The sequence below is a fragment of the Methylobacterium sp. E-005 genome (genome assembly GCF_022829725.1).
Classification (GTDB): Bacteria; Pseudomonadota; Alphaproteobacteria; order Rhizobiales; family Beijerinckiaceae; genus Methylobacterium.
In genome coordinates, this window is record NZ_JAKSYG010000026.1 from 1 (window position 1) to 57,671 (window position 57,671).

Annotated in this window: 44 protein-coding genes (1 of these 44 running past the window's edge); 20 read left to right on the top strand and 24 right to left on the bottom strand. The window is 68.8% G+C overall.

The window, feature by feature from the left end; all coding sequences use genetic code 11:
• Window positions 1-274: 274 nt before the first annotated feature.
• The 3 genes from MKK88_RS01490 to MKK88_RS01500 form a co-directional block, all read right to left on the bottom strand.
• Window positions 275-3,397, bottom strand: coding sequence for an MdtB/MuxB family multidrug efflux RND transporter permease subunit (locus MKK88_RS01490; RefSeq protein ID WP_243996820.1), 3,123 nt, complete (start codon window positions 3,395-3,397; stop codon window positions 275-277).
• 283 nt (window positions 3,398-3,680) lie between these two features.
• Window positions 3,681-5,069, bottom strand: coding sequence for an MdtA/MuxA family multidrug efflux RND transporter periplasmic adaptor subunit (locus tag MKK88_RS01495; RefSeq protein ID WP_243996821.1), 1,389 nt, complete (start codon window positions 5,067-5,069; stop codon window positions 3,681-3,683).
• 292 nt (window positions 5,070-5,361) lie between these two features.
• Complete coding sequence (locus MKK88_RS01500; protein WP_243996822.1) at window positions 5,362-5,520, bottom strand: hypothetical protein; 159 nt, start codon at window positions 5,518-5,520, stop codon at window positions 5,362-5,364.
• A gap of 392 nt (window positions 5,521-5,912) precedes the next feature.
• On the opposite strand from MKK88_RS01500, the gene MKK88_RS01505 reads away from it, so the two are divergent.
• The 4 genes from MKK88_RS01505 (at window position 5,913) to MKK88_RS01520 (ending at window position 10,025) form a co-directional block, all read left to right on the top strand.
• Window positions 5,913-7,067, top strand: coding sequence for an aminotransferase (locus tag MKK88_RS01505; RefSeq protein WP_243996823.1), 1,155 nt, complete (start codon window positions 5,913-5,915; stop codon window positions 7,065-7,067).
• Between the two features lie 81 nt (window positions 7,068-7,148).
• The gene (locus MKK88_RS01510) at window positions 7,149-7,625 is read left to right on the top strand and encodes a DUF4112 domain-containing protein (protein ID WP_243996824.1); all 477 of its coding nucleotides are present in this window, start codon (window positions 7,149-7,151) and stop codon (window positions 7,623-7,625) included.
• A gap of 229 nt (window positions 7,626-7,854) precedes the next feature.
• Window positions 7,855-9,066, top strand: a complete 1,212-nt coding sequence (locus MKK88_RS01515) for an ABC transporter permease (protein ID WP_243996825.1) — start codon at window positions 7,855-7,857, stop codon at window positions 9,064-9,066.
• Between the two features lie 425 nt (window positions 9,067-9,491).
• Window positions 9,492-10,025: a MucR family transcriptional regulator gene (locus MKK88_RS01520; protein WP_243996826.1), complete on the top strand. Its 534-nt coding sequence runs from the start codon at window positions 9,492-9,494 to the stop codon at window positions 10,023-10,025.
• A gap of 191 nt (window positions 10,026-10,216) precedes the next feature.
• On the opposite strand, the gene MKK88_RS01525 is transcribed toward MKK88_RS01520, so the two are convergent.
• Window positions 10,217-11,650, bottom strand: a complete 1,434-nt coding sequence (locus MKK88_RS01525; protein WP_243996827.1) for an FAD-linked oxidase C-terminal domain-containing protein — start codon at window positions 11,648-11,650, stop codon at window positions 10,217-10,219.
• A gap of 178 nt (window positions 11,651-11,828) precedes the next feature.
• Between MKK88_RS01525 and MKK88_RS01530 the strand changes: the two genes are divergently transcribed.
• Window positions 11,829-12,866 (top strand): SIS domain-containing protein, encoded by a 1,038-nt coding sequence (locus MKK88_RS01530; RefSeq protein WP_243996828.1) that lies wholly within the window; start codon window positions 11,829-11,831, stop codon window positions 12,864-12,866.
• Between the two features lie 84 nt (window positions 12,867-12,950).
• Here the strand turns inward: MKK88_RS01530 and MKK88_RS01535 are convergent, their stop codons facing one another.
• The 3 genes from MKK88_RS01535 to MKK88_RS01545 form a co-directional block, all read right to left on the bottom strand.
• The gene (locus MKK88_RS01535) at window positions 12,951-13,697 is read right to left on the bottom strand and encodes an SHOCT domain-containing protein (protein ID WP_243996829.1); all 747 of its coding nucleotides are present in this window, start codon (window positions 13,695-13,697) and stop codon (window positions 12,951-12,953) included.
• Window positions 13,698-13,853: 156 nt separating this feature from the next.
• On the bottom strand, window positions 13,854-14,453 hold the full coding sequence (locus MKK88_RS01540) for a nitroreductase family protein (protein WP_243996830.1): 600 nt from the start codon (window positions 14,451-14,453) through the stop codon (window positions 13,854-13,856).
• An 89-nt stretch (window positions 14,454-14,542) separates the two neighbouring features.
• On the bottom strand, window positions 14,543-15,610 hold the full coding sequence (locus MKK88_RS01545; protein WP_243996831.1) for a GSCFA domain-containing protein: 1,068 nt from the start codon (window positions 15,608-15,610) through the stop codon (window positions 14,543-14,545).
• 72 nt (window positions 15,611-15,682) lie between these two features.
• Between MKK88_RS01545 and MKK88_RS01550 the strand changes: the two genes are divergently transcribed.
• Window positions 15,683-16,744 (top strand): WcbI family polysaccharide biosynthesis putative acetyltransferase, encoded by a 1,062-nt coding sequence (locus tag MKK88_RS01550; protein WP_243996832.1) that lies wholly within the window; start codon window positions 15,683-15,685, stop codon window positions 16,742-16,744.
• A gap of 6 nt (window positions 16,745-16,750) precedes the next feature.
• Here MKK88_RS01550 and MKK88_RS01555 read toward each other — a convergent pair whose 3' ends face one another.
• Entirely contained in the window at window positions 16,751-17,155 is a 405-nt protein-coding gene (locus tag MKK88_RS01555; RefSeq protein WP_243996833.1) for a response regulator, read from the bottom strand.
• Window positions 17,156-17,518: 363 nt separating this feature from the next.
• Here MKK88_RS01555 and pal point away from each other — a divergent pair, with 363 nt between their 5' ends.
• A complete protein-coding gene (gene pal, locus MKK88_RS01560) occupies window positions 17,519-18,013 on the top strand; it encodes a peptidoglycan-associated lipoprotein Pal (protein ID WP_243996834.1) in 495 nt (164 codons plus the stop codon).
• Window positions 18,014-18,062: 49 nt separating this feature from the next.
• On the opposite strand, the gene MKK88_RS01565 is transcribed toward pal, so the two are convergent.
• A complete protein-coding gene (locus MKK88_RS01565) occupies window positions 18,063-19,055 on the bottom strand; it encodes a methyltransferase domain-containing protein (protein ID WP_243996835.1) in 993 nt (330 codons plus the stop codon).
• A 488-nt stretch (window positions 19,056-19,543) separates the two neighbouring features.
• Between MKK88_RS01565 and ybgF the strand changes: the two genes are divergently transcribed.
• The 5 genes from ybgF (at window position 19,544) to glmM (ending at window position 26,252) form a co-directional block, all read left to right on the top strand.
• A complete protein-coding gene (ybgF, locus tag MKK88_RS01570) occupies window positions 19,544-20,575 on the top strand; it encodes a tol-pal system protein YbgF (protein ID WP_243996836.1) in 1,032 nt (343 codons plus the stop codon).
• Window positions 20,576-20,702: 127 nt separating this feature from the next.
• Window positions 20,703-21,827, top strand: coding sequence for a tRNA lysidine(34) synthetase TilS (gene tilS, locus MKK88_RS01575; RefSeq protein WP_243996837.1), 1,125 nt, complete (start codon window positions 20,703-20,705; stop codon window positions 21,825-21,827).
• 3 nt (window positions 21,828-21,830) lie between these two features.
• Window positions 21,831-23,753, top strand: a complete 1,923-nt coding sequence (gene ftsH, locus MKK88_RS01580) for an ATP-dependent zinc metalloprotease FtsH (protein WP_243996838.1) — start codon at window positions 21,831-21,833, stop codon at window positions 23,751-23,753.
• Window positions 23,754-24,023: 270 nt separating this feature from the next.
• Window positions 24,024-24,770 carry a sulfite exporter TauE/SafE family protein gene (locus MKK88_RS01585; protein ID WP_243996839.1) on the top strand — a complete coding sequence of 249 codons (747 nt, stop codon included), beginning with the start codon at window positions 24,024-24,026 and terminating at the stop codon, window positions 24,768-24,770.
• A gap of 141 nt (window positions 24,771-24,911) precedes the next feature.
• On the top strand, window positions 24,912-26,252 hold the full coding sequence (gene glmM, locus MKK88_RS01590) for a phosphoglucosamine mutase (RefSeq protein ID WP_243996840.1): 1,341 nt from the start codon (window positions 24,912-24,914) through the stop codon (window positions 26,250-26,252).
• Window positions 26,253-26,407: 155 nt separating this feature from the next.
• Here glmM and MKK88_RS01595 read toward each other — a convergent pair whose 3' ends face one another.
• Window positions 26,408-26,740: an MmcQ/YjbR family DNA-binding protein gene (locus MKK88_RS01595; protein WP_243996841.1), complete on the bottom strand. Its 333-nt coding sequence runs from the start codon at window positions 26,738-26,740 to the stop codon at window positions 26,408-26,410.
• Window positions 26,741-27,030: 290 nt separating this feature from the next.
• Between MKK88_RS01595 and MKK88_RS01600 the strand changes: the two genes are divergently transcribed.
• A complete protein-coding gene (locus tag MKK88_RS01600) occupies window positions 27,031-28,017 on the top strand; it encodes an outer membrane protein (protein ID WP_243996842.1) in 987 nt (328 codons plus the stop codon).
• Window positions 28,018-28,359: 342 nt separating this feature from the next.
• On the opposite strand, the gene MKK88_RS01605 is transcribed toward MKK88_RS01600, so the two are convergent.
• From MKK88_RS01605 to MKK88_RS01630, 6 genes are all read right to left on the bottom strand, one after another.
• Window positions 28,360-28,959, bottom strand: coding sequence for a hypothetical protein (locus tag MKK88_RS01605; protein WP_243996843.1), 600 nt, complete (start codon window positions 28,957-28,959; stop codon window positions 28,360-28,362).
• A gap of 763 nt (window positions 28,960-29,722) precedes the next feature.
• Window positions 29,723-30,262 carry a class I SAM-dependent methyltransferase gene (locus MKK88_RS01610; protein ID WP_243996844.1) on the bottom strand — a complete coding sequence of 180 codons (540 nt, stop codon included), beginning with the start codon at window positions 30,260-30,262 and terminating at the stop codon, window positions 29,723-29,725.
• A 106-nt stretch (window positions 30,263-30,368) separates the two neighbouring features.
• On the bottom strand, window positions 30,369-30,965 hold the full coding sequence (locus tag MKK88_RS01615) for an SIS domain-containing protein (protein ID WP_243996845.1): 597 nt from the start codon (window positions 30,963-30,965) through the stop codon (window positions 30,369-30,371).
• Window positions 30,966-31,290: 325 nt separating this feature from the next.
• Window positions 31,291-32,301, bottom strand: a complete 1,011-nt coding sequence (locus MKK88_RS01620) for a GHMP kinase (RefSeq protein ID WP_243996846.1) — start codon at window positions 32,299-32,301, stop codon at window positions 31,291-31,293.
• Window positions 32,302-32,319: 18 nt separating this feature from the next.
• Complete coding sequence (locus MKK88_RS01625; RefSeq protein ID WP_243996847.1) at window positions 32,320-34,218, bottom strand: HAD-IIIA family hydrolase; 1,899 nt, start codon at window positions 34,216-34,218, stop codon at window positions 32,320-32,322.
• A gap of 10 nt (window positions 34,219-34,228) precedes the next feature.
• Window positions 34,229-35,200 (bottom strand): NAD-dependent epimerase/dehydratase family protein, encoded by a 972-nt coding sequence (locus MKK88_RS01630; protein ID WP_243996848.1) that lies wholly within the window; start codon window positions 35,198-35,200, stop codon window positions 34,229-34,231.
• Between the two features lie 430 nt (window positions 35,201-35,630).
• Here MKK88_RS01630 and MKK88_RS01635 point away from each other — a divergent pair, with 430 nt between their 5' ends.
• Both MKK88_RS01635 and MKK88_RS01640 read left to right on the top strand, forming a co-directional pair.
• On the top strand, window positions 35,631-36,536 hold the full coding sequence (locus MKK88_RS01635) for an outer membrane protein (RefSeq protein ID WP_243996849.1): 906 nt from the start codon (window positions 35,631-35,633) through the stop codon (window positions 36,534-36,536).
• Window positions 36,537-36,577: 41 nt separating this feature from the next.
• Window positions 36,578-36,817 (top strand): hypothetical protein, encoded by a 240-nt coding sequence (locus MKK88_RS01640; RefSeq protein ID WP_243996850.1) that lies wholly within the window; start codon window positions 36,578-36,580, stop codon window positions 36,815-36,817.
• Between the two features lie 273 nt (window positions 36,818-37,090).
• Here MKK88_RS01640 and MKK88_RS01645 read toward each other — a convergent pair whose 3' ends face one another.
• On the bottom strand, window positions 37,091-37,639 hold the full coding sequence (locus tag MKK88_RS01645; RefSeq protein WP_091716345.1) for an HNH endonuclease: 549 nt from the start codon (window positions 37,637-37,639) through the stop codon (window positions 37,091-37,093).
• Window positions 37,640-38,202: 563 nt separating this feature from the next.
• Between MKK88_RS01645 and MKK88_RS01650 the strand changes: the two genes are divergently transcribed.
• From MKK88_RS01650 to MKK88_RS01660, 3 genes are all read left to right on the top strand, one after another.
• Window positions 38,203-40,923, top strand: coding sequence for a DUF3772 domain-containing protein (locus MKK88_RS01650; RefSeq protein WP_243996851.1), 2,721 nt, complete (start codon window positions 38,203-38,205; stop codon window positions 40,921-40,923).
• Between the two features lie 117 nt (window positions 40,924-41,040).
• Complete coding sequence (locus MKK88_RS01655; protein WP_243996884.1) at window positions 41,041-41,514, top strand: CAP domain-containing protein; 474 nt, start codon at window positions 41,041-41,043, stop codon at window positions 41,512-41,514.
• A gap of 472 nt (window positions 41,515-41,986) precedes the next feature.
• On the top strand, window positions 41,987-43,762 hold the full coding sequence (locus MKK88_RS01660; protein WP_243996852.1) for a glucan ABC transporter ATP-binding protein/ permease: 1,776 nt from the start codon (window positions 41,987-41,989) through the stop codon (window positions 43,760-43,762).
• A gap of 128 nt (window positions 43,763-43,890) precedes the next feature.
• Here MKK88_RS01660 and MKK88_RS01665 read toward each other — a convergent pair whose 3' ends face one another.
• Window positions 43,891-45,927: a molybdopterin-dependent oxidoreductase gene (locus MKK88_RS01665; protein ID WP_243996853.1), complete on the bottom strand. Its 2,037-nt coding sequence runs from the start codon at window positions 45,925-45,927 to the stop codon at window positions 43,891-43,893.
• A gap of 247 nt (window positions 45,928-46,174) precedes the next feature.
• Here MKK88_RS01665 and MKK88_RS01670 point away from each other — a divergent pair, with 247 nt between their 5' ends.
• On the top strand, window positions 46,175-46,672 hold the full coding sequence (locus MKK88_RS01670; protein WP_243996854.1) for a peptide deformylase: 498 nt from the start codon (window positions 46,175-46,177) through the stop codon (window positions 46,670-46,672).
• Between the two features lie 47 nt (window positions 46,673-46,719).
• Here MKK88_RS01670 and MKK88_RS01675 read toward each other — a convergent pair whose 3' ends face one another.
• From MKK88_RS01675 to MKK88_RS01700, 6 genes are all read right to left on the bottom strand, one after another.
• Window positions 46,720-46,956: a hypothetical protein gene (locus MKK88_RS01675; protein WP_243996855.1), complete on the bottom strand. Its 237-nt coding sequence runs from the start codon at window positions 46,954-46,956 to the stop codon at window positions 46,720-46,722.
• A gap of 176 nt (window positions 46,957-47,132) precedes the next feature.
• On the bottom strand, window positions 47,133-48,530 hold the full coding sequence (locus MKK88_RS01680) for a TAXI family TRAP transporter solute-binding subunit (RefSeq protein ID WP_243996856.1): 1,398 nt from the start codon (window positions 48,528-48,530) through the stop codon (window positions 47,133-47,135).
• A gap of 9 nt (window positions 48,531-48,539) precedes the next feature.
• A complete protein-coding gene (locus tag MKK88_RS01685) occupies window positions 48,540-49,460 on the bottom strand; it encodes a DMT family transporter (RefSeq protein WP_243996857.1) in 921 nt (306 codons plus the stop codon).
• 24 nt (window positions 49,461-49,484) lie between these two features.
• Window positions 49,485-50,753 carry an arsenic transporter gene (locus tag MKK88_RS01690; protein ID WP_243996858.1) on the bottom strand — a complete coding sequence of 423 codons (1,269 nt, stop codon included), beginning with the start codon at window positions 50,751-50,753 and terminating at the stop codon, window positions 49,485-49,487.
• 67 nt (window positions 50,754-50,820) lie between these two features.
• Window positions 50,821-52,041, bottom strand: a complete 1,221-nt coding sequence (locus tag MKK88_RS01695) for a metallophosphoesterase family protein (RefSeq protein WP_243996859.1) — start codon at window positions 52,039-52,041, stop codon at window positions 50,821-50,823.
• A 385-nt stretch (window positions 52,042-52,426) separates the two neighbouring features.
• On the bottom strand, window positions 52,427-53,422 hold the full coding sequence (locus MKK88_RS01700; RefSeq protein WP_243996860.1) for a helix-turn-helix domain-containing protein: 996 nt from the start codon (window positions 53,420-53,422) through the stop codon (window positions 52,427-52,429).
• Between the two features lie 452 nt (window positions 53,423-53,874).
• On the opposite strand from MKK88_RS01700, the gene MKK88_RS33695 reads away from it, so the two are divergent.
• On the top strand, window positions 53,875-57,671 hold the 5' portion of the coding sequence (locus MKK88_RS33695; protein WP_279602016.1) for a S8 family serine peptidase. It continues 1,174 nt past the right edge of the window; 3,797 of the gene's 4,971 nt are visible here — the first part of the coding sequence; it begins with the start codon at window positions 53,875-53,877; its stop codon lies off the right edge, out of view.

A 57,671-nucleotide genomic window follows, 5' to 3' on the forward strand; every position in this document is an offset into this window, starting at 1 on the left:
CGGGCTGCTTCTAGCAGGTGGGGATCGGGCTACCCCTGGAGTCGGTCCGTCCCTGAGTACTCTTGCCCTACACGACGCTCTTCCGGTCTCCCGCTGCCAGAAGGCATCCGCGGCCCGCGTGTAGGATCGTCGCTGCTCACGGGCGCAGGCGCGCAGGCGCGGATCGGGCTCGCCGTGGCGTCCGTCGCTCCGCGGTGTCCCTAGGTCGGATCGGCCACACGCCCTCCCTCCCCCGCAGAGGGGGGAGGGGATGAGGCGGCCTCGTCCCGCTCCATCACGGCAACACCTCACCGCCTTCAATCTCCGGGCGCCGCCCGGAAATCCGCCGCTCCAGCCGGTCGAACGCCAGATAGATCACCGGCGTCGTGAACAGCGTCAGCACCTGGCTGACGATCAGGCCGCCCGCGATGCAGATGCCGAGCGGCTGGCGCAGCTCCGAGCCCACCCCCGTACCCAGGATCAGCGGCACCGCGGCGAAGAGCGCCGCCAGCGTCGTCATCAGGATCGGCCGGAAGCGCAGCAGGCAGGCCTGGAAGATCGCCTCCCGGGGGTCGAGCCCGTCCTCACGCTCCGCCTGGAGCGCGAAGTCGATCATCATGATGGCGTTCTTCTTCACGATGCCGATCAGGAGCACGATGCCGATCACCGCGATGATGTCGAGCGACAGCCCGAACAGCATCAGGCCGAGCAGCGCCCCGATCCCCGCCGAGGGCAGGGTCGAGAGGATCGTGATCGGGTGGATGAAGCTCTCGTAGAGCACGCCCAGCACGATGTAGACCGTGACGATCGCCGCCAGCACCAGGAACAGCTCGTTGCTGAGCGCCGCCTGGAAGGCGAAGACCGAGCCCTGTGGCACCACCCGGAACGAGGGCGGCAGGCCGATCTCGGCCTTGGCCTGATCGATCGCCTCCACCGCCTGTCCCAGGGCCGCGCCGGGCGCGAGATTGAACGACACGGTGGTGGCCGGGAACTGGCCGAGATGCGAGATCAGCAGCGGCGCCCGCCGCTCGCTGATCCGTGCCACGGCCGAGAGTGGCACCTGTCCGTTGGTCGCCGTGGACGAGGGCAGATAGATCGAATCGAGGCTGCGGAGCGTCGTGTGCAGCTTCGGGTCGGCCTCCAGGATCACCCGGTACTGGTTGGACTGGGTGAAGATGGTCGAGATGATCCGCTGGCCGAAAGCGTCGTAGAGGGCGTTGTCGATGGTGGCCGGGGTGATGCCGTAGCGGCCGGCGGTCGGCCGGTCGATCGTCACGTAGGCGGCGAGCCCCTGGCCCTGGTGATCGCTGGCGACGTCCATCACCACCGGCGACTTCGCCAGGGCCTCGGTGAAGCGCGGCACCCAGGTCTCGAAATCGTCGATGTTCGGGCTCTCCAGGATGACTTGGTACTGGGTCGCCGAGACCGCGGTGTCGATCGTCAGGTCCTGGACCGGCTGCATGTAGAGCCGCATGCCGGGCTGGTTGGCGGCCGCCGCCGAGATCCGCCGGATGATCGCGCTGGCGGATGCCGTGCGCGCCTCCCGGGGCTTCAGGTTGATCAGCATCCGGCCGGAATTGAGCGTGACGTTCTGGCCGTCGACCCCGATGAACGAGGACAGGTTCGCGACGTCCGGGTCCTTGAGGACGATCTCGGCCATCCGCTGCTGACGCTCGGCCATGGCCCCATACGACACGGATTGGTCGGCCTGCGTGATGCCCTGGATCACGCCGGTATCCTGCACGGGGAAGAAGCCCTTGGGGATCACCACGAACAGGTAGGCGGTGAGCGCCAGTGTGCCGAGCGCCACCAGCAGCGTCAGGCCCTGGTGGTTCAGGACGACCCGCAGCGCCCGGCCGTAGGCCTCGATCGTGCCGTCGATGGCGCGGCGGCCGAGGCGTGAGATCGCGCCCTCCCGGCGGCGGGCCTGGGACTCGGGGGCGTGCTTCAGGAGCCGCGCGCACAGCATCGGCACCAGGGTCAGCGACACCACCGCCGAGATGACGATCGTGGCCGCCAGCGTGATGGCGAATTCGTGGAACAGCCGCCCGACCACGTCGCCCATGAACAGAAGCGGGATCAGCACGGCGATCAGCGAGACGGTGAGCGAGATGATGGTGAAGCCGATCTCGCGGGAGCCCTTGAGCGCCGCCTCCAGGGGCGAATCGCCGGCCTCGACGTGGCGGGCGATGTTCTCGATCACCACGATGGCGTCGTCGACCACGAAGCCGGTCGCGATGGTCAGCGCCATCAACGACAGGTTGTCGAGGGAGAAGCCGTAGAGGTCCATCACCGACAGGGCGCCGACCAGCGACAGGGGCACCGACAGGCTCGGGATCAGGGTCGCCGACAGGCTGCGCAGGAACAGGAAGATCACCAGCACGACGAGCGCGATGGCGAGGCCCAGCTCGAACTGCACGTCCTCCACGGAGGCGCGGATCGTGGTTGTGCGGTCGGTGAGCGGCGCCACCGCCACGGCGGCCGGCAGGCTCGCCTGGAGCTGGGGCAGCAGGGATTTGATCTTGTCGACGGTCGCGATGACGTTGGCGCCGGGCTGGCGCTGGATGTTGAGGATCACCGCCGGCGTCGTGTCGGCCCAGGCGCCGAGCTTGGTGTTCTCCGGCCCCTCGACCACGTCAGCCACCTCCGAGAGCATCACCGGAGCGCCGTTGCGGTAGGCGATGATCGCCGAATTGTAGGCCTTCGGGTCGCGGATCTGGTCGTTGGCGTTGATCGCGTAGGACTGCTTCGGCCCGTCGATCGTGCCCTTCGGCGTGTTGACGTTGAGGTTGGTGATGGTGGTGCGCAGGTCGTCGATGTTGAGCCCGTAGGCGGCGAGCGCCCGGGCGTTGAACCGCACCCGCACGGAGGGCCGCTGGCCGCCCGAGATGCTGACGAGGCCGACACCCGCCACCTGACTGATCTTCTGGGCGAGACGCGACTCGGCGAGGTCGCGCACCTGGGTCAGCGGCAGGGTCTTCGAGGTGAGCGCGAGCGTCAGGACCGGGGCGTCGGCCGGGTTGACCTTGGCGTAGATCGGCGGCGCCGGCAGGTCTGACGGGAGCAAATTACCGGCGGCGTTGATCGCCGCCTGGACCTGCTGCTCGGCGATGTCCAGCGACAGGTCGAGGCTGAACTGCAGGGTGATGACCGAGGCGCCCGCCGAGGATTGCGAGGTCATCTGGTTGAGGTTGGCGAGCTGGCCGAACTGCCGCTCCAGGGGCGCCGTCACCGAGGAGGTCATCACCTCGGGGCTGGCGCCGGGATAGAAGGTCTGGATCTGGATCGTCGGGTAATCGACCGCCGGCAGCGCCGAGACCGGCAGTTTCAGGTACGACACGCCGCCGACGATCAGGATCGCCAGCATCAACAGCGTCGTGGCGACCGGGCGCAGGATGAAGAGGCGGGACGGGTTCATGGCAGAAGCCCGCTGTCCGTCCCCACCCGGGAGGAGATCGCGCGGCCAGGCGCTGGGATCGCGAGCGACGAATTTCCCATCCTCGCCCTCATCCTGAGGCGCCGGAGCGCAGCGGAGGCCTCGAAGGAGTCCTCCAGCCAGCCGCGCGATCCCTGGAGCTCTCCTTCAAGGCTGCTACGCAGCACCTCAGGATGAGGGCGCGATTGGGACTGACCTCCCGAAACCTTCCAAGGTCCGCAAAGGGGGAAGAGGAGGCCGCGCGTCTCGCGCGCCAAGCCCGCGCTCACTGCGCCTGACGGCGCCGGTGCCGACGACCGCCCTCCGCTGTCCCTTGTGAATCCGCCGCGGTCTCGGTGGGTGCGCCCGACTTCACCTCACCCTTGCCGTCCGGCTTCGCCTCGGCGGCCTTGCCCGTATCCGCCTGCGCGCCCTCGGTGATGCGCACCGGCGCGCCGTCCTTCAGCCGGTCAGTGCCGTCGGTCACGACGCGGTCGCCCGGGTTCAGCCCCGAGGCCACCACGCTGTTGGTCCCGTCGGTCTCGCCGGTCTTGATCGGCCGGACCGTGACCTTGTTGTCCCCGTCCATCAGGTAGACGTAGGTGCCGGGCGTGCCCTGGAGCAGGGCGGCGTTCGGCACCAGCGTCGCGCCCCGCACCGTGTCGACGGTCAGCTTGGCGTTGACGAACTGGTTCGGAAACAACTCCTCGTCGGCGTTATCGAACAGGGCGCGCAGCTTCACGGTGCCGGTGGTCGTGTCGATCTGGTTGTCGACCGTATCGAGCCGGCCGGTGGCGATCTCGTGGGCGTCGCCGCGGTCGTAGGCCCGCACGGTGAGCTTCGCGCCCGCCCGCACCTGCCGCATCACCCGCGCCACGTCGTCCTCCGGCAGGGTGAACACCACCGAGATCGGGTGCAGCTGGGTCACCACCACGATCGCCGTCGAGGCGGCCGAGATGTAGTTGCCCTGATCGACCTGCCGCAGGCCGACCCGGCCGTCCACCGGCGAGACGATGTGCGTGTAGGTGATGTTGAGCTTCTGCTGGTCGACCAGCGCCTGGTCGGCCGCCACCGTGCCCTCGTTCTGCTTCACGAGCGCGGCCTGCGTGTCGACGTTCTGCTTGGAGATCGAATCCTGGCGGTTCAGCGTCTGGTAGCGCTGGAGATCGAGCTTCGAGTTCTGGAGGAGCGCCTGATCGCGGGCGAGCTGGCCCTGGTACTGGGCGAGCAGGGCCTCGTAGGGTCGGGAATCGATCCGGGCGAGCTCGTCGCCCGCCTTGACGTTCTGACCTTCCTGGAACTGCACCTGAGTCAGGTAGCCGCTGATCTGCGACTTCACCGTCACGGTGGCGAGCGGCGTCACCGTGCCGAGCCCTTGGAGGATCACCGGCATGTCGCCGGTCGTCACGCTGGCGATGCCCACCGCCTGCGGCATGTCGGCGCCGCCGTGCCGGCCGCCGCGACCGCCGCCCTTGTGGGCCGTCGCGGGCTCCGCGCCCTTGTCGGTCCGCGCCTCGTACCAGCGGTGGCCGATCGCCCCGGCGCCCGCGAGCAGCGCCAGGATCACGAGCCAGCGGATCGGCCGGAACCGCCGCGTCCGGACCTCGCGCGCGGGCGCCTCGCCGGGCTGGTAGGCGCGGGCCGTGTCGGTCCGGATCGGTGAACTCTCGTTCATGACTGACTCATATCTGACCGGAGCCAAGGCCCATCCCATCTGTGAGGATGGATGAGCTTGGCCCCGCGTGTCCAAACCCCAGTGCCGGCCCCCGCGACGCTGATCCCGGAGGCTGGGTCTGAGATCGAGGCCGTCTCGTATCGCCGGGTGGCGGAAACGATCCCCGGCGCTGAGCCTAAGCCCATAATGTTATCTGGGGCCTGTACGGCCCCTGACCGCGGCGACATCTTCGCCGCCCAGGCGATGATTGAACGGTGCCCGCCCAATGCGCCGTCACTAGGGCGACGAGGTTTCAGTCGTGTTGCTGGTGGTCCTGCTGCGGGACCGCGTAGGCGCGCAGGACCGCCTGGAACGCCCCGTCCACCTGGGTGACCGGCAGGGCGCACCGAAGGGTCACGCCGAGACCCGCGATCAGCAGGGCGAGGAGGAGACAGCGTGCGACCGGCTGCATCGTCGGTTCCGAACGGTCGCTGGCCATCATGGCTCCACGCGGCGACCGCGACATCAGCCCGTCCATCGTCATACGCGATCAGGAATGGTCGAACGGAGAGCCTAACCCCAGAACGCCGAAAGGGCCACCGACCCGCAAGTCGATGGCCCTTCCTGAGGACCGGAGCGACATCCTGCTGACCGGGCGAGGGGGCGAAGCCCTGCCGGCAGGAATGCCGTTCCAGCCGTGAGGAGAACCTACGATACGAGTGATGAAAGTCAACATTCGTCAGCGATGCGGTTCCGGCGCCGCGATGCGTCTGTGCGAAGGCGCACATTCCGCATTCTGCCGACCCCATGCTACAGGCTGCCCATGCTGAGCCTGTTCCGGCCCGACCTTCCGTTCCGCCCCGCATGAACCCGGTCTTCGCGACGCTGCCCACGACGGTGTTCGAGACGATGTCGCGGCTCGCCCGGACCCACGGCGCGATCAATCTCGGCCAGGGGTTCCCCGACGATCCGGGACCCGCCGATATCCGTCAGCACGGCGCCCGGGCCCTGGTCGAGGGCTGGAACCAGTATCCGCCGATGATGGGTGTGCCGGCCCTGCGCGCGGCCGTGGCGACCCATTACGCGGCGCATCAGGGGCTCACCCTCGATCCGGAGACCGAGGTGATGGTCACCTCCGGCGCCACCGAGGCCCTGGCCGGGGCGCTGCTCGCCCTGATCGAGCCCGGCGACGAGGTCGTGCTGTTCGCCCCCCTCTATGACGCCTACCTGCCGCTGGTCCGGCGCGCCGGGGGCGTGCCGCGGGTCGTCACCCTGACGCCGCCGGCCTTCCACCTCGACGAAGCCGCCCTGGCGGCGGCCTTCAGCGAACGCACCAAGGTCGTGGTGCTCAACAACCCGCTCAACCCCAGCGCCACCCTGTTCGGGCCGGACGACCTCGCGCTGCTCGCCCGCTTCTGCTGCCGCTACGACGTGACCGCGCTCTGCGACGAAGTCTGGGAGCACGTGGTCTTCGACGGGGCACGCCACGTCCCGCTCATGGCGCTGCCCGGGATGCGCGAGCGGACCGTGAAGATCGGCTCGGCGGGCAAGATCTTCTCGCTCACCGGCTGGAAGGTCGGCTTCGTGATGGCCGATGCCCGGCTGATGCAGGGGCTCGCCAAGGCGCACCAGTTCCTCACCTTCACCACGCCGCCGAATCTTCAGGAAGCGGTGGCCTATGGCCTCGCCAAGCCGCCGGACTGGTTCGACGCCATGCGGGCCGGCTATGCCCGGTCCCGGGACCGGCTCTCCGACGGCCTGCGGGCGCTGGGCTTTCCCGTCCTGCCGGGCCAAGCGACGTGGTTCCTCAACATCGACATCGCGGGCCTCGATCTGGGGGATGACGTGGCGTTCTGCGAGGCGCTCGTCACCCGCCACGGCGTCGCGGCGATCCCGGTGAGCGCCTTCTATCCGGATGCCTCCGTGCGGAGCCTCGTGCGCCTCTGCTTCGCCAAGGAGGACGCCACCCTGGATGCCGCCCTCGACCGGATGAGCGGTCTCGCCCGGAAGGCCGCATGAGCCGCGCGCGCCCTGTCCTTGCGGGGATCCGACCGGGGGGCCACATCGTTGAACGCGATGGCTTCCCCACGGACCGCAACCATGGATTTCACCCAGGCCCCCCCGGCCGGGCGCTTCGCCCGGGCCGAAACCACATCCGGCGGCCGACCGCCGTTCCTGTCGGCGGATCTCGGCCGCGAGGCGAGCCTCGCCCGGCTGGAGACGCTGGCCCATCTGATGGACACGGCGTTCATCATCCCGGGCATCAACCGGCGGGTCGGGTTCGACGCGCTGATCGGCCTCGTGCCGGTGATCGGCGACGTCGCCGGCATGGTGATCTCGTCCTTCATCGTCTACGAGGCCAAGCGCCTCGGGGCGCCGCGCTGGCTGGTGGCCCGGATGGGGCTCAACGTGGCCTTCGACGGGCTGCTGGGCGCGGTACCGATCGCCGGCGACCTGTTCGACGCCGCCTTCAAGGCCAACCGCCGCAACGTCCGGCTGCTGCGCCACTGGATGGAGCGCAGCGGCGGCCTGCGCCCCGGCGAGATCGAGGGAACCGCGACCCGGCTCGACGGCTGAACGTCTCAGCGCTCTCAGACCTCGGCGTTCTCCCTCCCCCCGCTGCGGGGGAAGGTAGCCTGCGCAGCAAGGGGGGAGAGGGGCTGCGCGACGGTTCAGGCCATGAATCCGGTCGCGCCTCCTTGGGAAGCGGCGCCCCCCTCTCCCGACCCGGCCCGACGGCCGGGCCATCCGCCCGCGCAGCAGGGGAAGGGCGTGCGCGCTCTGCCAGGTTCGGGAGCCTCCCGCGATGAACGAAGTCGCCCGCCCCGACGGGGGCATGGCCGTGCCCGCCCCGATGCCGGGCGCCCAGCCCATCGTCCTGCGGCCGGATGAAGGCGCTCCCCCGCCGCCGGCCCCGGCGGGACGGCGCGGCCTGTCGCCGATCAATCGGCGGCGGCTGAAGAATTTCCGCCGCAATCGCCTCGGTTCCGCGTCATTCCTGATCTTCACGGTCCTGTTCGTCGCCAGCCTGTTCGCCGAGTTCATCGCCAACGACCGGCCGATCGTCCTGTCCTACAAGGGCGAGTGGCTGGTGCCGGTGCTGGTCGATTACCCGGAGGAGAAGTTCGGCGGGTTCCTCGCGCAGACCGATTACCGCTCCCCCGAAATCCGCAAGGAAATCGCTGCGAACGGCTGGGCCCTTTGGCCGCCGATTCCGTTCTCCTACGACACGATCAACGAGGATCTGCCGACCCCCTCGCCATCGCCGCCGACCTGGATGCTCACGGACGCGCAGTGCAAGCCGGTCGCTGAGAAACTCGGAGGCGCGACCTGTTCGGACATCCCCTGGCACTGGCTCGGCACCGACAACACCACCCGCGACGTCCTGGCCCGGGTGATCTACGGCTTCCGGATCTCGGTGCTGTTCGGCCTGATCCTGGCGGCTGTCTCCTCCGTCATCGGCGTGGTGGCGGGGGCCGTGCAGGGCTATTTCGGCGGCTGGGTCGATCTCGCCTTCCAGCGCTTCATCGAGGTCTGGGGCGGGATCCCGACCCTCTACCTGATCATCATCATCTCGGCCTTCATCGCCCCGGGCTTCTTCGTGCTGCTCGGGATCATGCTGCTGTTCTCCTGGGTGGCGCTGGTGAGCGTCGTGCGCGCCGAGTTCCTGCGCGCCCGGAACTTCGAATATGTCCGCGCCGCCCGGGCGCTGGGTCTGTCGAATATTCGCATCATGACGGTGCACCTGCTGCCGAACGCCATGGTGGCGACACTGACCTTCCTGCCGTTCATCCTGAACGGATCGATCACGACACTGACCTCCCTGGACTTCCTGGGCTTCGGTCTGCCACCGGGCTCGCCCTCGCTCGGGGAACTCCTTGCCCAGGGCAAGGACAACCTCACGGCGCCCTGGCTCGGGCTCACGGGCTTTCTGGTGATCGCCGTGATGCTGAGCCTGCTCGTCTTCGCCGGCGAAGCCGTGCGCGACGCCTTCGACCCGCGCAAGACCTTCGCGTGACCGCGACTTGAGGTTAGCGATTCGCGAATCAGCCGGCGCTCCGAGGGTGCCGAATGTCGCAGGTGCGCCCAGGCCTCACGAAATCTTGCACGAAGCCCGCGGATGTTTCGCGCAGACCGATTAAACCGATCGCAGGACCGCCTGACACTGGGGCGTCCCCCTGAAGGTAAAGGTCTCTCCCGTCAACGAAAACTTGCTTTGGGGATCCGCGCAGCATTCACCCGTCGCACCTCGGTAAAGCCGCCGGGAAATGCCTTTTCAATGTCGTGAATGCAACTACACCCTGTAGGGATGGACCTGGGATGCAAACTTAGACTTTTGTCCAGACACAGTCCGATATAGGGACGACCTTGCTTTTTTCAGGCAGTGTCTTAACTCGCGAAAAGAGGGGACCCAACCAGGTTTCTAAATCAAGGAAAGAGAGAATGTCTGACGCTGTGCCGACATCCCAACTGGATTACATCGAACGGACCGTGGACGTCGTCGCGGCCTACGTTTCCAACAACTCACTGCCCTCGGCCGAATTGCCCAGCCTGATCGCCAGCATCCACAGCGCGTTGAATTCGATCGCGTCCGGCCCGGCCGCTCCGGTCGCCGACACGGTCGAGCGTCCGAGCCCGGCCCAGATCCGCAAGTCGATCCGGCCGGACGGGCTGATCAGCTTCATCGACGGCAAGTCGTACAAGACGCTGAAGCGCCACCTCACCAAGCACGGCCTGGACCCGCAGAGCTACCGCGAGCGGTTCGGTCTGCCGTCCGATTACCCGACCACGTCGGCGAATTACTCGGCGCAGCGCTCGGCCCTGGCCAAGAGCCTCGGCCTCGGTCAGCCCGGCCGTGGCCAGCAGGCCGACCAGGACAACGAGCCGGCGGACGATACGGTCGCCGCTTCGCAAGGTCGGCGCCGGGGTGCGGCTGCCGGGGGGCGCGGCCGCGGCCGCAAGGTCGAAGCCGCCTGAGACGCCCTCTCAGAGCCCCCTGAACCGGAGCGCGCGGATCGTTCACGTCGGGGTTTCGGAAAGGTCGAGACCTTTCGTGGATCCAGGGCAGCGCCCTGGAAACCATCCCAGATCTAGAGGTCTCAGGGCCAGAGGTCTCAGGGCCTTGCCCTGAGAACCCGCCCAAGGGCGGAGCCCTACGGAAACCCGGATCAGGCCGCGAGCCGGCCCTCCAGCGGGAAGACCTTGGCGGGGTTCAGCATCCAGTCCGGATCGAACACCGCCTTGACCCGCATCTGCTGCTCGAGATCGACCTGATCGTACTGGAAGCGCATCAGCTCGCGCTTCTCGATGCCGACCCCGTGCTCGCCGGTCAGGCAGCCGCCGACCTCGACGCAGAGCTTCAGGATCTCGTCGCCCGCCGCCTCGGCCTTCTGCAACTCGCCGGGCCGGTTGATGTCGAACAGGATCAGCGGGTGCAGGTTGCCGTCGCCGGCGTGGAACACGTTGGCGACGCGCAGGCCCTTCTCGGCGCAGATCGACCCGATCCGCTCCAGCACCGGCCCGAGCTGGCCGGTCGGGATCGTGCCGTCCATGCAGATGTAGTCGGAGATCCGGCCCGTCGCGCCGAAGGCCGATTTGCGGCCCTTCCAGATCGCGGCGGATTCGGCCTCCGAGCGCGAGACCCGGACGCTCGTCGGGCGAAAGTCCTTGGCGATCGTCTCGATCCGCGCCAGCATCGCGTCGCACTCGGCATCCGAGCCCTCGACCTCGATGATCAGCATCGCCTCGGCGTCGCGCGGGTAGCCGGCCTGGGCGAAATCCTCGGTGATCAGGATCGCCTCGCGGTCCATGTACTCGATCGCCACCGGGATGATCCCGGCCGCGATGATCGCGGCGACGCAATCGCCCGCATCCTCGACCTTCGAGAAGCCGATCAGCACCGGCCGCGCCCCTTCGGCCGCGCGCAGGATCCGGACGGTCGCCTCGGTGACGATGCCGAGCTGGCCCTCCGAACCGCAGACGAGGCCGAGCAGGTCGTAGCCGCCGCTGTCGAGGTGCTGGCCGCCGATCTCGACCACGGTGCCGTCGTTGAGCACCAGGGTGACGCCGAGCAGGTTGTTGGTGGTCACGCCGTATTTCAGGCAATGCGCGCCGCCGGAATTCATCGCAATATTGCCCGCGATGGTGCAGGCGAGCTGGCTCGACGGGTCGGGGGCGTAGAAGAAGCCCTCGTGGGCAACCGCCCCCGAGATCGCGAGATTGGTGATGCCGCTCTGCACCCGGGCGGTGCGGTTGGCGAAGTCCATGTCGAGGACCCGGGTCATCTTGCCGACGCCCAGGATGATCGCGTCGGCCTGCGCGATGGCGCCGCCCGCGAGCGAGGTGCCGGCGCCCCGAGGCACGACCCGCACGCCGTTGGCGTGGCAATACGCCATCACGGCGGCGACCTCGGCGGTGGTGGAGGGCAGAACCACGGCGAGCGGCATCTGCCGGTAGGCGGTGAGCCCGTCGGTCTCGAAGGCCCGGCGCTCATCCTCGCTCACCACCAGCGCCTCCGGCGCCACCAGGGGCGCGAGGCCGGCCAGGATCGCCTCGCGCCGGGCGAGGATGGCGGGATCGGGATCGGGGAAGCGGATCGACATGGGGCTCGAGCCCTCGTTCTCGGGTGGCGTGGCGTGAGCATGGACCCGTGTGGACGCCGCTTCAACTGGCGTGCGGCACTGCGTCGTCCGCGCGTCACATTTCAACCACGACCCCTGCCTAGCGTCGGCCTTGACGCTTCGCATCGCCGACCCGGCCCCCGGGTCCAGAACGGAACCGATGAACGCTCCCGCCTCCAGCGCCCTGCGCGATGATCGCCACGACGACCGCTACGACGCGCCGTCGCCGCATCTGGCCACCACCCGGGATCTCGGGATCCGCAGCTTGCAGCTTGGCATCGCCGCCCTCCAGGAGGCGAGTGCGGCGTTCCAGGGGCGCCTCGGCGTGGCCTTCGAGGAGGCGGTTCAGACCATCCTGCAGAGCAAGGGCCGGGTGATCGTCAGCGGCATCGGCAAGAGCGGCCATGTCGGGCGCAAGATCGCCGCGACGTTGGCCTCCACCGGCACCCATGCGTTCTTCGTCCACCCGACCGAGGCGAGCCACGGCGACCTCGGCATGATCGCCCGGGACGACGTGATCATCGCGTTGTCGTGGTCGGGCGAGACCGCGGAACTCTCCGACCTCGTGGGCTTCAGCCGCCGCTTCTCGATCCCGCTGGTCGCCATCACCCGCAACGGCGAGAGCACGCTCGGCCGGGCCGCCGACGTGCTGCTGGAACTGCCCCGGGTGCGGGAATCCTGCCCGCACGACCTCGCGCCGACCTCCTCCAGCCTGATCCAGCTGGCCCTCGGCGACGCGCTGGCGGTGGCGCTGCTGGAGCGGCGCGGCTTCACCTCGGCGCGCTTCCACACGCTCCATCCCGGCGGGACGCTCGCCGCCCGCCTCAAGACCGTGCAGCAGGTGATGCACGGGCCGCAGGATATGCCGCTCGTTCACGAATCCGCGCTGATGTCCGAGGTGCTGATCGAGATCGCGGCCCGGCGCTACGGCTGCGTCGGCGTCACCGACGGCGCGGGGCGCCTCGTCGGCATCGTCACGGACGGCGATCTGCGCCGTCACATGGGCCCGGCACTCCTCGACACGCCGGTCTCCACGATCATGACCCGCGATCCGGTCACCGTAGAGCCGCACAAGCTCGCCCAGGCCGCCCTGGAGCTGATGAACCGGCGGCTCATCACGGCCATCTTCGCGGTTACGGACGGGCGGCCGGTGGGCATCGTCCACGTCCACGACTTGCTGCGCGCCGGCATCGCCTGATCGGCCAAGACTCAGCCGCGGCGACCCGCCAAAGGACCTTGCCCTTCGGAATCCGGATCACGGAGCGCGCAGTCAGGACACGCCCTAGAGCCGTGCCAGCAGCTCCGCCTTCTTGTCGGAGAACTCCTGGTTGGTGAGCACGCCCCGGGCGTGGAGATCGGCCAGCCGTTCAATGGTCGCGAGCACATCGCCGGGCGGTGCCGGGGCCGGGGTCGGGGCCTGCGCGGGATCCGATTGCCGCGGGGCGGCCGCCTCCGCCTCGATGCGGCGCAGCCGGGCGAGGTCGACGGCCCCCGCCGGCCCGGTGAAGCCGAGGCTGCCATTCGACTGCGAGACACCCGTGATGCGGTGCTCGGCCGTATCGTAGACCGCCACGCCGGACCCCGACTCGACGGCGAGCCGCTGGCGGTTCGGAAAATAGGCGTAGCGCATCCCGTTCTGCGAGCCGGTGCTGGCGGGCGCTCCGAGGTCCGCCGGCCACCATTCGCCGCCCCCGCGTTGCGCGGCGGGGGCCGCCTCGGCAAAACCGCTCGCCGGCAGTGACGCGGCGAGTTCGGTGCAGAGGGCGTCGACCCGCGCCTTCAGCCCGTCGTCGAACATCCGGCCGACCATCACCATGCCGCCCGAGAACCACTGGCCCATCCCTCCGAGATCGGGATGGTCGAACTGCGCCATGGTGCCGTGGCCACGCTCCAGCGCCCGCACGAGGTGGCGCACCGCGTCGAGGCCGACACCGTGGCGGTCGGCGATGCTCTGAAGCCCCGAAGCATGGTCGAACCGGCCATCATCGAGGAATGCGGCGGCCGCAGCGTCCCTGTCGGAAGAACTCATGAGCCAGCTCCCGAATCGTCGCAGGGCGGACAGGGTAAGTCCGGGTCCGGCGCTGCGCCCACCCGGAACGCGTTTTCGAGGCGGCGAGCGCCGGAGCTGTGACGGCTTTGCGATGCGGACACAATTCGCGGTCGAAGCCGCCGGTTCCGATTCGCCTCAGTCGGTGGCGGCCGGGAATGGGCCCGCGATGGTGAAGTCGGTGATCGACCGGCGGCCGTTTGGCATCTCCCGCGGCCGCTGCTCCTCGGTGAGGTCCGCCTCGGGGGTCTTGCGGCCGACCGCGAAGGCGGCCTCGATCCGGTGGTTCTCGGGCAGGCGCAGCACCTCGGGGGCGCGGACATGGTCGAAGCCCACCATGCCGTGGGCGTGCCAGCCCTGGTGGATCGCCTGGAGCTGGAACGCCAGGGAGGCGGTGCCGGCATCGAAGGAGTGGCTGTAGGACGGCTTCAGCTCGTCGCCGACCTTCATGAAGCCGTTCGAGACCAGGAACACGATCGCCCCTGTGCCGGAGACCCATTTCTGGTTGCCGGGTACCAGCAGGCCGAAGAACGTCTCCCAATGCGCATCGTCCCGCAGCGCGTAGAGGAAGCGCCAGGGCTGCGAGTTGTAGGCCGAGGGCGACCAGCGCGCCGCCTCGATCATCCGCATCAACTCGGATTCGGGCACGGCCTCGCCCGTGAAGGCGCGGGGCGAGTGCCGCTTCACGAAGACTGGATCGATGTCGTGGTCGGCATGGCGGGGCGGGGGCAGGCTCAAGGGATTCGTCTCCGGAGGGGCAGGGCGCCCGGGTGGCCGAGCTTGCCCGAAACGCCCGCCCGGAGGCAAACCCCGGACCTACGCCGCGTTCACGCCACGCTGCGCTCGATCTCCTCCTCGTCGCAGATCACGCCGGCATTGCCCTCGAACTCCGCCGCGAGGTCGACAGGGGCATGAGTCGGGGCCGGGGAGACCCGATCGCGCGCAAAAGTCGCCAGGAACAGGCGCATGACGTGGCGCACGCCCGCGTCGTTGATGGTGCGCTGATCCTCGTTGTAGTAGCGCCCGGCATTCACGTTGCTCGTGACGATGTCGTAGGCGGGGAAGTAGACCGCCCGCGGGTCGCCCCGGCCCACCACCTCGCCGGCCGCCACCCGCAGCACCGACTTGGAGTAGCTGTTCGACTCCATCACGTGCCGGTCCATGTAGGTGGCGATCATCGGCACCGGCGAGACCGTGAAGATCACCCGCGCCTTCGGGTTCACGCTCCAGAGCCGGTCGAGGAAACCGTTGAGGTCGCCGAGCACCTCGCCCGCGCCCGCGTTGACGCACTCGTAGAGCGCGGGGTCGAAGGTCCCGCCCGCAACGCCCGGAGCCAGCGGCAGCGCCGCCCCGTCGGCCCGCCAGCGCCAGCCCTCCGTCAGGCCGAGCGTCAGTACGAACACGTCGAGCGTCTCGAACAGGCGGCGCACCTCGGCGAGATGCGCGTCGCGGGCGGCGATTACCTCGGCCTCGCTGGCAAAGCCCGCCGGCTCGACCGTGGGGCGGAACGGGTCGACGTAGCGGCCGTCGTCGCGCAGCCACGCCTTCAGCTCCGGCTCGAACTTGCCGTAGGCCCGGTCGAAGAGCTGCACGAACTGGCGCGTGTAGTAGAGATTGCCGTACCGCGCCGAGAACGTGCCGAACTGGCGGGCATTGGCCTCCTCGGCGCTCATGCCGGGGGGCGGCGGCTCGGTCAGGTAGTAGTTGAAGCCGGCGCCGCGCACCGCCTCGGCCACCCGCTGGGCGAAGCAGGAGCCGCCGGTGGCGACCTTGTCGGTCGGCGCGATCACGAACGTGTCCTTCGGGTGCGGATTGACCGCGAAGGGCGGCACGTTGGTCACGACCTTGCGCCAGAATCGCTCGGCCGGTAGACCCGTATACGGATTCAACGCCATCTTCGAACCCTCTTCCTCACGACGGCGACGGCCCTCGGGACCGCTGACCCGTCCGCTGACACGGCACGCGACGTGGCCCTGAACGACCTGCCCCGGCGCGCCCGCAGCGCGTTCACCCTGCCGACGCCCAGTTGGGCCCCCAGTTGGCCCCCCACCTGGGCGACACCATGGCGGAACCGCGCCCGCGCCGCTACGGGCCGCGACGGGCCGAGCCTCGCGGTCCTGGGCAATTGCCAGGCCCGGGGCGTCGCCCGGGCGATGCGCCTGCTCGCGCCGAAGAGCCCGGTCCGCTACCTGCCCATGGGCTCGCTGAAGCGCGACCACGGCCATATCGACGGCCTGATCCGGACCCTGCGGGCCCATGACCACGTCTTCTCGCAAAGCTTCCCGTCCGGGCTGATCCCGGGGGGCGACGCTGCCACGCTGCGGGCCGCCGATCCCCGGCTCAGGCTGTTTCCCTCGATCGTGTTCTCGGCCTTCCACCCCGACATGGTCTATGCCGGACAGGCCTCGGACCTCGCCGCGCTGAAGCTCGCGCCGTCGCCGATGGGGCAGTACCATTCGGCGATCGTGCTGATTGCCCACCGGCTCGGGCTCGCGCCTGACCACACCGCCGGCCTGTTCCGCGAGGATGTCTTCCGGCGCCTGGGCTATCTCGATCATTGGGATCCGGCCGTGCGCGAGCTCGTCGGCTCGGCCGAGGCCCTGGGCTTCGGCCTGGAGCGCGAGCTGACCCGCTGGGCGCGCCGGGGCGCCTTCATGCACCTGATGAACCACCCGAAGGCGCATGTCGTGGGTGACATCGCCCGGCGCCTGCTCGTGGAGAGCGGGATCACCCCGGAGCCGGTGGCGATCGAGGATTACCTCGGCGACGAGCTGACCCAGGACGTGATCTGGCCGATCTACCCGGCCATTGCCGAGCAGTTCGGGGTCACCGGATCGTACCTGTTCAAGGCGAAGGCGGCGAAGTCTAGGGCTCCCGGCGACGACGTCCCGGTGCTCTACGACCTGCCGGGCTTCATCGCGGCGAGCTTTTCGATCTACGACGCCCTGCCGACCGGCGACCTTACCTGCCCGCGGGTGGAGGCCTGGCTCGCCGCGCCGGAGATCGTGGCCCTGTTCCGGGCCGGCTGAGCCCGTTCAGCCGGCGGCGCAGAGCGGGGAACCGAGGGTCGTTTCGCCGAGCCCCTCGACCATCGTCCGCACCAGCCGGTTGACCTCCTGCACCTGGAACGGCTTGCGCAGGAACAGGCTGCCGGGCACGCCGCTGCGGCCCATCGTGTCGGTCGAGGTGTAGACCACCGGCCGGTCGGGATGGAGCGCCCGGAAGGCGTGGGCGACCGTCCAGCCGTCGATCAGCCCGGGCAGATGGATGTCGGTGAACAGCCAGTCGATGGCCGCGCCGCGCGCGCGCAGAAGCGTCAGCGCCGCCTCGCCCGTGGAGGCCTCGTGCACCCGGATGCCGTGCGTCTCGCACAGGCTCGCGATGATCTCGAGGAGCAGATAGCTGTCCTCGACGATGAGGACGCTCTGGGCGGGGCGCATGGCGGGATGTCCGGTGTTCGGCCCGCCGATTAGGGGCGTGATAGGGTTGATGATCCCTTAATCGATCCCGCCGGTCCGTTACCGGACGCTGCGAATGCCGGGCGCTGCTGTGGCCGCGCCGCAACCGTGCCGCGTGAAATCGCCCGTTCGGCCCCACCGCCCCGCAGCCGCCGCATTCGGGGCGCGTCCCGGGTGCGTCACCGCACGCCGCCGAACGATGCGGGCCATCACCACCCGCCCTCGTCGTCCGGCGGAACTGTCGCTTAACCATCCGCGCCTAAACACGGCGCTCAAGGACTACGCGGACCCGCCTCGAAGACCCGCAGCCGGCCTTCGGCACCGCTCGAGGAGCTTTTTCTGATCATGACGCAGCGTTTTCGTGCCGCCGCCCTCGGCCTCGCCCTCGTCGCCGGCCTTGGCCTCGGCGCCTGCAGCAACGACAAGGACCTCGCCGACGCCTCCGCGTTCGGCGCCGGCGCCGCGACCCCGGGCAGCGCGCAGGACTTCGTCGTCAACATCGGCGACCGGGTCTTCTTCGAGTCGGATTCCACCGACCTGACGCCCACCGCGACCGCGACCCTCGACAAGCAGGCCGCGTGGCTCCAGCGCTATCCGCGCTACACCTTCATCATCGAGGGCCATGCCGACGAGCGCGGCACCCGCGAGTACAACTTCTCCCTCGGCGCCCGCCGGGCCCAGTCGGTGAACGACTACCTCGCCACCCGCGGCATCGCGGCGAGCCGGATGCGCACCGTGTCGTACGGCAAGGAGCGGCCGGTGGCGGTGTGCAACGACATCTCCTGCTGGTCGCAGAACCGCCGGGCGGTGATCGTGCTGGACCGCGGCGCCGGAGCGTAACGCCCTCCACAACCCCCGCCTCTGCACGGGATCGGAGGCCTGGGGCCGCTCACGCGGGTGAGCGGGGACCCCGGAATCCGGCAGATGCGGCGGCCAGGGAAGTCCCGGCCGAGAACCAGCGCTGCAACCGAGAGCGTTGCCGGGGCGGCGTTGGATCCGAGGCAGGCAGGGGCGGGGGCACGTAAAGCGGGCTGTCCGCGATCTGCCGCGTCTGATCGGCCAGTTCGATCAGGATCCGGCTCATGAGCGCGCGCCGCCGTGCCTGAATCGCGTCCGGATCGACCGCCTCCCGCCCGGGACGGAGCCGGACGAGGAATTCGGTGGCCGGCATCGCGACAAGGCTTTCGATCTCCAGATCGAGGAACGCGAGGGCGCCGAGTTCGAGCATCATCAGCTCGAAGCTTGCCGGCACGAACACCCAATTGTGCGCGTCGATGTAATCGGGGACGCCGCTGTAGCGGAGCATCTGCCACGCGATCTCGACACCGTGGAGGAGTTCGGCCGGCTGGATGTCGCCCTCGAACCAGCCCGGGCAGCCGCCCTTGGTCGCCATCCGCAGGGCGTAGTCGAGGTGCGTGCGCGTGTCGTGCCGGTCGCGTCTGTCCTCGTAGGCCACGATCGCGTCGGCCGTGGTCGAGGGGTTTCGGTAGAAGTCGAAGCACTTGCGCTTGTCGGGGACCGCGAGGCGGAGGCTGCCCTCCGGCCGGAGCAGGGTGCGCGCACCCTGAAGGAACCGGATCACGTCGGTCGTGTGCTCGATGACGTGGCTCGCGATCACGGCGTCGAACGTGCCGTGGTGCTCGGCCGGAACGGCGTCGATCATCGATCCGCCGTGCCAGACGAAATCGACCTCCTCGATCTGAGCGGTATCGACCCAGGAATCGGCTGCGTATTTGGCGACCAGATCCGCCCGGGTGGCGTGATCGAGGCTGAAGCTGTTCCAGCCCGCGCTGCGCGGCACCAGCGGATTGTGGGCCGGCCCGATCTCGATGACCTTGCTGGTCTTCGTCAGGCCGTCCAGGAGTTGCTGATTGCGATCCATCAGCGCCATCGCCGCTGCAGAAGCACACTGACCCACGCGAGGCGCGGGTGATCGGCCCTGCGACCGAACCCGCGGGCTCTGCGCGTCACGCGGGCAGGTCTGGTCGGCGGGCTCTTCACATCGACACGCTTCGTGGGGCCAGGCGCGGGGCCGGCCTCATATCGAGCGAAGGTATCGTGGAGCTTGCCGAGCAGATAAGATATTCGATATCTTTATAGATTTGCTTCAAGACGATTCTTCAACATGAAGGACACTGCAGTCTCAAGAAATTCTGGAAAAACCGTAAGATTTCTCTCGAAGATCAGCCAGCGCCTCAGCGATACAGAATCTGAAATCGGGGGCGGGGAGTTCGGCAGGACCGAGAGCCTGATGACGGCGGGCCTCCGGTCTCCTCTGAGCGTCGCGACAGGGCTGAGCCCCGCCCCAGTTTTGCCGCGGACCGGCGCATCTGTTAGGGCCACGCGCCGCCATCGGACCGCAGCCACCCCATGCTCGCCCGCCTTCGCACCCGTCTCGCCCTCGCCACCGCCCTCGGCACCGTGCTCCTCGGCCACCCGGCCGCCGCGCAGGACGCCTCCGAGCTGGTCGTGCGCCTCGGGCGCATCGAGAACCAGTCCCGCGTGATGGCGGGGCAGATCGAGACCCTCCAGTACGAGAACCGCCAGCTCAAGGAGCAGCTGCGCAAGTTCCAGGAGGACGTCGAGTTCCGCCTGAACGAGGGCAAGGGGGAGGGGAAGGGCGGCGGAAAGCCAGCCCCCGCAGCCGCCCCGTCCTCGGGGCCGGGCGGCACCGTCAACGGCGTCAATCCGGGTTCCGGGCGGCCGGGCAAGCGCGGCGACGCGTTCGATCCGTCGCAGGCCCCCGGCGCGCCGGGCGCGCCGATGCAGCTCGGCAGCACCCAGCCCTCCGTGCCCCTGCCGCCCCGGGAGGCCGCCCCGCCCCGCGAGGCTTTCGAGGCGACCGAAGCCGCGCCGCGGCCGCAGCGCCTGCCGCAAGGGGCCATCGAGGGCGAGGACGAGGACGCCGAGGCGGCCGCCCCCGGCTACGACCAGCCGGTGGACCTGCGCCCGCCGGCCCGCACGGGGGCGATCCCGGCCCGCCCCTCGGAGAGCGTCGCCGCCACCCGGACGGGCGATCCGGCCGCCGATTACGAGGCCGCGGTCGAGCTGTACCGCGGCAAGCAGTACGAGCAGGCCGAGATGGGCCTGCGCCAGTTCATCCAGTCGCATCCCCGCGACAACCGCGTCGCCGGCGCCACCTACTGGCTCGGCGAGAGCTACCTGGCCCGCGGCCGCAACCGCGAGGCCGCCGAGCAATTCCTGAAGGTCTCGACCGACTACGCCCGCTCGAGCCAGGCCCCCGATGCCATGCTGAAGCTTGGCGTCACGCTCGCCGCCCTCGGCGCCCGCGAGCAGGCCTGCGCGACGCTCGCCGAACTGGACCGGAAATTCCCGAATGCGGGCGCGGGGATCCGCCAGGGCGTCGTGCGCGAGCTGAAGCGCGCCCGCTGCGGCGCCTGAGCAATCCGGCTTCCCGGGGGACTCAGCCCTTCGGCCGGGTGTCCGGGCGGGGCCGGACAGCGGGCTTTGCCCGAACCCATCAGGGCTCCGCCCTGAACCTGCACAAGGTCACGGACCTTTTGAATCCATGACTGGCCGTGCGGACGATCCCGTTCTTCAGGCCCTCGAACCGTGGCTCGGGGGCGATGTCCTGCTCGCCGTCTCGGGGGGGGCCGATTCGCGCGCGCTGATGCATGCTGCCGCTGCGCTAGGAGCGCGCGTGCGGGTTGCCACCGTCGATCACGGCCTGCGGCCGGACGCGCGCGCGGAGGCCGAAGGCGTCGCCGCCGCCGCCCGGGCGCTCGGCCTGCCGCATGCGATCCTCGCCTGGGCGGGCGCGAAGCCCGGCACCGGCCTCCAGGCGGCGGCCCGGGCCGCCCGCTACCGGCTGCTCGCCGCCCATGCCGCCGCGATCGGTGCCGAACGCGTTCTCACCGGTCATACCCTGGACGACCAAGCCGAGACCGTGCTGATGCGGCTCGCCGCCGGCAGCGGTCCCGCCGGGCTCGCCGGCATGCACGCCGCCCGGCCGCTCGCTCCGGGAATCGGTCTGGGGCGGCCCTTTCTCGCCCTGCCCAAGGCCGCGCTGGTCGCGTGGTGCGAAGCCCGCGGCATCCCCTACCTGCGCGATCCCGGCAACGCCGATCCGCGCTTCGCCCGCGGCCGCCTGCGCGCGGCCTGGCCGATCCTGGAGCGCGAGGGGCTGACCCCCGGCCGCCTCGCCCGCCTTGCCCAGCGTGCCGCCCGTGACGAGGCGGCTTTGCGCGCCGCCGCCGGCCAGGCCCTCGACGCCGCGCGGCTCCCGGCGGCGGACGGCACCCTGCGCCTCGACGGAACCGTCCTGGCGGCCCTGCCGGAGGCGATCGCCCTGCGCTGCCTCGACAGCGCCCTGACCCGGGCAGGTGCGGCGCCTCGCCGGCTCGAACGGCTCGAAGCCCTGGTTCTCGAAGCGCTGTTGCCGGCCCTGCGGCGTCGGGCGGCGATCCGGCGTAGCCTCGCGGGATTCCTGATCGCCACGGACACCGCCGGCTTGGTGAGCCTCGACCCCGCGCCACCCCGCCGGGTGAGGGCGAAGAGTGCTGCCCTCGCCGCAGGGGGGTCGCCATTACTTGGCAAGGGAGAGCCCCCCGCCTACATTGGCGAGGTGTGCACGGATGGACCGGCCAAGCCGGGCGAGGCGTCCGTCCCGGGGGTCGCACACGCCAAGGATTGATCGATGAACCCGAATTTTCGCAACTTTGCCTTGTGGGTCGTCATCTTCCTGCTTGTGCTGGCCCTCGTCACCCTGTTCCAGAATCCGGGGCACCGGGGCGGCGGCAGCGAGATCGCCTACAGCCAGCTCCTGAACGATGCCGATGCCGGCAAGATCCAGTCGGTGGTGATCTCCGGGCAGGACGTGTCGGGCACCTACGTGGGCGGCGGCAACTTCTCGTCCTATGCGCCGAACGATCCGGGCCTGGTCTCCAAGCTCCAGGGCAAGGGCGTGCAGATCACCGCACGGCCCCCGTCCGACAACACCCCCTGGTTCATCCAGCTCCTCGTGAGCTGGCTGCCGATTCTCGTCTTCATCGGCGCCTGGATCTTCCTGTCGCGCCAGATGCAATCCGGCGCCGGCCGCGCCATGGGGTTCGGCAAGTCGAAGGCGAAGCTGCTGAACGAGGCCCATGGCCGCGTGTCGTTCGACGACGTGGCGGGCGTCGAGGAGGCCAAGGAGGATCTCCAGGAGATCGTGGAGTTCCTGCGCGATCCGCAGAAGTTTCAGCGGCTCGGCGGCCGGATCCCGCGCGGCGTGCTGCTCGTCGGCCCGCCCGGCACCGGTAAGACCCTGATCGCCCGGGCGGTCGCGGGCGAGGCCAACGTGCCGTTCTTCACCATCTCGGGCTCCGACTTCGTGGAGATGTTCGTGGGCGTCGGCGCCAGCCGCGTGCGCGACATGTTCGAGCAGGCCAAGAAGAATGCGCCCTGCATCATCTTCATCGACGAGATCGACGCGGTCGGCCGCCACCGCGGCGCCGGCCTCGGCGGCGGCAACGACGAGCGCGAGCAGACCCTGAACCAGCTCCTCGTGGAGATGGACGGGTTCGAGGCCAACGAGGGCGTCATCATCATCGCGGCGACCAACCGCCCCGACGTGCTCGACCCGGCCCTGCTGCGTCCCGGTCGCTTCGACCGTCAGATCATGGTGCCGAACCCGGACGTCACGGGTCGCGAGCGCATCCTGCGGGTCCACGTCCGCAAGGTGCCGCTGGCTCCGGATGTCGACCTGAAGACCATCGCGCGCGGCACCCCGGGCTTCTCGGGCGCCGACCTGATGAACCTCGTCAACGAATCGGCCCTGCTGGCGGCCCGTCGCGGCAAGCGCATCGTGACGATGCACGAGTTCGAGGACGCCAAGGACAAGGTCATGATGGGCGCCGAGCGGCGTACCCTGGTGATGACCGAGGACGAGAAGCGGCTCACCGCCTATCACGAGGGCGGCCACGCCATCGTGGCGCTGAACGTCCCGGCGACCGACCCGGTGCACAAGGCGACCATCATCCCGCGCGGCCGGGCGCTCGGCATGGTCATGCAGCTTCCGGAGCGCGACAAGCTCTCGATGAGCTTCGAGCAGATGACCTCCCGGCTGGCGATCATGATGGGCGGGCGCATCGCCGAGGAGATGATCTTCGGCCAGGACAAGGTGACTTCGGGCGCCCAGTCGGACATCGAGCAGGCGACCCGGCTCGCCAAGATGATGGTGACCCGCTGGGGCTTCAGCCCCGAACTCGGCACCGTTGCGTACGGCGACAACAACGACGAGGTCTTCCTCGGCATGTCGATGGGCCGGCAGCAATCGGTCTCCGAATCGACCGCCCAGAAGATCGACGCCGAGGTGCGCCGCCTCGTGGAGACCGGCCTGGAGGAGGCGCGCCGCATCCTGGCCGAACGCAAGGACGATCTGGAGGCCCTGGCGCAGGGGCTCCTCGAATACGAGACCCTCTCGGGCGAGGAGATCCGCAACCTGATCAAGGGCCAGCCCCCGATCCGCGACGGCGGCGACGTGCCGCCGACCCCGGCCCGGGGCTCCTCGGTCCCCTCGGCCGGCCGCGGTCGCCCGAAGGAGAACGACGGTGGGCTGGAGCCGCAGCCGCAGGCCTAAGCCTCGCCGCTTGGAGGAACGTAGAGGGCGCCGCGAGGCGCCCTTTTTCGTGCCGGATAGCGGGGTGGACCCGGCGCGCGTCTTCCTCTCACCTCCGCGGGGGGAGGGCGATACAGGTCCGCCGGGCTCGATTCCCAGGTGACAAACCAATCTCGCTGTCGGCAAATGGCTGCATCGGCTTGGTCGCAGGACTCCGCGCCGTCCGACTCCGCGCCATCCGGCGAATCGGAAAACACAGGGTCTCACTCCACAAGGCGCAGCCCACCCGCCATGCCGGTCTCGACCTACCTCGTCGTCGCCCTCGGCGCGGTCGTCGCCGGCTTCGTGCAGGGTCTCTCGGGCTTCGCCTTCGGGCTCGTCTCCCTGTCGTTCTGGGCCTGGGTGCTCGATCCGAAGCTCGCCGCCTTCCTGGCGGTGTCCGGGGCCTTCACGGGTCAGGTCGTCGCCGTCCTCTCGGTGCGGCGCGGCTTCGATCTCAAGCGGCTGGCGCCCTTCGTGCTCGGCGGCCTCGCCGGCATCCCCCTCGGCCTCCTCCTGCTGCCGCGGCTCGACGCCGACTGGTTCAAGGTGATCCTCGGAGTGCTGCTGCTCGTCTGGTGTCCGGCGATGCTGCTCGCGAGAAACCTGCCCCGCGTCACCGTGGGCGGCCGGTTCGCCGACGCGCTGGTCGGCCTCGGCGGCGGCCTGATGGGCGCGCTCGGCGGGTTCACGGGGGTGCTGCCGACCCTCTGGTGCACCCTGCGCCGCTACGAGCGCGACGTGCAGCGCGCCGTGATCCAGAACTTCAACCTCGCCATGCTCAGCGTCACGGTCGTCACCTATGTCGCCTCCGGTCTCGTCACCCGGGCGATGCTGCCGATGCTGGCCGTGGTGCTGCCGGCCATGCTGATCCCGACACTGCTCGGCGCGCGGATCTATCTCGGCATCAGCGAGGCGGCGTTTCGCACCCTGGTTCTGAGCCTTCTGACGCTCTCGGGCCTTGTCCTGGTCGGTGCATCGCTGCCGCGGATCCTGTAAGGTCTGTCAGGGCCTTGGCCCCATTTCGACCGCCTTTGTCGGGAAGCACCCCTCTAACGCCGCCGGCCGATCGGCATCCGGCGTAAACGATTGTCTGCTAAGCCTTGTTCGGCAGTGAGACCGGACCCCGGAGACGACCTCGTGCGCAAGTATTTCGGAACCGACGGGATCCGCGGCCGCGCCAACGGCGTGATCACCCCCGAACTCGCCCTCAAGGTGGGTCAGGCGGCGGGCCTCGTGTTTCAGCGCGGCGACCACCGCCACCGGGTGGTGATCGGCAAGGATACGCGCCTGTCCGGCTACATGATCGAGACCGCCCTGATCTCGGGCTTCACCTCGGTCGGGATGGACGTGCTGCAGCTCGGCCCGGTGCCGACGCCGGCCGTCGCCATGCTGACCCGCTCGATGCGGGCCGATCTCGGCGTGATGATCTCGGCCTCGCACAACCCGTTCGAGGACAACGGCATCAAGCTGTTCGGGCCCGACGGGTTCAAGCTCAACGACGCGATCGAGCGCGAGATCGAAGTTCTGATCGACGCTGACATGCACAAGCGCCTGTCCGGCTCCAACGATCTCGGACGGGCCAAGCGGATCGAGAGCGTGCATGCCCGCTACATCGAGTTCGCCAAGCGCACCCTGCCGCGGCAGGTGACCCTGGAGGGTCTACGGGTCGTCGTCGACTGCGCCAACGGAGCCGCCTACCGGGTCGCCCCCGAGACCCTGTGGGAACTCGGCGCCGAGGTGATCGCGATCGGCACCGAGCCGGACGGGTTCAACATCAACCGGGACGTCGGCTCGACCGCCCCGGCCGCGCTGGTCGCCAAGGTGCGCGAGCGCCGGGCCGATATCGGCATCGCGCTGGACGGCGATGCCGACCGGGTTCTGATCGTCGACGAGAAGGGGCAGGTGGTCGACGGCGACCAGCTCATGGCGGTGGTCGCCCGCTCCTGGAAGGAGGACGAGCGCCTGACCCAGCCGGGGGTCGTGGCCACGATCATGTCGAATCTCGGCCTGGAGCGCTATCTCGGCGGCCTCGGGCTGACGCTCGCCCGCACCGCCGTGGGCGACCGCTACGTCCTCGAGCATATGCGCGAGCACGGCTACAACCTCGGTGGCGAGCAATCCGGCCACATCATCATGTCGGATTACACCACCACCGGGGACGGCCTCGTGGCGGCGCTCCAGCTCCTGAGCGTGGTGCAGCGCCAGAACCGGCCGGTGAGCGAAGTCTGTCACTGCTTCGATCCGCTGCCGCAGATCCTCAAGAACGTGCGCTACAAGGCCGGCGAGCCGCTCCGCCAGGACAGCGTCGTGAGTGCGATCGAGCACGCCCGCGAGCGGCTCGGCAATGCCGGCCGCCTCGTGATCCGTCCCTCCGGCACCGAGCCGGTAATCCGCGTGATGGCCGAGGGCGACGACCGCGGCCTCGTCAACGACGTCGTCGACGAGGTGGTCGACGCCGTGACCCGCGCCGCGGCCTGAGGCCGGGGTTTCCAGAGGGCTCAGCCCTTTGGCGAGGTTCGGGGGCGGAGCCCCCGAGACCCGGGCTTTGCCCGACACCGGACAACGTCCGGCACCAGGGCGCTGCCCTGGACCCGCACAAGGTCTCGGACCTTCTGAAACCGGGGCTTGGGTGCTCAGTCGTAGGCGGCGCTCAAGTCCGGCGGCGCCGTCATCCGCCACGCCGCCAGGAGCGCGGTGCGGAGCGTCTCCTCCTCGCACAGGTCGAGATCGAGGTTGGTCCAGCCCCGGCGGCCCCAGGCCCCGTCGAGGGGCGTGAACAGGTCCGGCTCAGCCTCGCACAGGGCGGCCTGATCGTCGGGCGCGAGCCGCAGGACCACCCGCGCCTCTTCGACCCATAGGGTCGCGAAGACCCGGCCGCCGACGCGGAAATCCGGATTGCCGCTATGGGCGCCCGCCACCGCCTCGGGCAGCAGCAGCGCCAGGATGCGCACGTCTTCCGGGAGCATCGGCGTCTCAGCCTGCTTGGCCCGGCCGAGGCCGGTTCCGTTGTGAGGAGCGCGGCGGAGAGCTCATGCGGATGACCTCACGTGCACAATGATCCTGAGGGCGCGATGGTGCATGACGTCGGACACACACCAATATTTGAGGAACGGTGGTCTGCGTAGAAGGGTCGAAAACAGGCAAGCCTAAGACTTAACGTTAAGCCGGATTTAAGACGTTACCCGCATTCTTCACAGGGTAAACCCCGAGCACGCACATGGAGTGTCGGGCTCACGAGTTCAGTAAAGGAATTCTTATGGCCCGCTCCAAGCTCAACGCTTTGGTGCGTAGCCTGACGCTCGTAGCGAGCGTCGGCGCGCCCTGCCTCGCCGCTGCGGCGGACCTGCTGCCCCCGCCTCCCCCTCCTCCCCCCGAGCCGATCGAAGTCGGCGGCGGCTGGTACCTGCGCGGTGACGTCGGCGCCAGCGTCTACACCCGCCCGAAATACAGCGAGGCCTACGATTACACCGGCTATCCGGACGCCAACCGGTCCTTCGGCAACGTGATCGGCGGCGGTGGCTTCGCGGGCGTCGGCGTCGGTTATCAGTTTACCCCGTTCTTCCGCGGTGACATCACCGGTGAGTACCGCTACGCCACCGGCCTGCGTGGCAGCGAGTACTACCGCGGCCCGGATTACGATGATGGCCTCGGCTCCTACGGCGTCAACAAGTCGAGCGGCAACTTCGACTCCGCCGTGGTGCTGGCCAACGCGTATTTCGACCTCGGCACGTGGTACGGCATCACGCCGTTCATCGGCGGCGGCGTCGGCTACGCCTTCAACCACGTCTCGTCCTACTCGACCAACCAGCAGTTCACGAGCCCGAGCTACGGCTACGATTACGGCAACCCGGTCTATGGCTGCGATTGCGGTGCGCCGTCCTACAACTACAAGCCGGTTTACGACGCGAACGGCAACGCGGTGTACAACACCAACAGCGGCAGCAAGTTCTACAAGGACAAGACCAGCGGCAGCTTCGCCTGGGCGCTCCATGCCGGTCTCGCCTACAACGTCACCGACGCGCTCAAGATCGAGCTGGCCTACCGCTACCTGAACCTCGGCAAGGCCGAGACCGGCGCCGGCTACGTGCCGTGCTGCACCGGAAGCCTGCAGGCGATCAAGGTGAAGGACATCGAGGCGCACGATGTGAAGATCGGCCTGCGCTACTACCTCGGCGGCGTCGTCGCCGCCCCGCTGCCGCCGCTGATGCCGGAGCCGGTCGGCCCGCTGGTGCGCAAGTACTGATCACATCCCGAACGCTCTCCGCCGCCGTGGATATGGGTTCGGCGGAGCGCGTGTCAGATCCCAGACCTGAAACCGCGCCCGATCGCACCGATCGGGCGCGGTTTTCTGTTGTGGTTGCGGATGTAGTCCATTCAAGTCAGTCCGTCGTAGCGATCACGTTCACGCTTGGCGATGGAACTAAGCCGCTACACACCGCTGGCCGGAGCCGAGATCGGGCACGACGCTCGATGATGTGCTCAACGACTGAAGGAAGAGAGGAATAGGGGGCGCCTTGGTCGGCGTTGCCGTCGAGATGCGGCGTTTCAGCAATCTCTCGGGAGGCAAGGCTTACAGATTTGAAACTTATAGGCCTTCATGCCTCCGGAAGACGACAGCGGGATCGAGGTGAGTCGCGCGGATTTTGAGATTGCGCGCCGCGGGTCTCCTGCATCCACGCGATTTCCACTGCAAATGCGCCGAGCGAAAGTCCCATCGGCGCAGATCGGCGGTGCGTCCCGGCTCAGGCAGTTGATTCTGCCACGACGGAAGGAACTCCCTGCTTCCTATTACTGCGAGTTGTGCAAAATAGGCCCCGGCGATCTTGGCGTATATATCCTTGACGCGCTCGGCCTCTGGCGTGTTCGTCCTGCGGCCATGGTCGTGGTGAACCTTCGGCCCACGCAGCATCACGCCGGTGTATCCCGCCTGTGAGGCGCGGTGAGCGGTCATGAGATCGTTGCTTTCGAGTGGGCCAACGTGACGGACACCGCCCGTCGCGGCAAGAACTTCGCGCAGGAAGAACATATTCGCTCCTTGAACCGCGCCGGGAAAGATGAAGCTCTTGGGTGGAAGAAGCATCCCCTCTTGGAAGATCCACCATTCCGTGTTGGCGATACCGAAATCCAAGTCTTTAGAGAACCGAGTGATCTCGCCGCTGCCGTGCTGAAAGACACGCGGATTCAATTTGGCCTAAAGGGTCCTCAGATATGTTTCCTCTATATAGCAATCGTCATCAGTGAAAATGGTGAGTTAGTCGTCGTAAATACTTATTCCGGCGTTCTGCGCTTGGGCAAGTCAAGGATCTGCAGTCATCACCTATTTGACGGCGAACGGAGCAGATTCGGCGTACTGTTTGAAGACTGTAGGGGTCGCATCATCCGGAGCCGACCCCACCGAGACCAGCTCGGCGTCAAAATCCTGCATCGGCTTTGTGGGTAAGCGCCGCAAGGCCACAGAAAGTTGCGGGACTCGTTTGTAAGATGCGATGATGATTGATGTCTTCAGCGTTACGGTATCTCAGGAAAGACGATATCGTTCGAAGAACACCTGCCAGATATGGCTTGTTTATTTGCAAGCCAGAGGTATTTTCTGTATCTAAAGGTTTACGAATTTTATCTATGCGACGTGTTCGATGGGAGGTGGCGAAACCGCTGTTCGATGCAGCCCCTGCACGCGCAAAAGTCTTCGCCGGGCGCCATCCCCTCGTGTGGCCCACCATGAGACGCCAAACGATTTGAAGGCCAATTCGCTGTTCCTGATGCAGCCGGACATCCGTTACGGCATCCGGCGGAACCCTGGCGACAAACGCCTGGGACCGATCGGCAAAGAGGAATGGCGTCCTCCTTGCAACTGCGCGCGAACCAGACGCGGCCCTTGCGTCAGGCTCCATCCGATCCTCATCCGGGCGGATCGTGGCGGGGCGCGGTACTCCAACTGCAGGCCGGAGTTATGCTCGCGTCTGACAATAAAGGTGCGCATCGTGAGGGCGGGACATGCGACGTCGTGCGATGCTCCTGTCTTGGAATGGCTGTAGACCGTATTGAGTTTCCGTAAATCCAGCTTCGTTCAGAGCCTGATCGAGCTTTTCTCGATACCAGCCGGATTTATGTTCATCCCCAGGCCAGCGCTGCCAACCGTACAGCGTACAAAAGACGTGATCGATGGAAAACTGAATTTGCTTTCCATCAAAATGATCAACGACATATCGACACCAAACCGGAATATCAGGGACGTCGAACAGAAAAACGCCGCCCGGTTCCAGCAATCTGCGCACCTTGTCGAGCGTCATGCTGAACTGCTCATAAGTCAGATGTTCCATCAGGCCAAGCGCGATGACTTCTTCCAGGGAGTGGTCTGGGAGGTCGATTTCCCAGGGGTTTCCTACGATATCCACCCCATCAAAGGGATTTATATCGTTGTGCAAGTATCCTGGAGTTTGGTTTATCCCACATCCAAGTTCAAGCTTTTTGAGAAGTCGTTCGCTCAAAGCCCGTTAGTCCTCATCTTGAATAGTCGAATACGTAGGGAGTTATATCGAATGGCACCGCATCCGTCATTGCCTGCGCCTGGAAGCTTGATCGATCGGGATTCAATCACGCACGGTCTTCGTCCTCGGTCTGGCAGAGAGCCTGCATGACGATGTGCCCGAAGATGGCGTGAACATCCTCGGCGATCTGCATGTCGTCGACCTGCGCCCAGACGACATGCTTGGCGAGCGGCTTCACCTTGCCCCCGGAGTACCCAACCAAGCCGAGCGTCTCGCAGCCGATCTCATTGGCGTAGCGCACGGCACGAACGACGTTCTCGGAGTTTCCACTTCCGGAAATCGCGACCACAAGATCCTGAGGGGTCGCGATGTTGCGAAGCTGCGCGACGAAGACGTCGGCGTAGGACATATCGTTCGCGTAGGCCGTCACGATGCCCATGTTGTCGATCAGGCTCCGCCCGCGGAAGGGCCGCCGCGTGGCCTCGAACACGCCCTTGCTCCAGTCGGTCGCGAAGTGGAGCGCCGTGATGGCGCTACCGCCGTTGCCGAGCGTGATGATCTGCCCGCCCGCATGCCAGACACGGCGGATGACCGCGATCGCGCGATCGATGTCCTGGGGGTTCATTGTCCCCAGGATGGTCGTCAATCGCCCGAGATAGTTGGATGCGAAGGAGCGTCCGAGCACGGCGTCGTACGGGTTCATTGAAGAGTTCCTGTGCGACAGAAACAACCAGCCCGAAAACAGAGCTCTACCAAACGCATCTCTGTAGGTTGGAACGTCCGGATTCGGCCACCGATCAAAGCATCCGTCCTGCCAATGGCACGTGGAAACGTATCTCAACGCCCAGAAAGGTACCTGATTCAAGCGGCGTGCTGCCTGCGGAACGTCTAGAACGAGACGTGTAGGAAAATCAACTGGACATTTGCAGAGGTATTGCGAGGTTTTAATATAAATTCTCAATGTAATAGCTGTGATATCCGTCGTAAACCAAAAAATTTGCTTCGATAAGGCGGCTATGAAGCAACGTTTACCTGAGATCTTGTAGAGCTTCCATATTTGGATTGTAGAAAATAATCCGGCTGCCGAGCAGTTCGAAGTTGAATCGAATCGGCCGCAGGTGGCTCAGGGCTTCGGCGATCGCCGGGTGGCGATCTTCGGGTGCGTAGAACATTAGGAAGCCGCCGGAGCCGGCACCGAGGATCTTCCCCCCGAGGGCGCCGGCCTGCTTCCCCAGCGCGTACCACGCGTCGATCTCCGCCGAGCTGACGCCGCTGCTGAGCGTCTTTTTCAAGTTCCAGTTGTCGTCCAGGATCTGTCCGAAGGAATCGAGGCTGCCGCGCTGCAGCTCGTCCCGCAGCTGATAGGCGAGCTCCACCATCCGGATCAGCGCCCCGCGCTTGGCCTGATCGCTCGCCACGGCCTGCGCCTGCTCCTGGAGGATGCCCGACGCGCTGCGGGTGAGCCCGGTGTAGAACACGATGATGCGGCGCTCGAGGGCCTGACGCTGCGCCGCCGGCATGATGACCGGCGACACGAGCACGCTGTCGTCGGCCTTGAACTCGATGAGGTTCAAGCCGCCATAGGCGGCCGCATACTGATCCTGCTTGCCGATCGGCGCGCCGCAGCGCTCGATCTCGATCTCCGAACTCAGGCGCCCCAGGTCGTCGGCGGAGATGTGCCGGCCCAGATAGGCGCTGACCGCGTTCAGAAGACCGACGGTGAACGTGCTGGAGGAGCCGAGCCCGGTTCCCCGCGACGGGATGTCGGCGATCGTCGTGATCTCGACCCCGCCGGTGACGTTGAGGCACTCGAAGGTCGCGCGCACGAGGCGATGCTCGATCTGATCGACCGACTCGACCTCCTCCGTCTTCGAGTAGGCCAAGCGAATGCCGCCGTCGAACTTGCGGTTGATGTTGACGTACACGTACTTGTCGATGGCGGTGCTCAGGACCGCCCCCCCGTGCCGACGGTAGAAGTCCGGCATGTCGCTGCCGCCGCCGACGAAGCTCATGCGCAGGGGGGTTCGACTGATGATCATGAGGGTGCGGTCGGGATTTCAGGAGAAGCAGGAGTCGAGGGCGAGGCGCAGGGCGGCGCCGTGGCCCGCCCGCTCGACGAGCGGAAATTCGTCGCGCTGGCGCGCGTCGTAGACGGCGGCAGCGGTGGCGCGCTCGGCGAGCCCGCGGTCCATCAGGTCGGCGATCACGCGCGCGCGGCGGCCGGCCTCGTCGGTGCCGAGATGGATCGTCAGCACGCGCCGGTCCGTCGGCAGCGGTCGCAGCAGGGCCGGCACGCCTTCGAGGATCACCACGGTGTCGGCCCTCAGGCCGATCGTCTCCCCGGGGCAGCGCACACGCCGCCGCCTGTCGTAGAAGGGCAGGTCGAGTGCGGTCGCGCCACCCTTGAGCCACGGATCCAGGGCGGCGGCGGCGGCGTCGATATCGAAGCGGCCGAGCAGGCCCTCCGTCCGTTCCGCCTCCGGTCGGATCCATGCATCGAGCGGCAGCACGGCGGCGTCGCGGCCGGCGCGGCGAAGGGCGTGTGCCAGCACCGCCGCGACCGTGGACTTGCCCGCCCGGGCCGGCCCACCGATGCAGACCAGATCCCTCGGTCGCACCCCGTCCACGAGGGCGGCCGTTTCCGCCTCGATCCGTGGATGAATGTCGAGGATGAACGCGGCGGCGGCGGCGATGTCGGGGACGGTGAAGTCCGGGCGGACCCGGGACTTGCCGTCGCGCCCGCCCTCGCCGGTCAGGACGAGGATCGACCGGACGGCGGCGTTGCGGGCCGCGCCGAGGTCGCTCGTGCTGTCGCCGATCATCCATGAGCGCGCGAGATCGGCGTTCAGATCCCGGGCGGCCTGAAGGATCAGTCCTGGCTCCGGCTTGCGGCACCCGCATGCGACCTTCAGCGCGCCAATCTCGCCCGGAAAGCCGGCGTCGGGATGATGGGGGCAGACATAGAGGCGATCGACGAAGGCGCCGGCTTCGCCCAGCACCATGTCGAGCTTGGCGTGGATCGCGTGCAGGCCCTCCATCGCGCATTCCCCGCGCGCGATCACGGGCTGGTTGGTCACCACGGCGACCCGGTGCTCGGCCTCGTTGAAGCGCCGGACCGCCTCCACCGCGCCGGGCAGGAGGACGAGATCCTCCGGCCGGCGCACGTAATCCCGCAGGACGTTAAGGGTGCCGTCCCGGTCGACGAAGACGCAGGCCTGCGGCACGCGGTGGCTCGCGCGCGCCACCACGCCGCCCCGGAGGTGCGCGCGCACCGTGTCGAGCCGCTTCGGCGTCCCGAGATCCTTGATGTATTCGAAGCTGGTAAAACCCTGAAGGAACGCCCCCCGCTCGAGCAGGGCGGGAAACAGGTCCTGCGCGAAGTCGGCCGGCGTCGGGAAGTCCCGCCACGGGTCCAGGGCCCGCTTCTCGATGGCGTAGAAGGCGGCGTTGACGAGGTTGGGCCGCAGCGCACCCGGCGGATGCGGCTTGGGCAGGAAGGCGGTGATGCGACCGTCCTGGACCGCGACGAGATCCGAATCGGCGGGGTGGTCGTTGGGGTGGAGGAACAGCGTCGCGTCGGCCCCGGCTTCCACATGCACCGCCAGGAATCGAACGATGTCGATGTTGAAGAGCGTGTCGCCATAAACGACGAGGAATCGGGCTGCCAGCCGATCGAGGCAGGCGAGCACCGCGCCCGCCGTGCCCCGCGGCGCGCCGTCGTCGATGAGCGCGAGCCGGGCGAGGCCGAAATTCGTCCGCGCCGCGCAGAACGCCGCGATCTGGTCGGCCGCGTGGTTGACGAGGATGACGACATCGTCGACCCCGTGGTCCCGCAGGGTGCCGATCTGGCGTTCCAGGAGGGGGACGCCCTCGACATCGACGAGCGGCTTCGGTCGGCCCTGGAGCCGTTCGGCGAGGCGCGTGCCCTTGCCCCCGGCGAGAATGACGGCCTGCATCGCGGGCGCCTCAGCGGCGGCCGAGTTCTTGCGCGACGATCTGGTCGACCGCCCGCCGTACCGCCCCGATCGAGTCGTGCTGCGGGCGCCAGCCGAGGGCGGCGAGCCGGTCCGTCGCGTAACGGAAGCGTGGCACATCGCCGACCCAGCCGCGTCCGCCGGTCCCGTAGCGGATCTCGGCCCCCGGCGAGACGCGGTCGCGCACCGCCTCGGCGATCTCGCGGACCGTGACCCCCCGATCGGGTGGGCCGACATTGAAGACGTTGTGCCGGCCCTGCGCCTGCGCGGCGATGAACAGCATCGCATCGACGAGTTCCTCGACGTCCAGGTACGCCTTCCTCTGCGTGCCGTCGCCGAGGACGTCGAGCCTGTGCGGCGTGGCCCTGAGCTTGTCGACGAAGTCGATGAGGACGCCGTGCGTCGCCGGCACGCCGACGACGTTCGGAAAGCGGAAGACGTTGGCCTTGGGCAGGAAGGCTTCCACCGCGGCGCGGATCTGCGCCTCGGAGGCGAGCTTCATGGCGCCGTAATTCGAGATCGGCTCGAGCGGCCCGATATCCTCGTGAATCACGGTCTCGCCGTGATCCCCGTAGATCGCCGAACTCGACGCGAAGTTGAGCGTGGGGATCGAGAACTCGCGCATCAGGACCAGCGTGTTGAACGTGGTCAGGAATGTCCGCTGGAGATCGATCCGCGGATCCGCGATGCCGGCCGGGATGTCGGAATTGGCCGCCAAATGCCAGATGGCGGCAATGCCGCCGTCGTTGACGGTGGTATCCAGCGCAGTCCGGTAAGCCTCGAGATCGGCACAATCGACGATGGCCGAACGGAAGCGCGGCTGATCTTGAAGCGGAGCCCAGAAATCCGGTCGCCCGCGGGACATGTCGTCCAGGGCAAATACCGTTTCCCCGAGATCGATAAGCCGGCGAATCAAATTTGTGGCAATAAAACCGGCTCCGCCCGTCAGTACATGAAGAGACATATCTTCAATTCCTCAGGGTCGAGCTGTGTTGTTCGTTCGACCAGACGCCATTTTAAAATCGGCGCGGTCCGTTCTTCGATTCGAAGATCGCACGTAACTTGCCGATGGCGGCCCCTTACTGGCAAACGGCAACGGATTCAACGGGTGAATGATGAACGTGGCTCGTGCCGGGACGGGCCAATTCGGACCGGCCACGACCGGCGAAGGCCCGCTGTGCCGTCCGTGTTTCAGGGTCGCCGTGCGGGCCCGGGACGGCGCCGAAGCCATATCCGGCGTCGTTCGATGTAAGCCGAGAGAGCGCCGGTAATACCGATCGAACACAATTGGGATTTGAAGACCGGTATCGAGCAACGGATGATTAAGGTTACTCGACTATCACGGTGCCGAGGCTCGATCCGCCGATTATCGCTTCAGTTCCAGGACGATCCCGATGCGTACCGTCACCTTCCCGCTGCTGGCGGTTCTCGGCCTCTGCAGCGCCAACACCGCCCGGGCAGCCGACCTGGATTACGATTACCTGCGCGGCGCCGATTACGATCCGGTTCCCGCTCCGGTCCGGGTGATCGACTGGAGCGGCGTGTATGTGGGCGGCCATGGCGGCTACACCTCGGCGACGCTGGGCAGCAAGGGCGCATTGCAGCCCCTGATCTATCGGGATTCACACAACACCACGGGCGAGTCCGACTTCAGCGCCTCGACCCTGCTCAGCCCGCCATCGCGGCGGGTCGGCGCCGCGAGCTTCGGCGCCTTCGCCGGCTACAATGTGCAGTTCGACCAGTTCGTCTTCGGCGTCGAGGCCGATTACACCTATTTCGGCAAGATGGGGGTGTCGCGCGACAGTGTCGGCCGCATCCTGACCACGGCCGCCGGCGTGTATGAAGCCGTGGACCTGGGTGGGGCCACCGCCACCCGGGTCAATGATTACGGCACTTTGCGCGCCCGGATCGGCTACGCGTTCGAGAACTTCATGCCCTACGTGACCGGCGGCGTCGCCATCGGCCGGGCCCGCATCGCCGATTCGACCGCCTACCAGAATTACGGGTTCAACCTGACCGCCTACAACGCCAATCTGGCCGGGACGCCAACCGCCGTGACCCGTTTCGGCTACGCGAGCTTCGATCCCAGCGCGCCCTACAGCGGCACGCCGTTCACGTCGATCCAGGCGCAGTCGCGGACCAAGGTCGTCGCCGGCGTGGCGGGCGGCGTCGGCATCGAGTACGCAATCACCCCGAACATCCTGCTGCGTGCCGAGTATCAGTACGTGCTGTTCAGCGATTTCGACGGCCACAAGGTCAACCTGAATACCGTCCGCGCCGGTGCGGCCGTCAAGTTCTGATGCGGTACGGTCCGATGATGCTTGCCGGTGGGAGCCTGTCCATGCGTGGTCGTCGCCGTCTCGCGGTCGCCGTGGCCCTGCTCGCCGCGGGACCCGTCCTGGCCTCCCCCGCCGCTTGGCCCGGGGACCGGACCGAGGTGCGCGTCATCCGCCATCACCGGGTCCGCCCCGTCCCGGTCGTTCCCGTCGTCCCGCCACCCGTGCTGGTGCGGGACTACCTGCCGCGCAACCACAACGTCCCGCTGTACAACGAGCCACCCCGCTACGGGCCAGCTTGGTGAGAGGGGCGCCCCGCCCGGCTTCTCGCACCGATCAGGATCGTGGGGTCCGGGACGGCCGGGGTTGCCAGCGCGTATCCCTGTAGAGGTCGCCGACACGGCAGGAGAGGCCGGCCGACGGGATGTCGAGGCGGTCATCGGGGCCCGTCAGAGTCCGGACTTGCCCATCCATCCCGCGCGTGTCGGGCATGAACCACGCCGGAAACGCGGTCCTGGTCCGCCACGATGATGGCCTGACAGGGTATATGGGCGCGATACAGTTACGGCACGCCCGCCTCAGCTCTCCAGCTCGCTATCCCAGTACAGGTAGTCGAGCCACGTGTGGTGATACTGCCGGTGGTCGAATTCGGGCTGCCGGTGGTGCAACTCGTAGCGGGTCGGCCGGCGGGGCTCGGTCATCAGCGGCATGTCGGCCTCGGCCGGGGTCCGGTTGGCCTTGCGCAGGTTGCAGGGCGAGCAGGCCGCCACGACGTTCTCCCAGCTCGACAGGCCGCCCCGGGAGCGCGGCACCACGTGGTCGAAGGTCAGGCCCCCCGAGGGCAGCCGGAGGCCGCAATATTGGCAGCTGAATCCGTCGCGCAGGTAGATGTTGTAGCGCGTGAAGGCCGGGCTGCGGGCGAGCGCCACGTAGTTCTTCAGCGCCACAACGCTCGGCACCCGCAGGGACCGCGAGGGCGAGCGCGCCTCGACGTCGTAGCTCGCCACCAGGGTGACCCGGTCGAGGAACAGGGCCGTGAAGGCGTCCTTCCACGACCAGAGGGAGAGCGGATTATAGGAGAGCGGCCGATAATCCGCGTTGAGGACGAGGGTTTGGAGATCCATCATCGGCGCGACTCTTCGGACTATCTTTGACGCGGATAACGCGCGGGACCGCACCATCGCCCCACCGGCCCGTCCGAACCGGCCCGGGGCCGATGCAGGACGGGCCGGCGCGCGACGCGGCGGCTGGGCGGGAGAAGACGTGTTGCGGGACGACTGGGCGGGAGAGGCGGACGGAACAACAGGGCGGCGGGCCGGCGCGCGGGGGCGCCAGTCGAGGCGGTCAGATCCAGAACGCGGCCGGGCCGGGCCGGCACGATCGCCGGCCATGCCCTTCCGCGTGAAGACGAAAAGGCCCTGTCCATCAGGTGTTCATCTAATCCCAGCGTGACACCCTTGTGAAGCTATTCCCGCAGGGCCGAGGGACGCACCCACAGGGCGCACCCAGAGCGCAGACGCGCAGCCGGCGGTGCGATCGGATCCGGCCCGGATGGGCAGGGGCACGGTTTCGCCCCATTGCTCCCCCAGAGCGCCGGGTCGCCAGGAGGCCCGCCCGGTCCCCTATCGCCGCCGATTCGCCGATGCCGGAAGCCGACCGCGCGTCCGGCGCGCCCGACGAGAGGTCGCCCATGATTCGTACGCCAGCGCGTACCCCCAGGCCGGATGGCGACGCACGCCCGTTCCGCCGGCCCGCCCGCTTCGCAGCCTACTGGGCCACCCTGATGCTGGGCCTCACCCCGGCCGCCTCCTTGCCGGCCTCCGCCCAGGCGCCGGCTCAAGGACCCGCGCAGGCCCCCGCCCACGCGCCGGCCGGCAAGCCGACGGAGGCCAAGCCTGCGGCCGACGCCAAGCCTGCTGCCGATGCCAAGCCGGCCGATGCCAAACCCACGGAGGCGAAGCCCGCCCCGGTGCAGACGGAACTCCCGGAGCAGTTCAAGGCTGTGCGGGCGAAGCTCGATGCCGCCAAGGTCGAGCTCGACGCCCGCGAGAAGCAGCTCGGGCATACCGACCTGACGGTGGCCGACCTCACCGCCATCCGCGACAGCGCCGCCACGGTCACCGACGAGATCCGCGGCCTGGTCACGCGGCTCGACGCGCCCCTTGAGGCCGCCCGGGAGCGGCTCACGCAGCTCGGGCCGAAGCCCAAGGACACCCAGGAAAGCCCGGAGGTTGCCCAGCAGCGCGCCGAGCGCGAGGCCGCCGTCACCCGGATCGACGAGACCCAGCGGCTCGCCCGCTCCCTGGTGGTGCAGGGCGACCAGATCGTCGATCGCGTCTCGAACCGCCGCCGCGAATCCTTCACCCGCGACCTGCTCCAGCGCTCCCAGCCGCTGATCGGACCGGGCCTCTGGGCCAAGGTGATGGCCGACATCCCCCGGGACACGCGTGCGCTTCAGAGTGCCGTCTCTGACATCGGCCTGCTGTTCGGCCGCAACGGCAGCCTCGGCAACCTGCTGTTCCTGGGGCTCGCCTTCGGGATCTCGGTGGCGCTGTATTTCGGGCGGCGCAACATCGCGCCCCGGGGCGCCCACCGGGACCTGGGCAAGACCGATCCGTCGCGGCGGGCGCGGCTGCTCGCCGCCTGGCGGGTGATCCTGCTCGGGACGGTGCCGGCGGTGGCGGGTTCCTACGCGGTCTACTACGCCCTCGACGCCACCAACCTCCTGCCGTCCCGGCTCCTGCCGGTGGCGGCCGCGATCTCCGGCGGGCTCGCCTTCATCGCCTTCGTGGAGGCGCTCTGCGACGGGCTGCTCAGCCCCGAGAAGCCGGCGTGGCGTCCCGCCCCCGTGGGCGACGCGGCGGCCACCCGCCTGACGCGGCTGGCGGTCGGCATCGCCACGGTGGTGACCGTGGTGAAGTCCGTGGAGGCCCTGAATTCCGGGATCTCGGCGGCCCTGCCGATCTCCATCGCCACGCGGGGCCTCGGCGCGGTGGCGACCGCCCTGATCCTGGCGATCGGCCTGCACCGCTTCGCCGATACCGAGCAGGAGGAGGAGGCCTGCTTCGGCCCCTACGTGCCGACCAAGACCACCACGGGCATCGGCGGCCCGGCCCGGCTCCTCGGCTGGGCCGCGGTCGGCGTGATCGGGCTCGGCGCGCTGGTCGGCTACGTCGCCTTCGCGACCTTCCTGATCGACCAGCTGATCTGGGTCGCCTGCATCCTGGTGCTGCTCTACCTGCTGGTGCAGAGCGTCGACATCTTCATCGGCAAGGCGCTCAGCGACGAGACGCGGCTCGCCACGGCGCTCCAGGCCAATACCGGCCTGCGCAAGCGCTCCCTGAACCAGATCTCGGTCCTGGCGACCGGCGCGGCCCGGGTCGTGCTGTTCCTGGCGGCGGCGGTCCTCATCCTGGCGCCCTGGGGGCTCGATTCGACCGACATCGTCTCGTCGGTCCGGCAGGCCTTTTTCGGCTTCAAGGTCGGCGACGTCACGATCTCGCTGTCGAGCATCGTGCTGGGGATCGGCATCCTGGTGGTCGGCGTGTTCATCACCAAGGGCGTGCAGCGCTGGCTGGAGAACACCTACCTGCCGGCGACCGACCTCGATGCGGGCCTGCGCAACTCGATCACCACGGTGGCGGGCTATTGCGGCTTCCTGCTCGCGCTGGCGCTGGCCTTCTCGTATCTCGGCCTGAGCCTCGAGAAGCTCACCCTGGTGGCGGGCGCCCTGTCGGTCGGTATCGGTTTCGGCCTGCAGTCGATCGTCAACAACTTCGTCTCGGGCCTGCTGCTCCTGTGGGAGCGGCCGATCCGGGTCGGCGATCAGGTGGTGATCGGCGATTCCGAGGGCATCGTGAAGCGGATCTCGGTCCGCTCCACCGAGATCCAGACCTTCGACCGCTCGGCCGTGATCGTGCCGAACTCCAACCTGATCTCCGGCGTGGTGAAGAACCGGGTGCGGGGCGACCGCTCCGGCCGGGTGAGCATCACGGTCAGCGTCCTGCGCAACCAGGATCCGGTCCGGGCCGCCGAGATGATCACGTCCTGCGCGACGGCCCATCCCGACGTGCTGCGGGAGCCGGCGCCCCGGGTGGTGTTCAAGAAGATCGGCGATCCGTTCCTCGAATTCGAATTGCTCGTCTGGATCACCGACGTCAGCCTCGGACAGAAGGTGCTGACCGACCTGAATTTCTCCGTGTTCTCGACCCTGGTGGAGGCGGGCTTCATCCCGCCGCTCGGCCCCGGCTCCAGCATCGTGACCGTGCAGGGGCTGGACACGATGCAGAGCGCCATGGGCGAGATCGCCAGCCGGTTCGGGCTGGCGGCGCCGGCCGCAGCACCCGCCGCCGAGGCCGGGGAGGGGGCCCGGACGCAGCAGGGTCGCGGCTTGCGGAGCGCTGGCGGCTGACGCGGCGGGTGCGGATTCGCCAGACCCTGCCTATATGGCTGAGGCATCCGAACCGGTTGCCGCAGCAGGGACCTTGAGAACGTGGGCGGACGAAGCGTGAGACGGACCCTGCGGCGGATGGCCTGCCTGCCCGTGCTGGCGCTTCTCGGCTCCTGCGCCGCCCAGGCGCCGGCCTCCTCGGCGCTGCCGAGCATCTACCTGCCGCTCGCCAACAACAGCGCCCATATCGACGTGGAGGCGGCCCGCGACATGATCTCGTCCTACCGCCGCAACCGCGGCGCGGCGCCGCTCACCGTCGATCCGGAATTGCAGCGGCTGGCCGAGGCCGAGGCGGCGTCGATGGCGCTGGCCGACCGGCCGAGCAAGGCGCAGACCGTCAAGGCCGCGGTGGAGCGGCTCGGCTACGCGGACGTGAACGCCAATCTCTCGGCGGGCTACCACACCCTGGCCGAGGCCTTCTCCGGCTGGCGCGAGAGCGCGCCGCACGACGCCACGATGCTCGACCCGAAGGCCACCAAGATGGGGATTGCCACCGCCTACGCGCCGGGTTCGAAGTACAAGGTCTACTGGGCGCTGCTCACCGCCAAGTAGGGCGGGCCTCCTGCGGCAGCCCCTCCACGTCCGGTCCCGGGGCGGCGCTGCCTTGAGCAGCGTCACCGTCACCCACCGGTTGGCCGGCCGGTAGGGGTGTCTGGGGACATCGGCTCGGTTCGGACGCGTCGGCGCCGCCCTCGCGCACGATCGACCCGAGGGTAGCCCGGGTGCGGTTGCGAGATCCCTGGGGCGGGCGCCCGATGCCGGATCGTCCAGGGAAATCGGGCGCCGGATCCGAAGCCCGCCGGGCAGCCCACAGGGTTGGTAACCTTACTGAACGAACAGTAAAGGCGCCTGTTTCCAGTCTGTGTCGTCCCGTCATCGCCCGTTCAGGCAGAAGCTGGCATACACCTGTCGTACGAGGGGTTTGGCGGCAGGACCAGCGACACGGTCGGCCGGCCGAGCCTCGTTAAGAGATGGCGCAGGACCCGGGTCACACGGGCCGCGCCAGGGGTGGCGGAGCGGTACGATGGTTCGTCTCTACGGGCGGGTCCTGGGGTTCCTGAAGGCGGAGCGGCGGCTGGCGGTCGGCTTGGCGGCGACCAACGTCGTGCTGGCGATCGCGGCCTTCGCCGAACCCTTGCTGATGGGCCGGATCATCGACCAGCTGACCCATCTCCAGCGCGGCGGCAACGCGATGGCTACGATGCTGCCCCTGCTCGCCGCCTGGGTCGCGTTCGGCTTCTTCACCATCGCGGCGGGGGTGTTCATCGCGCTCCACGCCGACCGGCTGGCCCACCGCAACCGCCTGTCCTCAATGGCGAGCTACTTCGAGCACGTCCTCGACCTGCCGCTCGCCTTCCACTCGGCCAACCATTCGGGCCGGGTGCTGAAGGCGATGCTGGAGGGCACGAACGGCATGGCGTGGCTGTGGCTCGGCTTCTTCCGCGACCACCTCGTCGCCCTGGTCTCGCTCGGCGTGCTCCTGCCGATGACCCTGTTCATCAACTGGCAACTCGGCTCGATCCTGGTGGTGCTGGTGCTGGCCTTCACGGCGCTCACCACCTTCGTGATGCGCCGGACCGAGACGCTCCAGGGGCAGGTCGAGGAATTCAATTCGGGCCTCGCGGCCCACGCTTCGGATGCGCTCGGCAACGTCGCGGTGATCCAGTCCTTCACCCGCGCCAAGGCCGAGAAGGACGCGATGCGCGGCATCATCACCAACCTGCTCGCGGCGCAGATCCCGGTCCTGTCCTGGTGGGCGCTGGCCAACGTGGCGACCCGGGCGTCCGCGACCATCACCATGACGGCGATCTTCGTCACCGGCATCTGGCTCTATCAGGCCGGCACCACCACGGTGGGCGAGGTCGTGGCCTTCATGAGCCTCGCCACCGCCTTCGTGGCGCGGCTCGACCATGTGGTCGGCTTCGTTAACGGTCTGTTTCAGCAGGCGCCGAAGATCGCCGAGTTCTTCGAGATCTACGACACCGTGCCGGCGGTGGCCGACCGGCCGCATGCCCGGCAGGTGGCACGGTTCGAGGGCGCGGTGACCTTCGACGACGTGACCTTCTCGTATGACGGCAAGCGGCAGGCACTCGACGGCGTCTCGTTCACGGCGCGGCCCGGCGAGACGATCGCGCTGGTGGGCACCACCGGCTCGGGCAAGTCGACGACGCTGGGCCTCCTGCACCGCAGCTTCGATCCGGCCTCCGGGGCGATCCGCATCGACGACATGGATGTCCGCGACATCGGTCTTGCGAGCCTGCGCCACAACATCGGCGTGGTGTTCCAGGAGCCGATGCTGTTCGCCCGCTCGATCCGCGAGAACCTGCAGGTCGGCCGCCCCGACGCGACGGATGCCGAGATGCTCGACGCCCTGGAGCGGGCCCAGGCCAGCGCCTTCCTGGCGCGTCAGCCGAACGGGCTCGACACGGTGATCGGCGAGCGCGGCCGGTCGCTCTCGGGGGGCGAGCGCCAGCGGCTCTCGATCGCCCGGGCGCTCCTGAAGAACCCGCCGATCCTGATCCTCGACGAGGCGACCTCGGCGCTCGACGCCGCCACCGAGCGCAAGCTCCAGGGCGCGCTGGAGGCGGTGATGGAGGGGCGGACCACCTTCGTGATCGCCCACCGCCTCGCCACGATCCGCGACGCCGACCGGATCCTGGTGTTCCACGAGGGCCGGATCGTCGAGGCCGGCACCTTCGACGCGCTGGTGGCCGAGGGCGGCCGCTTCGCCGAGCTCGCCCGGGCGCAGTTCATGGTGACCGAAGCCGATACCGAAGAGGGGCTGCCCCTGGCGGCGTGAGGCGCGCGATCACCGCGATCCTTCGGGTTGCACCTTCGGGTGCAGCCCGGTCGCGTTCGACGGGCTGAGTGCGCCCGTCGCAGCCTGCGTTTCGGGACCGGCATTCGGCGGAGGACGATCGGGTCGGCTCAGGCCGCCCGCACCCACACCGCCGTATCGTGGAAGGCGGCGCCGTCGTTGGGCGCTGCCGGGGTGGAGCCGATCAGCGTGTTGATCCCGCCGCCATCCGCGAAGGATGCGCTCGGCCACAGGCTCTCGACCACGACGACGCCCGGCTGCTGCCCCTCGGCGAGGCGGGCGTGCAGGCGTACTTGGCCGCGGGCATTGCCGAGGTCGACAACGTCGCCCGTTTCGATCCCGAGCCGCGCGCCGTCCTCCGGATGCAGCAGGCAGGTCGGCCGCCCCTCCCGGCGGAGCGACTCGGGCTGGTTGGTGAAGGTCGTGTTGAGGAACTGGCGGGCCGGCGGCGCGATCATCCGGAACGGGTGATCCGCGTCGGCGGGCTCGGCCACCGGCCAGTGATCGGGCAGGGCCGGCATCCCGGCCGCCCGGGGGCCGAGCGCCGCCCAGTCGGGGGCGAAGCGGAACCGCCCGTCCGGATGGCCGAACCCGTTGAGGAAGTGGCTCTCGGCGAAGTCCGGCTGCGCGTCGATCCAGCCCGCCGCCTCCAGCCGGTCGAGCCCGCCCCAGCCCGAGCGGGCCAGGGTGGCGTCCGCCAGTTCCCGGGCACTCATGTGGAAGCCCGCATGGTCCGCCCCGAGGCGGTCGGCCAGGGCCGACAGCAGCGCGTGGTTCGAGCGGCACTCCCCCGGCGGCGGCAGGATCGCCGGCCCCACCTGGATGTGCGTGTGACCGCCGGCCCCGTAGATGTCGTCGTGCTCCAGGAAGGTGGTGGCCGGCAGGACGAGATCGGCGAGGGCCGCGGTCTCGGTCATGAACTGCTCATGCACGGCCACGAACACGTCCGGCCGCGCGAGCCCGGCGCGCACCCGGGCGCTGTCGGGGGCCGAGACCGCGGGATTGGCCGACTGGATCAGCAGGGCGCGCACCGGTGGCCCGCCCTGCAGGGCGTCGGGATCGTCGGCGAGGATGGCGCCGAGCCGGCTCATGTCGAGTTCGCGCACGCCCGGCGCCTTGGCGTCGAGCCCCTCGGTCAGGGTCTTGTCCCAGTTGAAGATCGCGGCCTGCTGCCAGAGGGCGCCGCCGCCTTCGTGCTGCCACGCGCCGGTGACGGTCGGCAGGCAGGTCACCGCGTGGAGATTCACGGCGCCGTTGCGGCTCCGGGTGAAGCCGAAGCCGCAGCGGATGTAGCTGCGCGGCGTCCGGCCGTAGAGCGCCGCGAAGGCTTCGATCTCGGCCGGATCGAGGCCGGTGATCGCCGCCGCCCATTCGGGGGTGCGCGACGCCAGATGCGCCTCCAAAGCCGCGGTATCCTCCGCATGGGCGGCGAGGTAGGCGCGGTCGGCGTGGCCGTCGCGGAACAGGATGTGGAGCACCGCGCAGGCCAGCGCCCCGTCGGTGCCCGGTCGGGGGGCGAGGTGGAGGTCGGCGGCTGCCGCGGTGCCGGTGCGGTAGGGATCGATCACCACCAGCTTGGCGCCCCGATTCTTCCGGGCGCGGCTGATATGGGTCATCGCGTTGACCTGGGTGCTCACCGGGTTGCCGCCCCAGACGACGATCAGGTCGGAGAGCGCCATCTCGCGGGGATCCGGGCCGGCAATCCGGCCAGTCCCGGCGCTCCAGCCCGCGATGGCGATCGCCGTGCAGATGGTGCGCTTGCGCCGCGAATAGCCCATCACATGGGTCAGGCGATGGATGCCGTCGCGCTGGACCAGCCCCATGGTGCCGCCGGAATTGTACGGCCAGACCGCCTCCGGGCCCCCGTTCTGCGCCGCCTCGGCGAAGGCTCCTGCCAACCGATCGAGGGCCGCGTCCCAGGAGATCCGGCGCCATTCGCCGCTGCCCTTGGGGCCGACGTGTTCCAGCGGATGCAGGAGCCGGTCCGGGTGGTGAACACGCTCGCCGTAGCGGCTGACCTTCGCGCAGATCACCCCGGCCGTGTAGGGATTGTCGCCCCCGCGGACCGAGACGACGCGGCCGTCCGCCACCTGCACGTCGAGGCTGCAGGCAGAGGGGCAATCGTGCGGGCAGACGGTCCGGACCAAGCGACGCACTCCCATCGAACGCCCACGGCGCCAGCCTGCCTGATGCAAGGCCCGTGCGTTTTTGAGGCAGCTTGGCTGATTCGAGAGGGACCCGGGGGCGGTCTCCCGATTGCCATCGGGGGCACAGGGCACCGGGCGCACACTTTCGGAGGCGGTCCGGCGTCGGCACAGGGCAGCCCACGGATTGCCCGATCGCCGTGTCGCGATACAGGGAGGCCGCAGCCACACCATCCCAGGTGAACCGACCATGCCGGCCCGCCCCCTCGTCCTGTACCCGGATCCGCGCCTCGCGCATCCGGCCGCCCCGATCGCGGCGTTCGGGCCGGACCTGTCGGCGCTCGCGGCCGATGTCTGGGACACGCTCCTGGAGGTCAGCGCCATCGGCCTGACAGCCCCGCATATCGGCGTGCCCGCACGGGTGGTGGTGATCCGGATGTCCCCCGAGACGGAGCGGCGCGTCTACGTGAACCCCGTTCTGCTCTGGGTGTCGCCCGACACGGCGACCCATGAGGAGGGCAGCGTCAGCATGCCTGGGGTGCGGGAACGGATCACCCGACCGGCCCAGGTGCGGTTCGGCTATCGCGACCTCGAGGGCGCGGAGCACGAGACGACGGCGGAGGGTTTTGAGGCCGCGGTCATCCAGCATGAGATCGATCAGCTCGACGGCGTCTTCTGGATCGACCGTCTGTCACGCCTGAAGCGCGAGCGTCTGCTCAAACGCTTCGGGAAGGTGAAATCAGCTTAGGCCTGCAGGGCTCGCAATCGCGCGATCGGGAGATTTGGTCGCCGCCCTCAGCGCAGGGCCAGCATCTGCGCCGCGTGGGTGGCGACATCCTGCACCGCCGGCATGTCGTAAGCGTAGATGCGCCCGGCCAGGATCACCAGGGCAAGCGTCCAGAACACGGCACCGCCGACCCGCCGGGCCGTCCGGTCGCCGGTGACCTCCGGGCAGGCACGGGCAACCCCGTCCGTGACGGGCTCACCGAACGGATCGAAGGCTGTCGGCCGGATTTCGGAACACGTGCGCATGGTAGACATGTCGCCCCGGACCCGCCCGTCGGCAATGGACCCGTCTTTCGAATTTCCGCGCGCGCGGAGACTCTTGTTCTCTGTTCCGACGCGGACGCAAACACCTTCTTCTCAGGCGCCTGCCCGGGGCCCGGAAACGCGCGAATCTCTTCTCGGGACGGTCCCGCGACCGGTCTTCAGGCCCCGCCGGAACCGTGCAGCCGCACGGATCGCCCGATCCGTCCCCCGGCCTCGTCGGGCCGGGTCCGGCAATCCGCGATGGTGGCCCGGGCCGTGTCGATGGCGACCGAGACCGCGGACAGGACCGGCGGATCGGGCGCCCGCTCCCGGGTGTAGCGGACCACGTCCATGGCGAGCGCGTCGACCTCGACGGTCAGCGCCTCGATCGCCGCCGGGTCGCGCACAGCCCGCGCCTGACCGGCGATCTCCAGGAGCCGGTCGATGATCTCGTCGATCCGCTCCCGGCGCAGGCTCGCGAGCCGCTGCCGGATCCAGGCCAGCACCGAGACGAGGCCGCCCGCCAGCGCGCCGAGGAGGTAGAGCGTGTCGCCGTAGCGCTCGATGAAGCCGTGCTGGTCGCGCTCGTAATAGTCGATGGCCCCGGGATGGATCGGGATGCGGGCGCTGGTTGCCGCCACCGTGGTGTCGTAGGCCGGGGCCTGGACGTACTCGGCGGCGTCCGTCGCTTGCGCGGCGGCGGTGCGCTTCTCGAAGAGCTGCCGGGTCACGTCGGCCACCACCACGCGGCTCAGGGAGGCCCGGGCCATCAGCCGGTACGAGGCGCCCACGGTCTTCACGTCCTCGGCCGGCAGTTTCGGCCGGCCGCCGAACAGGCCCCCCGGGATCGTCACCGCCTGGAGCCGCGGGAAGCGCTCGATCACCGCGTCGTCGTCCTCGACCGTGACGAACGCGACCTTGCCGCCGCGGGCGAGCCCCCGCACGGCTCCCACCAGGGCGAGCGCCTTGGGCGCCGAGGGCGCGATGATGCTGACGAAGGCGTCAATCCGCTTCTCGCGGAAGGCTCCCGCCACCGCCTCCTGATCGACCGGGACCAGCAGGACCGTGGAATCCCGTACGGGGCCGGCCGCCTCATCCAGGATAAGGCCGTAATAGCCCAGGATGTTGCGCAGCAAACCGAGGTCGGCATCCCGGTGGGCCGCGATGCCGAGCCGCTTGCCGGCGAGCTTCGGAAAACCCGTGATGCCGGCCTGTTCCGGCGAGGCGATGATCATCGCCTGATCGCGCAGGATCGCCAGGGTCAGCCCGTTGGTGGGCAGGAGCACGTCGGGGCGGACCACCGCGAGGTCGGCCCGGCCGTCTTGCAGGGCGGCGGCGCTCTCGCGCACGTCGTCGAAGGGGAGGATCTTCAGGCGTATGCTCTCATGGCCGGCATCCAGCGCGTCGGCATAGGCCTTGATCAGCTCCGGCTCGGTGCCGTCCCGGGGGGCGACCGCGATGGTGAGCACCGTCGCCTGGAGGAGATACCACGCCGCCACCCCGCCGGCGCCCAGGAGGGCTGCGCCGGCCAGGAGCAGGACCTCGCGGCGCAGCAACCAAGCGGGGACAGCCCACATCCCGGCCGCTCAGAACAGCGAGATCAGGACGATCCCACCGACCATCAGGGCGGCACCGATCAGGCGCGGCGCGCCGGCCTTCACCTGCTTCATGCCGAACCAGCCGAAATGATCGAGCGCCACCGAGGTGATCAGGTTGGCGGTGATCAGGAGGCCGTTGAAGGCCCCGGCCCCGACCTTGTCGACGAACAGCAGCCCGGCGAACACCGCCACCGCGCCGGTGATGCCGGCGAGCGGCATCCACCAGCGGACCCCCGCGACGTCCTGCCGGCTCGGCAGCGGCGAGGGGCGCAGCAGGAACACCAGGGCGAACACGAACACGACCGGGATGAACGACACCGTGGCGGCGAGCCAGGGATTCTCCAGGGCGCCGCGCAGCTGCGCGTTCCACACCACGCCGACCGCCATGAGGGCGCCGGCCACCAGGATGAACGGGTAGAGCAGCTTGCCGCCGACTCCCTTCTCGCCGCCCTCGCTCTTGCCGCCCGAGCGGGCGATGAAGGTCACGCCCACCGCCATCAGCAGGCCGCCGAGCCAGGCCATCGGCTTGAAGCCCGACGCCTGCAGGCCGAACAGGCCGAACGCGTCCATCGCCAGCGAGGTGAGGATGTTGGCGGTCAGCGTCAGGCCGTTGAACGGCCCGGCGCCGACCTTGTCGATGAAGGCGAGGCCGCCGAACACCGCCACCGCGCCGGCCACACCCCCGAGCGGGGCGTACCAGGGCATCTTGCTCAGGGAGGCGAGGTTCGGCAGCGGCGTCGGCATCGTGAAGAACAGGGTCGCGAACACGAAGACGATCGGCAGGAACGACACCGTCGCGGCGAGCCAGGGATTGACCAGCTTGCCGCGCAGCTGCGCGTTCATGGCGTTGCCGATGGCCTGCAGCGCGCCGGCCACCAGGATGAAGGGATACAGGAGGGCAGCCGTCACGCGCGCAGACCTTGGGTTCGGGGTTCAGATGAGCAGCAGGCCGGCCAGAGCCAGCACGAGGGCCGATGGCATCACCAGCAGGCCGAGCTTCAGGAAGGTCCAGGCGCCGACATCCTGGCCCTCGCGGCGGATGGCGGTGAGCCAGAGGATGGTCGCCAGCGAGCCCGTCACCGAGAGGTTCGGGCCCAGATCGACGCCGATCAGGATCGCGCCCGCGACCTTCTCGGGCACCTGGGCGGTGTGGACGGCGGCGCCCGCGATGAGGCCGGCCGGCAGGTTGTTGACGAGGTTGCACAAAACCGCGATCAGCCCCCCCGCCCCCCAGGCGGTGGCCTCCGGGGCGGCGTGGGCGTAGCCCTTGAGCAGATCCGCCAGCATGGCGAGGACGCCGGTCTTCTCCAGGGCCTCCACCAGCACGAACAGGCCGGCCACCAGCGGCAGCACGCTCCACGACACGTCCTTGGCGACCTCCACGAGGCCGCCGCGCTTGAGCAGCAGCACGACCACGGTGGTGGCCAAGCCCGCCACGAAGGTCGGCAGGCCGAGATCGAGGCCGAGCGCCGAGGCGCCGATCAGCACGCCGCCGGTCGCCACGATGCCGATCCCCGCCACGAGGCCGGTGCGCGAGAGCGATACGGCCTCGACATCGGTCGCCACGCTCTGGCCGCGCAGCGTCTTGGCCTGGGTCAGGCGCAGCACCGCGTAGGTCGTCGCGATGGCGAGAACCGAGGGCAGCGCGAACAGGCCGAGCCAGCGCATGAGCGGCGGCATGTGATCGGCGAAGACCACGAGGTTGGCGGGGTTCGAGATCGGCAGCACGAAGCTCGCCGCGTTGGCGATGAAGGCGCAGACGAACAGGTAGGGGAGCGGATTCTCGACCTTGGCGGCCTTGGTGGCGGCGTAGACGGCGGGCGTCAGCACCACCGCGCAGGCGTCGTTCGACAGGAACACCGTGACGACGGTGCCCACGAGGTAGACCAGGGTGAACAGCCGGGTCGCCGAGCCCTTGGCGGCACGCACCGCGATCGAGGCCAGCCAGTCGAACAGGCCCTCCTTCCGGGCGACCTCCGACATCAGCATCATGCCGACGAGGAACAGGTAGACGTCGGTGCCCTTGAGGACGCCCTCCCAGGCGGTGGCGGGGGCGAGCAGCCCGAGGGCGACGAGGGCGCCAGCGCCGAGCACGGCCCAGATCGCCTCCGGCCACGAGAACGGCCGCAGGATGACGCCGAGCGTCGCGAGGGCGGTGATCGCCCAGGTCGTGATGTTGGGGGACAGCGTCAGCGCGCCCATCGGTTCCGGTAGTCCTGTATCGGGTGAGTCGGGAAAGGGATGTCTGCAGCGTTTCGGATGGGGCCGGCTACCAGTCCCGGCCGTTGCGGTTGGGGCCGAGCTGATCCCCGCGGATGCCCTTGCCGGGCCAAGCCTGCGTGCGGAACGCGTCGCTGCCCGGTCGCTTCGGGGCGGGCGGCGGCGTGAATGCGCAGGACACGGGCTCGATCGTCTCGGCGTCGCTGCCGCCCGTGCCGTCCGCCGCCGTCACCGAGAGACGGTGCGCGCCGCCCGGCCACGGAACCTGCGCCTCGACGGTGCGCGGACCGACCGGATGCATCGGGTGGGGCGGCCCGCCGTCGACGCGGGCGTGGCAGGACCAATGCTCCTGCGGGGCGTTCGAGAGCACGAGGGCGCGCACCGTGATCGTCCCGCCTGCCACCAGAGGCTCCGCGGCGAGGCGCCGGTCGGCCGGGCTCGTGATCATCACGAAGGGCAGCTTTCGGTCGAGGGGCTTGAACCGCCAACTCGTCACGGCGCCGTCGATCGCCCCCACCGCGTAGCCCACCGCGCCGTCCTCGTTCTGGCCGACCGAGCGGGCCGAGGCGTAGAGGGTGCGCCCGTCATGGGCGAGTTCGTTGTAGTGGGTGTGACCCATCTCGACGAGGCGGACATTGTGGCCACGGATCAGGCCCGCCAGCGTGGCCTTCTCGTCCGGCCCGGTGAGGTCGTCCGGATAGGTGTGGGTGAAGACCGCGCAGGGCAGGCCGTCCCGGTCGGCCGCCGCGAGTTCGCTTCCGAGCCAATCGAGCTGGCAGGGACCGAGCCGGAAATCGAGGCCGAATCCCTTCTGGCCGTAGCCGGCGCTGATCATGTCGAGGAACAGGCAGCGCACGCCGGCGAACGTCTCGGCGTAGTAGTAGTGCGGCACATAAATCGGGGTCTGCGGCCGGGGCAGGTAATGCCCGCGGGGCTGGTGACGGCCACCCTGTCGGCTGCCCATCACCTGCGCGAACAGCGCATCGAAATCCGTCATCCTGCCGTGCTGGCGGTCGTGATCCCCGGCGATCAGGCGGACCGGAAGCGCCGAATGGGCCGCCAGGGCATCGGTCAGGATCTTGTACTGCGCCGCCCGCCCGTCCTCGGCGAGGTCGCCCGGCAGGTAGGCGAAGTCAAGGAGACCGCTCTGATGGAGGCCGTCGACCTCGGCGAGGATCGCCCGCAGGTCGATCGCGTTTCGGTCGCCCGGCTGTTCCAGGTGCAGATCGCCGATATGCGCGAAGGCGAACACGCCGCGGGTCCCGCTCATGGGGCCGTTGCGCCGCGGGGAACCGCGTACGCCCGCCCGATCGATCCGCCTGTCCCGCCCGCCATCGCGCCCTCCGGATGGCCCCCGGGAGGCAGCCACACACGTTGCGAACGGCCCGACGCCCCGGACGCCGCCGAGTTCCGTGATCGGGCTGCAGGCTAGGCGGCCCGGAACCTAATTTTTCGTGATCGCGACCGGGACACCGGACAGGACAGGGAAAGTGTCGTGAAATCGGACGCCCTGTGTCTGCTTGCTGGACACATGCCGGGCTTTCACGACGACAGGTCGTGATCGCCCGAACTTTGGCCCCCGCCCGATACGGATTGTGGCTCATCCTGCGCGAGTCAGGCTCAAACCGGGCCGTGAGCGCGCGCAGTCTCCGGCATCAGAGGCTCTCGATCCAGTCACGCAGGACCGCCCCCGGCGCGCGCTCCAGCTCGGCCTCCGGGCGCCGGGGTGCGGTGCTGGGCACGAAGCCGAACCGGCGCTTGAACGCCCGCCGGAAGGTCCGCTCGTCCGAGAAGCCGACCGCGTAGGCGACCTGTGCGACGCGGGCGGCTTGCGGCCCGTCATCCCGCACCAGCATCCGCATGGCGGCCATCAGACGGCGGTCGCGGATGTAGGCGACGATGCCGTGCGGCGCGAACAGGCGGTACAGTGTCGAGCGCGACAGGCCGAGCCGTGCCGCGATCAGAGCCGGCGTCAGTTTCGGATTGCCGAGTTCCGCTTCGACGAGGCGGCGGATCCGGATGCGGGCATCCGGATTGGGGGAGGCCCGACCCGTCTCCTTGCCGCGCAGCCAGGTCGCGCAGAGCTGGGTGATCGCCGCCGAGGCCGCCAGGGCCTCGCGCCGGTCGAGGAGATCGCCGCAGGCGACGACGTTGGCGACGAAACTATGGACGAGGCGCCCGAAGGGATCGCCATCGTGGTCCAGGGCCCGGCCGTGCAGGGCATCCGGGTGGCAGCCCTGCTGCTCCAGGACGGCGCGGGGAATCAGGACGTTGGTGGCGTCGACCGGGTCCGCGACGATGCGCACGGGCTGCCCGAGATCGAACACGATGGCCTGGACCTCGGTGACGGGACCGGTGCGCGGACCGGCCTCCACGAGGCTCTGCCCCCGGCGATAGAACTGCAGCAGGAGATGGTCCAGGCCCTGCTGGCGGATCATCTCCGGCGACCGCACGAGGATGTGGGCCGGCGCCATCACGTCGCCGACCAGGAGGTCGCCGAGGTGATAGCTGCGCATCGCGATCGGGATCGTCAGGTCGGTCTCGGGCCGGAAGCTCACCGCGAAGATGGGGGCGAGATGGTCCTGCCACGCCCGGCCGAGGGCCTGTGGATCCTGCGGCGGCTCGAACCGCAGGCAGGCGATCCTGTTCATCTGGACAGAGCCGGTGGATCGGGATGTAGCGGAGCCCGGATCGGTATTGTCGAGATACATCGCTGAAGCCTAACGCGTATTATTGGCTCGGTTTATAAGTATTTGCGTCTTTACGAAAGATAATCTGTGGCTTGGGTCCGCAATCTTGGGCCGGGCTCGACCGGAGCCAGGGATGTGATCAGTGGGTCCATTCCGTCGTGATGAACATCCTAGCCTATCGCGCTGCCCCGGCGACGTGCGATTCGGCGCGGACGGTGTCGAATGATGTCGCCGGCCAACCGGTGTCCAATGGTTAGCCGACGGGGGCACGGGACTTTCCGTTCCAGAGAAGAGCAAAGCAGTTCCAAATGGAAGGCCCGGACTCATCTGTCGCAGATAAGCGACGGTGCGTTACGTATGCCCTTGCTAACGCGACTCGCAGCATCTTTTGCAGGATCTGCGGGGTCGGAACGATGGATCATAAGCACGGAAAGGCGGCCGACGCCGACGAGGCAGGGTTGCGCGGTGCTGTTTTACGCAGCACCACGATCCGCCGTGCGTCGTCCCGGGCGGGATTATTGTTCGGATGCTCCCTGGCCGCGCTGACGATCGCCCCGGGTCCGGTCGCCGCAGAGGATGACGGTGTGCGCCCGGCACGGTCTCCCTCGACGCTTGACGCCGCAGGCCACCCGCTGACGGCGGCGGACTTCCGGGCGTGGGACGCTTACACCGGGGATTGGGGGCTTGGGGCCATCGACGCCGCCGGAGCCTATGCGCGCGGCTTTACCGGCCTCGATATCCCGGTCGCCGTCGTCGACAGCGGTATCGATAAAGGCCACCCGAAGTTCACGGGCCGTATCTCGAGCGCCTCACGCAATTTCTGGCTTCCGGAACTTGTCTTTCCCAACGGTCGGTCGAGTCAGATGATCGTGGTCGATGTCAACGGCCACGGCACGCACGTTTCGGGTACGATCGGGGCATCGCCAGCCGATGGCCATATGATGGGCGTCGCCTACGAGAGCAGGATATTATCGCTCAGCGCGATCTTGAGCCAATCGGACATAGATCGGATCAGAAAGGAAGAACAGGTTGTCGTTGAAGGCTTGAGATCCGATCAGGCGATCGAATATGCAGCCGATCATGGCGCTCTCGTTCTCAATGGAAGTTACGGTCCGGCGTATCCGAGGAAGAGAAATAGCGATGGAAGCATAAATATAAATTACAAAGAATATCCAATACAGACCATATTTAACGAAGACGATCATGAGGCAATTGCTGCTGCAATCAAAGACGATGTCCTCTCTGTTTTTGCCGCTGGAAACGACGGCCGGGACCAGCCGAAGATCGCAGGCAATCCGGAAGGGAACGCGCTGTTCCCATACATCAAGCCCGAGCATGCGCTGAGCAATGTTTATTATCTACAAGACGATAATGGGCAATCCGCTAACTTCAGAACCGATTTTTCCGATGTCTCTGGGTACGTCATCGCTGTTGTAGCGACCGATTCCCACGATCAGATCGCCGGCTTCAGCAATCGCTGTGGGGTGGCGGCCGCTTGGTGCATCGCAGCGCCGGGCGTCAAGATTGAATCCACGTGGCCGCGGGATCAACGGACGGGGGGCTATGCCGCGATCAGCGGCACCTCGATGGCAGCGCCCCATGTGACGGGTGCCGCGGCCGTGTTGCGCCAGGCCTTCCCATTCCTCAGGGCGCCCGACATCGCCCAAATCCTGTTCACCACGGCCAAGCCGCTGGGCGTGGACGCGGATCACCCGCTCGGGAATCGGGAGACCTTCGGCTGGGGCCTGCTGAACCTCGGCAAGGCGATCGACGGCCCGGGTCAGTTCACCCGCAACTGGACGGTCGATACCACCTATAAGGGCCAAGCCTATTACGGCACCTTCGCCAACGACATCTCCGGAATCGGCGGCCTGACCAAGGTCGGTGCGGGCACCCTCGAACTGTCCGGCACCAACACCTACGCGGGCGGCACCAAGGTCTCCGGCGGCACCCTGGCCGTGTGGCGCGATGCCAATCTCGGCGCGGATGGCACCGGCCTGGCCCTCGGCGGCGGCGGACGGCTGCGCGTCCTGGCGGACGGCTTCTCCACCGCGCGTCCGGTCACCCTCGACGGCCTGGGCGTGCTGCGCATCGACGGCGGCGTCTCGGCCCGCTTCGCGGGGGTGATCGCCGACGGGGCACAGGCCGGGACGCTCGGCAAGATCGGGCCCGGCACGCTCGAACTCGCCGGCGCCAACAGCTACACGGGCGGCACCGAGATCCGGGGCGGCACCCTGGCCGTGGGTCACGATGCCAATCTCGGCGCGGCCGGCGCCGGGCTGACCCTGAGCACAGCCGGTACGCTGCGGATCCTGGCGGGCGGGTTCTCCACCACGCGGCCGATGACCCTCGACGGCGCCGGGATCGTGTCGATCGACGGCGGCTCCGCGCGGTTTGCGGGCGTGATCGCGGATGGCGACCAGCCGGGCTCCCTCATGACGGAGGGGGCCGGCACCACGATCCTGTCGGCGGCCAACACCTATACGGGCGATACCCGCGTGGCGGGCGGCAGCGGGCTGGCTCTGACGGCGACCGGGCGCCTCGTCTCGGAGGTGTTCGTCGACCGGACGGCGAGCTTCACCAATGCCGGCCTCGCCGCCAGCGGCGTGTGGAACCTCGGCACCGTGAGCAACACCGGTACGATCGCCGGCGGCGTGACCAACAACCCCCGCGCCACCGCGACGAATGCCGGCACGATCACGGGCGGGCTGAGCAATGCCGGACTGGCCCTCAACACCGGCCTGATCTCCGGCGCTGTCTCGAACAGCGGCTGGCTCACCACCAGCGGGACGATCGCCGGCAGCCTCACCAATGCCGGTCAGGCGACCAACAGCGGGACGATCACCGGCGGCGCGGGCAACACCGGCAGCCTGACCAACGCCGGCACGATCGCGGGCGGGGTGTCGAACGGCGGCACCCTGGCGACGAGCGGGGCGATCACCGGCGGCCTCGCCAATGCCGGCCGGACCCAGAACAGCGGCACGATCGCGGGTGGGGTGTCGAACAGCGGCACGCTGGCCACCCGCGGCACCCTCGCGGGCGGGCTGACCAACACCGGCACCGTCACGGCCAGCGCAGGCCGGATCGACGGCGCCATCCGTAACATGGGCGGCACCCTCGCCATCACCGGAGCGGTCGCCAGCGACGGCAGCCTCGCCAATGCCGCCGGCGCCACCCTCGCGGTCGCCGGCACCGGCGCCTACAGCCTCGCCGGGCCGCTCACCAACGCCGGCACGGTCGCGGTGGCCCAAACCGCCAGCTTGGCGGCGCCGGCCGGCCTGAGCAATGCCGGGCTCGTCGCCAGCGACGGCATCCTCACCACCGACCTCACCAACACCGGCACCGCCCGCCTCTCGGGCCAGCTCAACGGCGCGCTGACCAACACCGGCAGCCTCCGCGTCACCGGCCCGCTCGCCGGCCTGACCCGCCTGACCAATGCCGGCCCGCTCGACCTCGGCGGCCAAGCCATCACGCTCGCCAGCCTCTCGGGGCCGGCCTCCGGCGTGATCGCCAACGGCGCCCTCACCGTCACGGGCGCGGCCAGCACCGCCTATGCCGGCGCCATCCTGGAGAGCACCGCCCCGACCCGCCTGACCAAGGCCGGATCCGGCACCCTCAAGCTCACCGGCCCCGGCCGCTTCTCCGGGCCGACCACGGTCCAGGCCGGCACCCTCTCCCTCGACGGGGTCTGGGCTTCGCCCGTGACGGTGGCGGCCGCCGGGACGCTGCGCGGCATCGGCACGGTCGCGGCGCCGGTCGCGGTGGCGGGCGCCCTGCGGCCGGGCAACTCCCCCGGCACGCTCACCGTGCTCGGCCCGGTCGCCTTCGCGTCCGGCAGCCTGCTCGGCCTCGACATCGACGGGACCGGCACCGGCACCGGCGCGGGCCGCTACGCCCGCCTGCTGGCGCTCGGGCCCGGCGGCGCGGTCGCGGCCAACGGCACCCTGGTGCCGGTGCTGCGTGGCATCACCGGCAACGCCAGCAACGCCTACACCCCGGCGCTCGGCCAGCGCTTCGACGTGCTGGTGGCGCAGGCCGGGCTGTCGGGCGCGTTCACCGGGCTGGCCCAGCCGACAGCGGGCCTGCCGGCCGGGACGCGCTTCGACGCGCTGTACCGCGCCACCGGCCTCGACCTCGTGGTCACGCCGGCCGCCTACGGCAGCCTCGCCGGGCTCGGGCTCGCCCAGACCAGCAACGCACAGGCCGTGGG

What these genes read in the sequence shown, in the direction of transcription:
- MKK88_RS01655 (WP_243996884.1), top strand. Translation starts at nt 41,041, where the DNA reads ATGGCCTGCCTGCCCGTGCTGGCGCTTCTCGGCTCCTGCGCCGCCCAG.
- MKK88_RS01525 (WP_243996827.1), bottom strand. Translation starts at nt 11,650, where the DNA reads ATGTCGATCCGCTTCCCCGATCCCGATCCCGCCATCCTCGCCCGGCGC.
- MKK88_RS01490 (WP_243996820.1), bottom strand. Translation starts at nt 3,397, where the DNA reads ATGAACCCGTCCCGCCTCTTCATCCTGCGCCCGGTCGCCACGACGCTG.
- MKK88_RS01495 (WP_243996821.1), bottom strand. Translation starts at nt 5,069, where the DNA reads ATGAACGAGAGTTCACCGATCCGGACCGACACGGCCCGCGCCTACCAG.
- MKK88_RS01585 (WP_243996839.1), top strand. Translation starts at nt 24,024, where the DNA reads ATGCCGGTCTCGACCTACCTCGTCGTCGCCCTCGGCGCGGTCGTCGCC.
- tilS (WP_243996837.1), top strand. Translation starts at nt 20,703, where the DNA reads ATGACTGGCCGTGCGGACGATCCCGTTCTTCAGGCCCTCGAACCGTGG.
- MKK88_RS01660 (WP_243996852.1), top strand. Translation starts at nt 41,987, where the DNA reads ATGGTTCGTCTCTACGGGCGGGTCCTGGGGTTCCTGAAGGCGGAGCGG.
- ybgF (WP_243996836.1), top strand. Translation starts at nt 19,544, where the DNA reads ATGCTCGCCCGCCTTCGCACCCGTCTCGCCCTCGCCACCGCCCTCGGC.
- MKK88_RS01615 (WP_243996845.1), bottom strand. Translation starts at nt 30,965, where the DNA reads ATGAACCCGTACGACGCCGTGCTCGGACGCTCCTTCGCATCCAACTAT.
- MKK88_RS01625 (WP_243996847.1), bottom strand. Translation starts at nt 34,218, where the DNA reads ATGCAGGCCGTCATTCTCGCCGGGGGCAAGGGCACGCGCCTCGCCGAA.
- MKK88_RS01510 (WP_243996824.1), top strand. Translation starts at nt 7,149, where the DNA reads ATGGATTTCACCCAGGCCCCCCCGGCCGGGCGCTTCGCCCGGGCCGAA.
- MKK88_RS01635 (WP_243996849.1), top strand. Translation starts at nt 35,631, where the DNA reads ATGCGTACCGTCACCTTCCCGCTGCTGGCGGTTCTCGGCCTCTGCAGC.
- MKK88_RS01645 (WP_091716345.1), bottom strand. Translation starts at nt 37,639, where the DNA reads ATGATGGATCTCCAAACCCTCGTCCTCAACGCGGATTATCGGCCGCTC.
- MKK88_RS01600 (WP_243996842.1), top strand. Translation starts at nt 27,031, where the DNA reads ATGGCCCGCTCCAAGCTCAACGCTTTGGTGCGTAGCCTGACGCTCGTA.
- MKK88_RS01505 (WP_243996823.1), top strand. Translation starts at nt 5,913, where the DNA reads ATGAACCCGGTCTTCGCGACGCTGCCCACGACGGTGTTCGAGACGATG.
- MKK88_RS01690 (WP_243996858.1), bottom strand. Translation starts at nt 50,753, where the DNA reads ATGGGCGCGCTGACGCTGTCCCCCAACATCACGACCTGGGCGATCACC.
- pal (WP_243996834.1), top strand. Translation starts at nt 17,519, where the DNA reads ATGACGCAGCGTTTTCGTGCCGCCGCCCTCGGCCTCGCCCTCGTCGCC.
- MKK88_RS01675 (WP_243996855.1), bottom strand. Translation starts at nt 46,956, where the DNA reads ATGCGCACGTGTTCCGAAATCCGGCCGACAGCCTTCGATCCGTTCGGT.
- MKK88_RS01565 (WP_243996835.1), bottom strand. Translation starts at nt 19,055, where the DNA reads ATGGATCGCAATCAGCAACTCCTGGACGGCCTGACGAAGACCAGCAAG.
- MKK88_RS01535 (WP_243996829.1), bottom strand. Translation starts at nt 13,697, where the DNA reads ATGAGTTCTTCCGACAGGGACGCTGCGGCCGCCGCATTCCTCGATGAT.
- MKK88_RS01670 (WP_243996854.1), top strand. Translation starts at nt 46,175, where the DNA reads ATGCCGGCCCGCCCCCTCGTCCTGTACCCGGATCCGCGCCTCGCGCAT.
- MKK88_RS01545 (WP_243996831.1), bottom strand. Translation starts at nt 15,610, where the DNA reads ATGGCGTTGAATCCGTATACGGGTCTACCGGCCGAGCGATTCTGGCGC.
- MKK88_RS01680 (WP_243996856.1), bottom strand. Translation starts at nt 48,530, where the DNA reads ATGTGGGCTGTCCCCGCTTGGTTGCTGCGCCGCGAGGTCCTGCTCCTG.
- MKK88_RS01555 (WP_243996833.1), bottom strand. Translation starts at nt 17,155, where the DNA reads ATGCGCCCCGCCCAGAGCGTCCTCATCGTCGAGGACAGCTATCTGCTC.
- MKK88_RS01595 (WP_243996841.1), bottom strand. Translation starts at nt 26,740, where the DNA reads ATGCTCCCGGAAGACGTGCGCATCCTGGCGCTGCTGCTGCCCGAGGCG.
- MKK88_RS01500 (WP_243996822.1), bottom strand. Translation starts at nt 5,520, where the DNA reads ATGCAGCCGGTCGCACGCTGTCTCCTCCTCGCCCTGCTGATCGCGGGT.
- MKK88_RS01620 (WP_243996846.1), bottom strand. Translation starts at nt 32,301, where the DNA reads ATGATCATCAGTCGAACCCCCCTGCGCATGAGCTTCGTCGGCGGCGGC.
- MKK88_RS01700 (WP_243996860.1), bottom strand. Translation starts at nt 53,422, where the DNA reads ATGAACAGGATCGCCTGCCTGCGGTTCGAGCCGCCGCAGGATCCACAG.
- MKK88_RS01530 (WP_243996828.1), top strand. Translation starts at nt 11,829, where the DNA reads ATGAACGCTCCCGCCTCCAGCGCCCTGCGCGATGATCGCCACGACGAC.
- MKK88_RS01520 (WP_243996826.1), top strand. Translation starts at nt 9,492, where the DNA reads ATGTCTGACGCTGTGCCGACATCCCAACTGGATTACATCGAACGGACC.
- MKK88_RS01640 (WP_243996850.1), top strand. Translation starts at nt 36,578, where the DNA reads ATGCGTGGTCGTCGCCGTCTCGCGGTCGCCGTGGCCCTGCTCGCCGCG.
- MKK88_RS01630 (WP_243996848.1), bottom strand. Translation starts at nt 35,200, where the DNA reads ATGTCTCTTCATGTACTGACGGGCGGAGCCGGTTTTATTGCCACAAAT.
- MKK88_RS01650 (WP_243996851.1), top strand. Translation starts at nt 38,203, where the DNA reads ATGATTCGTACGCCAGCGCGTACCCCCAGGCCGGATGGCGACGCACGC.
- MKK88_RS01515 (WP_243996825.1), top strand. Translation starts at nt 7,855, where the DNA reads ATGAACGAAGTCGCCCGCCCCGACGGGGGCATGGCCGTGCCCGCCCCG.
- ftsH (WP_243996838.1), top strand. Translation starts at nt 21,831, where the DNA reads ATGAACCCGAATTTTCGCAACTTTGCCTTGTGGGTCGTCATCTTCCTG.
- MKK88_RS01695 (WP_243996859.1), bottom strand. Translation starts at nt 52,041, where the DNA reads ATGAGCGGGACCCGCGGCGTGTTCGCCTTCGCGCATATCGGCGATCTG.